The following is a 46,839-nucleotide window of genomic DNA, read 5'->3' on the forward strand; positions in this document are numbered from 1 at the left end:
ACCTCATCACGATAGATAAACATAATTAAATCGGCATCTTGCTCAATCGCACCTGATTCACGTAAATCTGAGTTAATTGGTCGTTTATCTGCTCGCTGCTCTAGGCCACGGTTAAGCTGTGAAAGTGCAATGACAGGACAACGTAACTCTTTTGCTAAGGCTTTTAATGAGCGAGATATTTCAGATATTTCTAGGGTACGGTTTTCACTTAAAGAAGGTACACGCATTAATTGTAAGTAATCGACCATGATCATACTGACACCACCATGATCTCGTGCAATACGGCGAGCGCGTGAACGTAGCTCAGTAGGGGTTAAGCCGGAGCTATCATCAATAAACATTTTACCGCGATCTAATAAAATAGACATGGTAGATGATAAAGAAGCCCAGTCATTTTCATCTAAAGCACCAGTACGGATTTTACCTTGGTCGATGCGCCCTAGTGAGGCCAACATACGGTTCATGATTTGATCTGCAGGCATCTCTAAAGAGAAAATAATAGTCGGTTTATCTGCATTTAACGCAGCATGCTCTGCTAGGTTCATTGCAAAAGTTGTTTTACCCATCGAAGGACGCGCGGCAACAATGATTAAGTCACCCGGTTGAAAGCCCGTGGTCATTTGGTCTAAATCATTATAACCAGAGGATAAACCTGTAATACCATCGCGCGGGTTTTTACAAAGGTCATCAATTTTAGCGACAGTCTCTTTAAGAATATCTTTAATTGCTTGCGGACCTTCATTTTGGTTACTTCGCGCTTCTGCAATTTGGAATACTTTTGTTTCTGCAAAATCTAACAGTTCACTACTGTCACGGCCTTCAGTGTCGTAACCTGCTTCCGCGATATCATTAGCTACACCGATCAACTCCCGGACAATGGCACGTTCACGAACAATGTCCGCATAGTTATTAATATTCGCGGCACTAGGCGTATTTTGTAATAACTCTGCAAGGTAAGCGATACCGCCGATACCTTCTAATTCTTGTGTATCTTCTAGCTTTTCAGAAAGTGTGACAATATCAACAGGTACATCATTACTACTTAACTTTTCAATGGTAGAAAAAATAAGGCGATGAGCTCGTGTATAAAAATCACGATCCACAACACGTTCTGAAACATCAGACCAAGTATCGTTATCTAATAATAAACCACCAATAACAGCTTGCTCGGCTTCAAATGAATGCGGCACAGTTTTAATCGGGGAGTTGGTAACATTTTTTTGTTTAGTAAAAGTTGGCTTATCTGCCATATTAAAATCCTAATCAATGAAATAGGTTAAAGAAACAGGATTTCTATCCAGATATATACAGTTAATAGCAAACCAATTAATACGGCTGCAGAGCCCATATCTTTGGCTCGGCCTGCAAGCTCATGATGCTCACTGCCAATTCTATCAACAACGGCTTCAATCGCGGAATTAATCACTTCTAATATCAAGAGAAGCACAATTGGTGTGATTAAGATAATGCGCTCTATTTGGGTGACATCCAACATAAAGGCCAGTGGGATAAATATAACAGCTAATAAGACCTCTTGGCGAAAAGCAGCTTCATGTTTAAATGCACTTCGAAGCCCTTTTAATGAATAACCAAAAGCTAAAAATATTCGCTTTATCCCAGTATTTTTTTGCATTGGCAGGCAATCTCATGTGTATATAGTATATGAACGGCACTTTAGCAAATACTGATCCCTAGGTCATCTTTTTGCTGAGTAATTTATACGTCTTTATCACATGGATTACTATATTTAGGCCTGTTTAATAGCTGTGTTAAACTCATCCAATAATGAATCGTCATCACAAGGAAATAGAGTGCTAATAAAAGGATTTTGGCTACCACGTTTGTTAAATCGTTATTGGGTAAAAAGTGTGGTTGTACCACAACACCCAGTACGCGAACTTGCGTTAGACTTAACTCGGCCAATCATTTATATCGTGGACCAAAATAGCGCGAGCGATTTATTAGCCTTACAACAAGCTTGTTTAAAAAGAGGGTTGCCAGATCCTTATTTACCTATTCAGGTACAAGGGCAATCTTTAGCTGCGGTTGTGTACCTACATGATCGATATTTCCTTAACAAAAAACCGCTTAAACAAGTGAAAGCCAATTATCTTGCTCAATATCAGCAAATTGTAACGCTGCATTTGCACTATCCTGAACTTGATATGCAATTAGTCCCTGTAACCTCTCTTTGGGGAAGAAACCCTGGAAAAAATAAATTACATCAGCAATTTAACCAGCAAAGTAATGTGAGTTTTTTACAAAAATCATGGTCTATTTTAAGTGCCGGTCAAGATCATTTGTTGCGTTTTAACCCACCTATTTCAGTTAGAAGGTTAACCAAGAAGGGCAGTAACTCTAGCGCTCAAGCCTATAAACTGGCTCGTGTTGCTTTGCATTATTTCCGTGCGCAGCACCGCTCAAGTTGTGGGCCACAAATTCCAGCCCGTAAAAAATTGATAAAAGACGTATTGTCTAGCCAGCTGATGCAACAGGTCATTGAAGAAGAGTGCCAAAAAAGTAGTAAGACAGAACAACAAGTCCGTGAACAATGTGAGGCCTATCTACGAGAAATTAGTAGCAATTTTTCTTATCGGTTTATACGTGTTTTTCGTACCATTCTTGGGCGAGTTTGGAATGGTATTTATCAAGGTATAGAAGTGAATAACGCGCAAGCTGTTCGCGATGCAACGCAAAGTGGGGCGGAGATTATTTATATGCCTTGCCATCGTAGTCATATGGACTATTTGCTTTTATCTTATCTATTATACTCACAAGGTCTAACACCACCGCATGTCGCAGCCGGAGTGAACCTTAACTTTTTTCCTGCTGGAGGCATCTTTAGGCGTTCTGGGGCTTTCTTTTTGCGTCGTACTTTTAAAGACAGTCCGCTTTACGGTAGTGTATTTAAAGCTTATTTCGCTTATTTGTTCAAAAAAGGCTACCCAATCGAGTTTTTTACAGAAGGCGGACGTAGTAGAACAGGGCGATTATTACCTGCGAAGACAGGATTGTTATCGATGACATTACAGACATTTTTAGATCAACCAGATAGAAATGTCGTTATCATTCCTGTGTATATAGGTTATGACCATATCATGGAAGTGAGTACTTACGTTAAAGAGCTATCAGGACAGAAAAAACAACAAGAAAATGCATGGCAAATACTAGGGATTTTTAAGAAACTACAAAATTTTGGGCGTGCCTTTGTCAATTTTGGGAAGCCAATTGAATTACAGAAATATATGGATCAGCAACAGCCAGTTTGGCGTGATAACGTGCTTAATGAACAGCAAGTAACTGAGCAAGTGAATCATTTAGCAGCCCTTGCTATGCAGGGAATAAACCAAGCTACCGCTGTTAATGCTTTACCGTTATGTGCCGCGATATTGTTAGCTAATAAAGAGCATCAAGTGGATAAATTAAGTCTGCTTACACTATTAGAACTGCATAAAAATATATTGGCGAGTCACACTAATAAACCATTGTTCACCTATCCAACCGAGTCAGCAGAAGGTATTTATCAACAAGCGCTGTCGATGAATAAATTTTCAGAAAACAACCATGTTGTTTGTTGTGACCAGCAACAAAGTACTCATTTGACCTATTATCGAAACACCATAGTGCACGTCTTTGCGTTTGAATCGATGCTTAGTTTTGGGTTACTGAAACTTAGCTTACAAGCTACTGAGGTCAATAGTTCACAGTTAGTGGCTTTACTGCAGCAGTTATTCCCTTTTGTTGAAAAAGAGTACTTTCTCGCACCTACTACCGAGACAATGAAAGAGAGAATAAATAATCTTCTAGTGCAATTTCAAGCGCAGGGGTTATTGCGTTTAGAAAATGGTAAAATACAGTTGCTTAATAAAGCTTATCTATTGATTTTGAGTGAGCACCTAAAAGAAACTCGGTTACGCTATTATTGTATTCTTAGTTTATTAATCGATGATTTTGAACAAAGCGATCAAGATTTGATGGCCAAAGTGCAAAGCAAATTAGATGGGCAATCAATAGAGCCGTTCGATGAAAAAGTGATCAAGGTATTTATCCACAATTTACATCGAAAAAAATTAAGTTTTCCACAAGCAAAGCGATTATTGAATGACTTATCAATGAAAATAGAGAAGGAATAACAATGTTATTAGATGGTAAAGGTTTAGTTGAACAGCTTCGCCCACAAGTGACAGAGGTAACCTGTGAAACCGTTGCTCAATTAATTAGTGAGCAGTCCCCAATATTATTTATTGATATTAGAGAGCCGCAGGAAACTAAATTAGGTACTGCAATCGGTAGCGAAACAGTACCTCGTGGGGTATTAGAAATGAAGTTAGCTAATTTACCGCGTTATCAAGCATTACTAAAAAAATCAGTTGCCGCTGAAGAGTTACCTATTTATCTCCTTTGTCGTTCTGGCGCGCGTAGTGTTTTAGCCGCAGCATCGCTACAAAGTATGGGCTATAAAAATGTCTATTCAGTGGCTGGTGGATATCTCGATTGGCAAACAAAAGGATTGAGTACACAAGGTGGATAAACCCTATTTTATTTTAAAAGAAGCTGTTTTTTTTCAAGAAGAGATCAAAAAAAGTCGCTTCTTAACATTCATTAGTCCAGCTGACAGTAAACAAGCGGCGATGGCATACTTAGCTGAAATAAAAGCATTGCATAAAGATGCGCGTCATCATTGCTGGGCTTATATCGGTGGCAGCCCTAAAGATAGTGTTAACATGGGGTGTAGTGACGACGGAGAACCTAAGGGCACTGCTGGAAAACCTATGTTAGCAGTATTACAAGGAACTAATGTAGGTGAAATGGTTGCTGTGGTTGTGCGTTATTCTGGTGGTATTAAACTCGGTACCGGTGGGTTAGTGAGGGCTTATAGCAATGGCTTGCAAACGTTATGCCCTACTATGCCTACAACAGAAAAGCGTTTTTTTAAAAAATTTCAGATACAATGCAGTTATTCGCAGATGGCGACAATAGAACAATTACTGAGTACCTGTGCGGGAAAAGTGATTAACATTGACTACCAACAGGAAGTGGTGGCAATCATCGAAGTCGATAGAGAGCAAGTTGCTCTGTTTAAAGAAAAACTACAATCATTGATGCAGGGACAAGTCATTGCAAATAACATTACAGAATAACAAGGCAACACAGATGAGTTGGACTAACTGATGGAGTTACGCTCGATTATCAGGATTGTTGCAATGCTCATTGGTTTATTTAGTTTAACCATGTTGCCGCCTGTTTTTATTGCTTTAATCTACCAAGATGGCGGTGGTAATGACTTTTTAGCTGCTTTCTTTGTGACTTTGTTGATCGGTTTTTTCTCTTGGTATCCCAACCGTCACCATAAACGTGAACTAAAATCGCGCGAAGGTTTTCTGATTGTGGTGCTATTTTGGACGACACTAGGTAGTGTGGGTGCGATCCCTTTTTTAATGAGTACCAGTGTTGATATGAATCTGGCTACTGCCTTCTTTGAGTCATTTTCAGGTTTGACGACAACAGGTGCGACGACCATCACCGCCTTAGATGACCTGCCTAAATCAATTTTATTTTATCGACAAATGCTACAATGGTTTGGTGGTATGGGGATCATTGTATTAGCCGTGGCAGTTTTACCTATGTTAGGAATAGGTGGGATGCAGTTATACCGTGCAGAAACTCCTGGGCCGGTAAAAGATTCTAAAATGACGCCGCGTATTGCCGAAACAGCAAAGGCCTTATGGTACGTTTATTTATGTTTAACCATTGCCTGTATGTTAGCTTTTTGGTTGGCAGGAATGAATTTATTTGATGCGCTAGGGCATAGCTTTTCTACTGTATCGATAGGGGGCTTCTCCACTTATGATGCAAGTATGGGGCATTTTGAAAGTGAAGCGATTAATATCATTACCGTGGTCTTTTTGATTATTTCAGGTATTAATTACGCATTACACTTTACTGCTTTTTCAGCGAAACAATTCAGTCTAGCGGTATACAGCAAAGACCCTGAAGTGCGTGCTTTTCTTTTCATTCAGGTCGCATTAACCACGATCTGTTTTGCGCTGTTAATGGGACATGATATTTATAGCACCATCGAGGCGACTTTCTCTCATGCGCTATTCCAAGCTGTGTCTATTTCTACGACTGCAGGTTTCACTACAACCTCATTTGCTGATTGGCCTTTATTACTGCCTGTTTTATTGATTTTCTCTAGCTTTATTGGTGGTTGTGCGGGTTCAACGGGTGGTGGCTTAAAAGTTATTCGAGTTTTATTATTAAACTTGCAAGGTCAACGAGAATTAAAACGTTTAGTGCACCCTAAAGCCGTATATAAAATTAAACTCGGTGAAAAAGCTTTGCCTGACCGGGTTGTCGAGGCAGTATGGGGGTTCTTCTCTACTTATGCCTTAGTGTTTATTATCTGTATGTTAGCATTGCTAATGACCGGAATGGATCAGATAAGTGCCTTTTCATCTGTTGTGGCCATGTTAAATAACTTGGGGCCTGGTCTAGGCGAAGTAGCTTTACACTTTAATGACGTCAGTGATGCATCAAAATGGATCATGGTTATAGCTATGTTATTTGGGCGTTTAGAGGTCTTTACTTTATTGGTGTTATTTACACCCGTATTCTGGAAAAATTAAATTATGTCTGAACAAACTTTAATACTTTATTCATCAGTTGATGGGCAAACCATCAAAATTATCGACCGTATAAAACAATCTATTGTAGGCGACGTAACCGTGCTTAATATTGATGAGCAGCCTGAGGTTGATTTTAACTCGTACCAAAAAGTCTTAGTGGGTGCATCAATCCGTTATGGCAACTTTAGGCCTAATATGTTGAAGTTTGTGAATCAGCATAAAGCACAATTAGAGAGTGTGGCGAACGCCTTCTTTGTGGTTTGTTTGACCGCTCGTAAGCCAGAAAAAGCCTTACCTGAAAATAATACTTATATGAAAAAATTTGAGCAATTATCTTCATGGCAGCCACAATTAAAAGCTGTTTTTGCAGGTGCTTTATTATATTCACGCTATAATTGGTGGCAAACATTGCTTATTCAATTAATTATGAAAATGACTGGCGGCAGTACAGATAAAACAAAAGATATAGAATTAACTGACTGGCAAAAAGTGGAAAGCTTTAGCCTACAGTTTGCAGCGCTATCAGCACCTGCGCATGACAAAAATTAAGCTGAAATAAAAAGGCCACTACTTTACAATACCTGACCGTTTATTCGCTTAGCATCATCAATAGGTTATTATATTTTGAATCAGAGTCCCACTACCACTGCACATAAAGTTCTATTTGATGTGTTTGGTTACAAACAATTTCGTGGTGGCCAAGAGAAAATCATTAATGAATTAATTAATGGTAGTGATGCTTTGGTAGTGATGCCAACAGGGGGCGGGAAAAGCTTATGTTTCCAAATTCCTGCTTTAGTGAGGGAGGGGATTTGTATTGTTATTTCTCCACTTATCTCACTGATGAAAGATCAGGTGGACACCTTACAAGCTTGTGGTGTTTCCGCTGCTTATCTTAACTCCAGTCTGTCCTATCAAGAACAAAACGATATTATTAACTCGCTACACCGTGGTCAGTTAAAACTCCTGTATGTAGCTCCTGAACGTCTGTTGCGTCCAGATTTCATTGCACGACTACAGCATCTGCCAATTAATTTATTTGCAGTGGATGAAGCACATTGTATCTCATCTTGGGGACATGACTTTAGACCTGAATATGCGCAATTAGGGCATCTTAAAAGCTACTTTCCAAATACCCCTTTAGTTGCGTTAACTGCGACAGCGGATCACGCTACACAACAAGATATTTTGCAGCGTTTAAACTTGCAGAATCCTTTAATCGAAATCCGTAGCTTTGATCGCCCTAACATTGAATATCTACTCATTGAAAAGTATCGCCCTTTAGCACAGCTTTTTAATTATTTAGACCAACATAAAGATGAAAGTGGCATTATTTATTGTACTAGCCGTAAGCGCACAGAAGAGATTGCGGGTAAGTTAGCTGCAAAAGGCTTAAATGCTCATTGTTATCATGCTGGCTTGCCTTTAGAGGAGCGCCAGAATGTACAGGATCTGTTCATTAAAGATGAAATAGATATTGTTGTCGCAACCGTTGCCTTTGGCATGGGGATAGATAAACCTAATGTACGCTTTGTTGTGCATTATGAAATCCCTAAAAATATAGAATCTTATTATCAAGAAACCGGACGTGCTGGACGAGATGGCTTACCTGCACAAGCAATGTTATTTTATGATCCTGCGGATCCAGCTCGGATCCGCAGCTTGTTAGAAAAAAATCCAAACCAAGAACAGTTACGTATCGATTTACATAAACTCAATACCATGGTGGCTTTTGCAGAGGCACAAACCTGTCGACGTAGAGTGGTACTCAATTACTTTGGGGAATACAGCCCAGAAGCTTGTGGGAACTGTGATATTTGCTTAGATCCACCACAAAGTTATGACGCGACAGTTGATGCGCAAAAAATACTTTCTTGTGTTTACCGGACTGGACAATGCTTTGGCATAACGCATGTTGTTGAGGTGCTACGTGGCGCTCATACAGCACGAGTTAAAAGCTTGGGGCACGATCAATTATCAACCTTTGCGATTGGTAAAGATAAATCAACAGAACACTGGTTTAGTATCGCTAGACAACTTATCCACTGTGGTTTGTTAATGCAAAACCTAACGCGTGGTTCGGCCTTACAATTGACTGAAGCAGCTAGAACGGTATTAAAATCAGAAAATAGCTTAATGCTTGCTGTACCAAGATTAAAACTAGTTAAAACAACAGCAAAACAAAAACGTCAAAGTGTCATTGCTAATGCAGACAGCAAACTATTTGCCAAATTACGTCATTTACGAAAACAAATTGCAGATAATGCCAACTTACCACCTTACGTTATTTTCAGTGATGTTTCACTTTCAGAAATGAGCGAGTTAATGCCAACAAATGATTCGCAATTCTTATCAATAACGGGTGTAGGCCATATTAAACTAGATAAATATGGCGAAGAGTTCTTATCTGAAATTAGGCAGTATGTAGATACCTTATAAATCGTTACGATTTGAATAATGCGATTATATTCTCAAGATTAACTTCTGGCTCAGGCATCTTTTCAGAGGGAATCGCTCGCCATTTACCTTGATCTTCACCCTTAGCAATCCGAAAGGTGAAGGGATAGTAATCCTTTAAGCCAATCCGTAAGTCTGTTGCAATTAATTGATTCTCTTGCTTACGAAAGGCAAGCATGCCACGACTAAACCATTCTAAACGTTGCAGCTCTTGCGAGTTAAAGCCGTTCAAAAGATCACGCCCTGTTGTATGTACTTTCCATGATAACGGTTGCTTATCGAATACATTGGTTACTGCTTCATAGTAGATATCGTCATGGTAACTAATGACTCGCCATAAATAAGTATTTAATGGCGTTGCTGAAATAAATACATTACTTTGTTTAGTGATAGGGTCCTGCATGACGCGTTGATGTATATGCCAAAACTGCCATTGCCCTAGTGCTAAATATAAACAGCTGATCATTAACATAACTCGATTTACTTTTTGCCATTTTTTCGAACGATAGTTAAACCATATACCTATTACTGCGATCAATAACGGTAAGGTAAAAATTGGGTCAATAACAAACACACTCGACCAAGCGATGGGTGGGGAGCTTATTGGCCATAACAGCTGGGTGCCATAGGAAGTGAATGAGTCTAATAAAGGATGAGTGATTAAAGGTAAAAATATGACTAAAAATAATGCCTTTTTATGCACATTTAGGTTGGGTTTTATTAATAAGACTAGCCCATATAAAAATAAACTCAGTGCGGCGAGTACGAATAAAGAGTGGCTAAAACCGCGGTGAAAAGTAAAATTATCAATCGCGGTTGTATAACTGAGAAAAACATCTAAATCCGGCAATGTGCCTAATAAGGCACCACCAATAATTGCTTTTCGGCCAAATGGTTTAATACCGACAAGGCCAGCAACACTCGCACCTAAAACAATCTGAGTTAATGAATCCATAACACTACTTACATTGGAATTAAAAAAATAGTGTAAAGGATTAATAATAGATCACCAACTAAATAACAATAAAGTCAGTGTCATACACTTTGCTATTGAAACTGCTCCAAACGTTTTAAAATGGCGCTAAATACACTTGGAGGAATATTCTTTTCAATTTTTTCAATTGAGTTATGTTTGAACATTTCACTCAAAAGAGCGCAGATGTAAGTCAGTGGCGCATGCGCAAATAATTTTGGATTATCGATATAATCATGGCCTATATGATCCATCCAGTGTGTATTATCTTGTTGAACCATAAACTTTTCTTGCATAATCGTGCTTTGCAGTTTGGCTAATAGTTCGTGGTAATCGCACTTTTCAGTATTAAAATCTTCTCCATAGGAGCTGATTAAATTAATGGTTGGCTGTTTGGGCAAACGTGATATTTGATGAATATTTGTCATATTTAACTTTCCCCTTAATGATAGATTAAAGTCGAATCGTTACTTATATTGTATTCTTGTGACTATCGTTGATTACCTTCTAATACCCTATTAAAAATGGCGTTTCATCGACAAAGTTGATTATAAAACAAACAACTTCGTTAGTTCGTGATGTAGATATGAAATTACTATTTTCATTCATTACTTTATTTTTATGCAACTAATTATCAATTACTTACCTAATTTGTTCTGGTATTACCAGTGCATATTATTAAAAGCAATAAAAAAACTAAGAAGTGAGTTTTAGTGGAGTTAGTATATGAAAATAAATAGTTATAGCGGGGGAGGCAGTAAAAATTCCTGCTAATTAACAGTTAAAAATAAAAAGGAAGGAGATTAGTCATACCCGGTTTGTATCATAGAATAAAAACCGGGAGAGGCGTAATCGAGTTACTCTTCTACTGAGTCGACTAACTTATAAGTTAACGAATGTTTATTGTTACCAATAATTAGTGTGTCGTCATCTATTAAAACATCAGACCAACCACTTAATACTTGGCTAACATCCATTTCTACGTCATTTTGTAATGATTCACACATTTTACGTGTGTTACCCATTTTACCGATGCGTAGTTGGTTGCCCTGTACTTCAGCTTCACCAAAAAAGTTATTACAACCTAAATTACCAGAGCTTTTGTTCTCTTCATCGATAGTCAATGAACTGTTAATAACAGTCGCTACTTGAATATTATCAACATGCGTTAATTTCCAATCATGTTGTAATTCTGCCATATCAATTTTTTGTGGTTCAATCGGAACTTCATTAGTACAAGCGCCTAGTATTATGCTGCTTAACATTAACACCATAACTTTAGTGGTTTTCATAGGTTGTGATCCATTAATTCTTAGTTATTTCATTTATTAAAGACTGATTACTCAAAGAGTTAAAAGCAAAAATAGGGGATTTAGTATTGCTTTTGGTATTAGTCTTTATTTTCTTTAAAAAGTTGCAATAAATATGGTTAATTTAACAATTAATTCTAACCGTTAAATTAACCACAGAAGTATACAGGAAGCGTTAATGAAATAGAGATACTTTTCTAAATAAAAAGCTTATTTTGTACTCCCTCTTTTTACTGATTTAATACCCGCTAACTTTTTAATTTGTCGCATAATGCGCGATAAATGAATACGATTAATGACGGTTAATGTGACACTAATAGAGTAGATCTGATTAGTGACAGCTGTGGTTTGTAAATCCAGTACATTGGCATTACTTTTAGCAATGACATTAAACATTTTTGCTAGACCAGCTTTATGGTTCGCCATTTGAATAACCAAATCACTTGAGTATTCATATTGATTCATAAAGTTCATATCCCATTCAACAGCGATATACTTATCTGGCTCATTCTCATGACCTATAACATTATGACAATTCTTGGTATGGACAACGATACCTTTACCTGAACTTGCATGCGCGACTATTTGATCCCCTGGCAAAGGTTTACAGCAATTAGCGTATGACAACATCATGTCTTCAGTACCTTTAATAGCACTTTCACGAAGATGTAATTTATGGCTTGATTCGGTTAGTTCATCGGCATTACCGCGTAAACGTCTTGCAATAACCTTACTTAACAGCTTGCCACTACCAATTTCATGCAGTAGGTGATCAAAACCATTTAAATGGTGATCAGAAATAACTTGATCAATATTTTCTTGTGGAATATCACTTAAATTAGTTGAGTTTAATGCTTGTTTTAATAGACGTCTACCCATTGGAATAGTCGTCGATTCTGGTAATTGTTTCAGGTAGTTACGTATACTGTTTCGCGCTCTATAGGTCGCTGCAAAGTTTAACCATACAGGGCTTGGGTTAGGGTTTTTAGAGGTAATAATTTCAATAGTTTGCCCGCTTTCTAGCTTTTGGCTTAACAATGAAAATTCATTATCTACTTTTGCGCCAACACAGTGATGGCCAATTTTAGTATGTACTGCATAGGCAAAGTCAACGGCAGTTGCTAAAGCCGGTAATACAATAATTTTACCTTGTGGGGTTAATACATGAATATCATTATTACCTAACTCTTGCTTAATGTTTTCTAATAAAACCAGTGAGCTAGTGCTATTTTCTTCATGCTCAGTTAGCCCTTGGAACCAGTTACGAGTTTGTAATTGTGCGGCAAGGTTGGAGCTTTCATGGCCTTCTTTATAATTCCAATGTGCAGCGATACCATGCTTAGCAACAATATCCATATCTTCAGTGCGAATTTGTATTTCAATATTCACACCTTCATGGGTGATTAGCGTTGTGTGTAGAGATTGATAACTGTTACTTTTTGGTAGTGCAATATAATCTTCAAAATACTCAAGTTTAGGCTGATATAAATGATGAATTTGGCCTAATACTCGATAACAAGTATCTAGATCTTTCACTACGATTCTAAAGGCATAAACATCCATTACATCATGGAATTGACAGCCTTTTTTACGCATTTTTTTGTACAGGCTATAAAGATGTTTTTCACGACCTATAACATTAGCTTCAATGGACATCGAGCTTAATTGTTCTGAAATTTCATCACAGATACTAGCAATAAAATCTTTGCGATTACCGCGAGCTTTACTAATTGCTTCTTTAAGCACATGGTAACGTGCTGAATTTTGGGCTTTGAATGCTAATTCTTCTAGTTCATTTTTAAGGTAATGAAGACCGAGACGATTGGCGATAGGGGTAAATATTTCAAATGTTTCTTGTGCGATACGCTGTCGTTTATCTAAGCGTAATGAGTCGAGAGTACGCATGTTGTGTACTCGGTCCGCCAATTTAATTAACATCACGCGAAAATCTTTCGACATAGCAATCAGCATTTTACGAATGTTTTCAGCTTGAGCTTGTTCGCGATTCTCAAAGTTAAATTTGTCTAGTTTAGTTACACCTTCAACTAATTCAGCAACGCTCGGGTTGAAAGCTTCTGCTAATTCTTCGTGAGTGGTGTCAGTATCTTCTAAGACATCATGCATTAGCGCAGCAGAGATCGCTTCATAATCTAGCTTCATACTCGCTAGAATTTCAGCAACAGCTACTGGGTGAGTAATATAAGGTTCCCCACTTGCTCTTTTCACGCCATCATGTGCCGCGTATGCATAATGATATGCGCGTTCAACAAAAGCGCATTGCTCTTCTGTCATATAGGCTTGAATAGATGCTTTTAATGCTTGAAACATGAATATTACTTTCCTTATTTTTACAATACTTTAATAGCATAATCGCTGTTTAATAAGTTTCAAAGTATTTATTTGGTATTGTTGAAAAAATAACCTTTATTAGTTTTCAGCCCATTGTTTTAATTGCTTGATTTCTTCGGGCCACAACTGTTCATCAGTGGTCTCTAAAATTAACGGAATATCGTTAAAACGTGGATCTTTCATTATAAACTCAAAACAATCCCAGCCAATTTCTCCAGCACCTAAGGGCGCATGGCGATCCACTCTAGAGCCAAATTTCACCTTACTGTCATTGATATGCATTGCACGTAAATATTCAAAACCCACAATATCTGAATAAGCTTGAAAAGTAGCTTCGGTCGCTTCTGGAGTACGCAAATCATAACCGGCGACAAAGGTGTGGCAAGTATCAAGGCAAACACCGACACGTTGTTTATCATCAACTTGCTCAATGATCCTCGCAAGGTGCTCAAATCTATAACCTAAATTAGTGCCTTGCCCTGCGGTATTCTCAATAACAGCGGTCACTGATTGCGTTTGTTGCAACGATAAATTAATAGATTCAGCAATACGTTTTAAACAATCTGCTTCGCTTATCTTCTTGAGGTGGCTGCCCGGATGAAAATTTAATAACGTTAAACCTAATTGTTCACAACGTTGCATTTCATCTAGAAAGGCTGCTCTGGATTTTTGTAATGCCTCAGGCTCAGGGTGGCCAAGATTAATTAAATAAGAGTCATGAGGTAAAATATTAGCGCTTTGTATTTTATAACGTATGCACGCAGCTTTAAATTTACGAATGGTATTTTCATCAAGCGGCTTTGCTTCCCAACGACGTTGGTTCTTGGTGAACAAAGCAAACGCATCAGCACCGATATCGTGAGCATTTTTAGGGGCGTTAAACACACCTCCCGAGGCACTAACGTGTGCACCAATATATTTCATTTATTATAAAACCTTAATTTTGAGCGGATAATCAGTATATATAAAGTTAATTACTTAAGTAATATGCAATGCGTAATATTATTGCTCATCTTCAATTAGTGCTTCTTCATCTACTGGAATATCGGAAGATTCTGTTACTAGGTCTGTTGCTTCTTGAAGGACAGGAGGCTTTAAGGTTTGGTGGAAGTTGTCTAATGGCTCAATATAAGTATTTTTTAATAGGCCATGTGTACCGTTATTGTGAGGAACAGAGTCAAGCGTTTCAGGCTCAGTGGCTTGCACTAAGGTTATAGAAACGAAGGCTAATATCAACATGAATGGAATACGCATTAAACAAGTCATAGAAAATGCTCATTAATTGACCGTTTATAAAGCATAAAGAAAGTTGCCTTTTTTAACAAGTATTAGCCCTTATTTTATTGACCATCAGTATTAATCAGCAGGTTTGTTTACGGTAAATAAACACAGCCTAAAATAGCATCTCGGGTAGCGCCCGTAACGGCTTTAAGTGGGACTTTTTGAGCTAAAATTCTTTGCTCTGCTAACCAAGCAAAGGCAACCGCTTCAACATACATAGGGTCAATATTCAGCGATTCGGTAGTCGTAACGTTATGGTCAGGCATTAACGATTGTAAGCTACTCATTAACAGTGGGTTTAATGCTCCTCCGCCACAAACATAAATATCGCAATCTTGACTCTGCTGCTTTATTTGGTCGGCAATACTGATTGCTGTAAAAGCTAATAAGGTACGCTGAACGTCAGCTTCAGTTAATTGAAAGTGACTTAACTGTTGATTGAGCCAAGTAAGGTTAAATTTTTCGCGGCCAGTACTTTTAGGTGCAGATAATGAGAAGTAAGGGTCTGAAAGTAAATGAGATAAGAGCTCTGGTACAATTTCACCCGTGCTCGCAAACCAAGCTCCTTCATCAAAGCTTTTTTGATGATGCAAGTTGACCCAAGCATCCATTAACATATTACCTGGGCCGGTGTCATAACCGAAAGCATGCTCTGTACCATTTAAAATACTGATATTAGCAATACCACCGATGTTAAGAATAATGCGTTGTGTATTTTCTTGGGCAAATAAAGCTTGATGAAAAGCAGGTACTAACGGCGCACCTTGACCACCATAAGCCATATCCATTCGGCGGAAATCTGCGACACACGCAATCTGTGTGTTAGCCGCAATTAGATTCGCATCGCCAATTTGTTGGGTAAAAGCGTATTGTGTATCCGGTGAATGATAAATAGTTTGGCCGTGACTACCAATCGCCGTCACCTCATTCGCCTTGATTTGTTCACTGTTTAATAAACTATTAACCGCTTCAGCACAGGCTAAAGCAAATTGGTGGTCTACTTCCCCTAGCGTCTGTAATGTCACTTGTTTTTCATTACAGATGGTTAATAGGGCTTCTCGTAACGGGCTAGCTAAGCTGACGGCAATCCCAGCTTTTTGTATAAAACCACCATCTTCACTTCGTTGACACAGTGCCACATCGATAGCATCTAAACTGGTACCGGACATCAAGCCAATATAATAACTCGGTTGTGCTGAAGATGATTGTGATGGCAAAGTAATGGTCCTTTTAGATAACGCGAGAAAATTGTTGTTGGCGTGCTTTATTACGTAGATAAACATCAAAGCACATACAAATATTACGGATCAATAACTGACCGGTTGCTGAAACTTGTATCATATCATCATTAACACTGACCAGTTGATCGTCAATAAATGTTTGTAATAATTGCATATCTTCAGCGAAGTAAGCATCAAAGTCGATATTAAATTGTTGCTCAATATGTTGTTTATTGAGTTTGAAATTACAAATTAATTGTTTAATTACTTCACGTCGAATTAAATCATCTTCATTTAGAGCAACACCACGCCATTGGCCATATCCTAATGTTTCAACTTGATGATAATATTCACTGAGTTTTTTCTGGTTTTGAGAATAGCAGTGTCCGATTTGGCTAATCGCTGAAACGCCCATCCCTAACAAGTCAGCATCTTGTTGAGTCGTATAACCTTGGAAATTACGGTGTAATACGCCATTTTTTTGTGCAATAGCCAGTTCATCATCAGGTTTAGCAAAATGATCCATGCCAATAAATTGATAACCTGATTCAGTTAAAAAAGCGATTGTGTGCTGTAGCATCGCCAGTTTTTCCGCAGGTTTAGGCATGTCATCTTCATTAATTTTACGTTGCGCAGCAAATAAACTGGGCATGTGTGCATAATTAAAAATCGATAAACGTGCAGAATTTAAGGCTAATACCTTCTGTAAAGTGAAAGCAAAGCTGTCTTTTGTTTGTAAGGGTAAACCGTAGATCATATCTAGGTTGGTAGATTGAAAGCCTTGCTCTTTAGCACGTGTTAGTAATTGCTCAATAAAGACTTCATCCTGTTCTCGATTCACCGCTTTTTGTACATCTTTATTAAAATCTTGAACGCCTAAACTCAGGCGATTAAATCCTACCTTAGCGAGGTGATCTATGGTGCTTAACTCTATTTCACGCGGATCAACTTCAATACTTAATTCTGCCTGTGTTGAAAAATCAAAATGAGTACGTAACAAATCCATTAAACGGCTAATTTGCGCAGGCAATAAAAAGGTTGGTGTGCCGCCTCCCCAATGTAATTGGCTGACTTGTCTATTTTTAAAATAGGGAGCTTGGTGAATAATCTCTTTTTCTAAATAATCTAAATACTTATCGGCTTTTTCTTGATGGCGAGTGATGATTTTATTGCAACCACAGAAATAACAAAGCTTGTGACAAAAAGGGATGTGAATATAAAGCGATAAAGGGCGGTTCGGGTAGGTCTTAGTTGCTGCCACTAAATCGTTTTGTTTAAAGTCTTCGGAAAACTCTAGTGCAGTAGGGTATGAGGTGTAGCGTGGGCCACTATAATTATACTTTTCAATTAATGCTTGATCCCAAATCAACTGCTGCATTTTATACTCTCTCTTATATGACGATATTAATAAACCATAATAGCATTGAGACTATTATGGTTTATTGAGCTAAATCAGCCATTTAATCAGTATTGTGCAGTGTTTAGAGGGTGAAATTTGCTAATACAGCGCTTTCTTTTAAAATTTCATCTTCCATTTCGGCTTCAAACACTTCTCGCTTCATATCCATTATTTTAATTTCTTTAACAGGATGTGTTTTACGCTCTTCATGGGTTGGCATATCTTTTACTTTTTCAAACATCGCATGCAAAGCAGGATAAGCAGTGGCCATATCGATCGGCTTTTCCAGTTGCAGTGTTTCTAACAGCACGGTTAATCGAATAGCCGCTTCTGAAACATTACATTGCTTTTGCGCCGTTGCTTGTGCAATAAAGCGAATACTCTCAATAATATTATTATTTCGCTCTTCAATTTTTTGTTTTTTAAACGCTTCTTGCTCTTTTTCAGCTGCTGCTACCTGTGCTTTATGTGCGTTTATTTTGTTAAGTAACATACCCACATAAAAAGCTAAGAACAGAATAATAACTACAGCAACAATCGCTAAAATCATTTGTGTATTCATATTATTTCAACCTATTTAACTTTATTTATACTCATCTAATGCCGAGCTTGCATCTTCAAACTGCTGCAATAAATCTTCTTCGCCTTCATCATCAATCCAGCCTAGGGTTGTCATCAACTCTTGATGACGTGCCATTTGCTTATCAAGCCACACTTGATCATCTTTTGATAACGTCTCACCAGCATCTTCCTGCTCTAATAGATCATTTAAACGATCATTATTTTCCAGTTCAGCTAGCTCTTTCTCTGGTGAAAGTTTAACAGGTGCTTTTGCTTTTGGTGGCTCAACTTTTGTTTTAACCACTTGCACTTTAGGCTGCATAACCACTTTAGGTTTAGCTGCTTCTAGCTTTTTATCTTCAACCACTAAAGCAATAGGCTTTTTACTACCAATACGTTTGTCATTATTTGCTTTGCGTTGATTCTTTTGTGCTGTTTGTTTTGACTCGATGGTATTACGGTTACCAGCTTTGTTACCTTTCAATTTATCTTTACGTTTTTTATCTCGTGCTGCTTGCGCTTGAGATGACGTTTCTTTTCTATTTCCATCGAATTTTGGCTCTGAATTACCACCAGAACGACTTTTTTTAATACGAGACATGTTTTAGTTACCTTATATGTCAATTATTACGTATTTAAACAACATGATTAATACGTATAACTGCAGTGTATTGACACTTTAAATTGGGGATATTAATGATGCGCAGAATAACAGGTTTATATGCCTATTAGCAATCGAGGATCCATGTGTTTCAATGGGGAGAGGCAAGATAGGTTCATCTAATAAATGAGTGCTTCTTGCTAATAGTAGCTAAGTGATTAATACAGCGTTGAAATATACTCAGAGAGTTGTTCAATTTCAGAGTCAGTTAACTGATCTGATAAGTCAGATGCTAACGCCTTGGGTAAATGGTTACGACGGCCGCCACGAAAACTTATCAGCTGAGATGCTAAATAAGCACCATGCTGACCAGCGATTTTAGGTGCTCCTGCCAATGCTAGACCATTTCCTTGAGGGCCATGACAACGTCCACATCCTATGATCTGCCGCTGTTGATCGCCATCTATATATAAGTCGTGGGAGATTGTACTTTTTATGATAGTGGCATTTTTCTGTTTCATGGTTTGCGAAGCATAATAGGCGGTAATATCTTGCATATCTTGTTCAGAAAGACGACTGGCCATAGCAGACATGATCAAATTGGCGCGCGTACCACTCTTAAACGCTTGTAATTGTTTAAGCAGGTAAGCTGCATCTTGTCCTGCAAGTTTGGGGTATAGGTTGGAAGTACTATTGCCATCCACACCATGGCAAGTTGAGCATAGCTTGGATTTGGCTTTTCCTACACTGATATTACCCTGTGCATAAGCAATATTTAAGGAGCTTAATAGCGCGATCAATATGACCAAGAGTTTATTCATAATGACCCGATTTAATTCTAAAGTTTGTTATTTTAAGCGTGCTATAATGCCCATTAATAAGCATGTGTAGTTTACACAACTCTTTTAAAAAAGTAATAATATTGCGATTCAAACATATGAGGCATATCGTGGAATACCCAAAAATACATTTTCAAAAAGCGCACTTTTTAATTAGTGCACCAGATATTCGCCATCTAGATAAACACTTGCCAGTGGAAACGGGTATCGAAGTCGCATTCGCAGGGCGATCTAACGCGGGTAAATCAAGTGCCTTAAATCGCTTAACGCGTCAAAATAGCTTAGCACGTACCAGTAAAACACCAGGTCGAACACAGCTTATTAACGTCTTTGAAGTGGAAGAAGGCAAACGATTAATCGATTTACCTGGATACGGATTTGCTAAAGTACCGCTAGAAATGAAGCTTAAATGGCAAAAGTCATTAGGTGAATATCTACAAGAGCGTGAATCGCTTAAAGGACTCGTAGTATTAATGGATATTCGTCATCCATTTAAAGAGCTAGATCAGCAATTAATTTTTTGGGCAATTGATGCCGGTATTCCAGTATTAGCCTTATTAACTAAAGCCGATAAACTGAAGCAAGGCGCACGTAAAGCGACACTATTAAAAATGCGCGCTGAAGCGAAAAACTTTGAAGGTGATGTACAAGTTGAATTGTTCTCATCATTAAAAGGATTAGGCGTGGATGTATTAGAGCGTAAAATTGCTCAGTGGTATGGCGAGCATGATGCAATACAATTAGAAGACGAAGCACCAGAAGTTAGCGAGTAGTCTCTTTTAAACGCTGTTGTTGCTTGGTTAATAACAGCGTTTGTTGTCTATTCCATCTGCTAAAAGACAAATACATTAAACCCTTTTCTCCTGCTTTTCTGTTGTTCCTCTTGATAATGCAAGTCTTTGTGATTTCTCTCCGATAAGCCCCTTAATAGGCCTGTATAAGTAAAAAGAAGTATGTTCAGCCACTAAATAACTTGAATTTTTTAATTTTGCCCGCATATTATTCATTCCTACTCTTGATAAGACGAATGCTATGACTAATATAAAAGACTCAAGCTTAACCAAAACCGATGGCCTTCCTTTTTTCAGCCAATTGAAAATTAATGAAATCGAACCTGTTGTTAAACAAACAATTGCAGACAATAAAGCGTTAATAGAACAGAAATTATCAGAATTAGACACCTACACTTGGGATAACTTTGTTGCTGTACTAGATGAAGCAGAAGATCATCTAGGCAAACTATGGTCTCCTGTCTCTCATATGAACTCAGTAGTAAGTAATGATGAACTACGCGAAGCACACGATGCTTGCCTAGGATTATTCTCAGAGTACGGAACCTTTATTGGCCAGCATCAAGGCTTATATGAAGCTTACCTTAGCATTGCTAATAGCCCTGAATTTGCTGAGTTAACCGGTGAGCAGAAAAAAGTAATAGAAAATGAACTGCGCGACTTTAAATTAGCCGGTATTGCATTAAGCGATGAAAAAAAGAAACGTTACGGTGAAATCAAACAACAACTATCACAATTACAGTCAACCTTTAGCAATAATGTAATGGATGCAACACTCGCGTGGAGCAAACTCGTTACTGACGTAGAAACACTCGCTGGCTTACCAAGAACAGCGATTGCTGCAGCGAAACAAGCAGCAGAAGAAAAAGAGCTAGAAGGTTACCTATTTACCTTAGACTTCCCAAGCTACCTAGCAGTGATGTCTTATGCTGAAAACCGCGAATTACGTAAAGAAGTGTATACCGCGTTTGCTACGCGTGCTTCAGACCAAGGGCCAAATGCCAATGCGTTTGATAACAGCGAAGTGATTGAACAAATTTTAGCGCTGCGGCATGAGCTTGCTCAACTACTTGATTTCAATGATTACGGCGAATATAGCCTAGCAACAAAAATGGCCGATAAGCCAGATCAAGTCATTGATTTTTTAACTGAACTAGCTGAAAAATCAACAGATCAAGCAAAACAACAACGTGATGAAGTGTTAGCGTTTGCAAAACAAAAAGACAACTTAACAAAAATCGAAGCTTGGGATCTGAGTTACTACGCTGAGCTGTTAAAGCAGCAACGTTACCAAATCTCTGATGAGCAACTTCGTCCTTACTTCCCTGAAAGTAGAGTTGTCCCTGGCTTATTTGATGTAGTACATCGCTTATTTGATATCACTATTGTTGAATCTAAAGAGGTTGATGTATGGCATAAAGATGTTCGCTTCTTCGAAATCTTTAACCGCCAAAAAGAAAAAATAGGCGGCTTTTACCTAGACCTATATGCACGAGCACATAAACGCGGTGGTGCTTGGATGGCCGGTTGTCGTGGACGTCGTCGTACTGTAGATGGCCATTTACAATTACCAGTTGCTTATCTGACTTGTAACTTCAACAAACCAGTGGGCGATCAAGAAGCATTATTTACACACGATGAAGTAGTGACCTTGTTCCATGAATTTGGCCATGGTATCCATCACATGCTAACTAAAGTAGAAGTATCTGGCGTCGCTGGTATTAATGCTGTTGCTTGGGATGCGGTTGAATTACCAAGTCAATTCTTAGAAAACTGGTGTTGGGAACCTGAAGCGCTAGCGTTAATTTCAGGACACGTTGATACAGGTGATACATTACCTGCGGATCTATTAAAGAAAATGCTAGAAGCTAAAAACTACAACAGCGCACTGCAAATGGTACGTCAACTTGAGTTTTCATTGTTTGACTTCCTATTGCACCATAACTACAAAGTGGGCGAAAAAGGCCAAGCACAAAAAGTATTAGCTGAAGTACGTGCCAAAGTCGCGGTGATTGAAGCGCCTGAGTTTAATCGTTTCCAGCATAGCTTCAGCCATATTTTTGCTGGTGGTTATGCGGCAGGATACTACAGCTACAAATGGGCTGAAGTATTGTCTGCAGATGCATTCTCACGTTTTGAAGAGAAAGGTATCTTTAACGCAGAAACAGGTCGTTCATTCTTGACTAACATCCTTGAAAAAGGCGGTAGTGAAGCACCAATGACGCTATTTAAAGCCTTCATGGGGCGTGAACCGTCAATCGACGCGCTATTACGTCATTCTGGTATAAAGTAAGCTATTAAAAACTTAAAGGCTTAGCATATCAGTAATAAAAAAGGCTTGAAGTTATTAACTTCAAGCCTTTTTTGTCTCTATTCAAAACCACGCTAGGAGCTTGATCTTAAACGACTGATTCGATTACCACTCAATGCCAGCTTGTGCTTTTACGCCATCTTTGAAAGCATGTTTTTCTGCAAGTATCATGCTGTAAGTATCAACCGCATCAATTAACTCTTGTTTAGGACCGCGACCTGTTAACACAACATTCATATCTTTAGGGCGGTTTTTTAACGCATCTAAGGTAGGTTGTAGTTCAAGGTATTCATATTTAAACATGTAAGTGATTTCATCTAAAATAACTAAGTTATATTGCTCATCAGCCATTAATTCAGCGGCTTTGTCCCATGCTTTTTGTGCGCTATCAATATCTTTTTGTCTATTTTGAGTTTCCCAAGTGAAGCCATCACCCATAGTAAACCAATCTACATTTTCATGTGCGTTAAAGAATTTTTCTTCACCAGTAGACATTGCGCCTTTTAAGAATTGTACGACAGCAACTTTATGACCATGGCCTAAAGAACGCGCTAACATACCAAAAGCAGAGCTACTTTTACCTTTACCTGGGCCGGCAAGTAAAATGCTAACGCCACGTTCTTCTTTAGCGGCTGCAATTTTTTGATCTTGCTTTTCTTTAACGGCTTTCATTTTTTTTAAATGCTTTTCTTCTGAAATCTCTCTAGCCATGATCTTTTCCTTTTAAATAAAAATAAAGCCTGCGTAGCAGACTCTAATAAAACAGCTTTATTGTAGACAAATGAGACTGTTTTGAATGCTGTTATTAACAATATATAGCCAATAATACCTGAAATAATTGAGGCTACCAGAGCCACGACTTTGACAATAATTGAGTGCATAAGAATATACCGACAGCGTTATCAATAATCAAACTACCAGAATGCAGTTAATCATGGATTTAAGATGCTGTTAGTGGCATGACTTGTATCGTCTCTAAGCCATAGAATGGCACAATAAGCCAGCTGACGATAGGCGCTAGCCTAGGTTCTTTTAGTGACAGTAACTTAGGGGCTTGGTAAATATGAGAGATGAGCTGCGCCCAAGACATTAAGCCGAGGGCGTATTTTTGGGGTTTATCGTAAGTACGGGTTAGTTCTTTTTTCATCGCCAATAGTGGTCGTTGGACCGTGACCAGGGAAAACCACCGTCTCTTCAGGCAAGGTTAATAGTTTTTGTTTAATACCAGATACCAATTGCTGGTGGTCGCCGCGAGGGAAATCAGAGCGGCCAATCGCGCCATTAAACAAAATATCACCAACAATGATTTGTCCACTTTGCGCATCGTATAAAGCAACATGCCCCGGTGTGTGTCCTGGTACGTGTAAAATGTCTAGCTTAATATTACCGACTTCTACAACATCACCTTCTGCCAACCATTGCGTTGGTGCAAAGCTTTTAGTGTGTGGAAAACCAAACATAGTGCATTGCATTTCCAATTGCGATAACCAAAAGTCATCCTCTTTTTCAGGACCAATAATCGGGATATCTAATGCATCAGCTAAGGGCTGTGTATCGCCAACATGATCTAAATGACCATGAGTTAGAATGATTTTATCAACCTTTACATCGTGGTTTTTGACCGCACTGAGTATGCGTTGACGTTCGCCACCAGGGTCGACAATCGCAGCTGTTCTTGTTTCTTCACAAATGACTAAACTGCAATTTTGCTGGAAAGGCGTCACCGGAATAACAACTATTTTCATTTTTATATCCTTAAAAAAATAAAAGGCAGCGTATCGCCACCTTTTACAATATGCATTTTATTGGTCTGACTAAACTTGCGCTAAATTTTGTTTTTTCACTTCAACCGCTTTAGCAAGGTGGATATGGTTCATCACATGCACTAATGCTTTTGCTGATGATTGAATAATATCCGTCGATAAGCCAATACCATGGAATTTTTGTCCATGGTAAGACGCGACGATATCAACTTGCCCTAAAGCGTCCTTACCATGACCTTTGCTGCTGATTTTATAAGATTGCATCTCAATGTCTAGTCCAGATAAGCGCATTAAACATTGGTAAGTTGCATCAACAGGACCATTACCTGTTGCCGCTTCAACCACACGTTTATTACCCCCAATTTCCATCTCAACGGTAGCAGTTGCCACAACCCCTGAGCCAGATTGAACATTAATGCTGGATAAGACGTAATGTTCTTGTTCGCTTTCGTTCTCAAGTTGATTAAAGAAGACTAGGGCTTCAAGGTCGTAATCAAATACTTGGCCTTTTTTATCCGCTAAGGCTAAAAAGCTTGCGTATAACTCTTCTAAATCAAAGTCAGTTTCTCGATAACCCAGCTCTTGCATGCGATGTTGAATAACGTGACGACCCGAGCGAGAAGTTAAATTCAACTTATTCTTTAAGATGCCAACGCTTTCAGGCGTCATTATCTCGTAAGTATTTTGCGCTTTTAATACACCATCTTGGTGAATGCCTGAGGAGTGAGAGAAAGCATTAGACCCCACAATCGCTTTATTAGATTGTATTGGCATATTACAGATTTGACTAACCAGTTGACTGGTGCGGGCAATTTCTACTGGGTTAATATTAGTTTGGTAACCCATTTTTGCTTGGCGCGTATGTAAAATCATCGCGACCTCTTCCAGCGAACAGTTCCCTGCACGTTCACCAATACCGTTCATGGTACATTCAATTTGGCGAGCACCATGCTCTACGGCAGTAATTGAATTTGCTACGGACATCCCAAGGTCATCATGACAATGTACCGAGATAGTTGCTTGATCAATATTAGGAACACGATTAAATAAAGATTGAATAATGCCACCAAACTCACTTGGGTAAGTGTAGCCCACCGTATCCGGAATATTAATGGTTTTCGCGCCGGCTTTAATCGCTTCTTCTACCATTCGGCATAAATTATCAATAGGCGTTCGACCTGCATCTTCACATGAGAATTCAACGTCATCGGTATATTGACGAGCGTATTTCACCGCTTTTACCGCCATCTCCAACACATCGTCAAATTGGCGTTTTAGTTTGCTTTCAACATGAATAGTGGAAGTTGAAATAAAAGTATGAATACGAAAGGCTTCCGCAACTTTAAGTGCTTCAGCAGCGGCATCAATATCTTTAGTTAGAGCGCGGGAGAGGGCACAAACGCGACTGTTTTTGATCTCTTTCGCGATAGTTTGTACCGATTCAAAATCGCCCGGTGATGAAATGGGAAAGCCAACCTCCATGATATCGACCCCTAAACGCTCTAGGGCAAACGCAATTTGTAGTTTTTCTTTAACGGTTAAACTCGCACTCAGTGCTTGTTCGCCATCACGTAAAGTAGTATCAAAAATCATGACTTGATTCGACATAATATCTCCCTTTTTATAGCGATAAAAAAACCCGCGCAATGGGCGGGTTTAATGACGTGAATTGATGCGATTCAAACACTCGAGACCCGTATGCTAAAAAAACTTAGCAACGACCTTTGTAAGTGTATTGTTAATAGCGGCATCAATTTATCCAATTGGTTATTTGATATAAAAGTTACGCTTTTAAAATTAGTCGTCAAGCGCTTATTTTAATAACCGAGAACCGATCACGGGTGTTTATGGTGTTTTATTTTTATCAAAAACACCGTACTATCAAAGGACACTGATAAAGAGGAAGTTATGAGTAAATTTAATAAACCATCTGATACCGAGTTAAAACAAACGTTAAATGAGATGCAATATAAAGTGACTCAACAGGAGGGCACAGAGCCGCCTTTTAATAACTTGTATTGGGATCACAAAGAGGAAGGTATCTACGTTGATATCGTTTCTGGTGAACCTTTGTTTAGTTCTCTTGATAAATTTGATGCGCATTGTGGATGGCCAAGCTTTACACAACCTATCGAAGACATTACCTTGACTGAAAAGGTCGATACTAAATTGTTTTCTCAACGTACTGAAGTGAGAAGCGCCGAAGCAGACTCCCACCTTGGCCATGTATTTGATGACGGTCCAGCACCAACAGGATTACGTTACTGTATTAACTCTGCTTCTCTGCGTTTTATCAAAAAACAAGATTTAGCAAAAGAAGGTTATGAAAGCTTTTTAACATTATTTGAATAAGCATTAATCATAATACAGAGAATAAAAAAGGAGCATTATTGCTCCTTTTTAGTGTGTGCACTTCGTGTGGCCTTTAATTGTACTTATTCAGTCTCAATCGGTGCTATTGTGCTTTTTAAGCGACTTTTAATCATCATGCATAACAGCGGTTTGCGGCTGTTATAGCGTTGATATTGCTCTCTAAGCGCTACTGGTAATAAGTCCGCTGTGATTAACTGAAACCCCTGTTGCTCATAAAACCTTTGTAAGTGAGGGTAGGGGAAACAATAAATGGTCCCTTTTTGCTGACTCAATAAATAATTCAGTAATAAGCTAGCAAAACCTTGTTTACGATGGGCCTGTGCACAGGCAACCCCAGTGAGTAAGTGATGGCCATGTACCTGTTTGATTCGCGCAGCACAAATAATGTCAGTTGCTTTTAGCACAAAGACTTGGTCATTTTTATTGGCCAATCCCTTTTTATAGACTTGCTTATAAAATTGATTAACCAAAGGGATCTGTTGCTTCGCTAGCAAACAAAACTGTAACGACTTAATATCCATCTAATGTCCAAGTTCTTTGTTTCAAGTGATTGATAAGGTAAACTAATCATTCATTTTTGATATAAATACTTTCTGATGATGAAAGTTACAATGGCTATTTCTAGGCCTAAAAGAGGTATCATGATAGAAAAAAACAGCTCTCTCAAGGCTTTTAATAGCTTTTCCATTAATGCTAAAGCAGAACTTCTGTTTCGTTTTCAAAACCTCTCCCAACAACCTGAACTGTTAGCACTGATCAAAAAAACAAAAGCACAAAATAAACCTATTTTGGTCTTAGGTGGCGGCAGTAACACATTATTCTGCAGTGACTTTGATGGTTTAGTGATTAAAGTAGAATTAATGGGTGTTGATATCACCCAAGATCAAGACAATCACTTACTAACAGTAGCCGCAGGGGAAAACTGGCATCAGTTAGTTGAGAAAACGATCGAACAAGGCGTTTATGGATTAGAAAACCTTGCATTAATTCCAGGCATAGTCGGCGCAGCACCAGTCCAAAACATTGGCGCTTACGGTGTTGAGTTTAAAGACATGTGTAGCAGCGTTGATTACATCGATCTCGAAGATGGCACATCGCACACACTATCGAATGAAGATTGCTTATTCGCTTACCGAGATAGCACCTTTAAAGGCAAGCTAAAAGATCGTGCGTTAATCACGTCTGTATCAATGAAACTACCTAAACAATGGCAAGCACATTGTCGTTACGGATTATTACAAGGTTTGGATGAAACAGAATCAACGGTCAGTGCGCAACAGATCTTTGATAGCGTATGTACGATTCGTAGTGAAAAACTACCCGATCCGAATGTGATTGGTAATGCTGGTAGTTTTTTTAAAAACCCAATCGTGAGCGAACAATTTTGCCAACAACTTTTATCCCATCACCCAGACATGCCGCATTATCCACAAGAAGGGCAAATGGAAAAACTAGCAGCAGGCTGGTTGATAGACCAATGTGGACTGAAAGGTAAAAAGGTAGGCGGTGCAGCAGTACACATGCAACAAGCACTGGTATTAATTAATGATAACGGTAAAGCGACAGCGCAAGATGTGATTGATCTCGCTTGGTTTGTGAGAGAACAAGTACTATTAAAATTTGCTGTTTTACTGGAGCATGAAGTGCGCTTCATTGATCAAGATGGTGAAACCAACTTACAAAAGGTCGTTAATAATGTCTGAGTTAAATGCACAAGGTAGTAAATTAATCTCATTATTAGCCGATGGAGAATTTCATTCGGGTGAGAAAATAGGCTTGATGCTAGGTGTATCAAGAACCTCTGTGAATAATTATATCAAAGCCCTACAAGAAATTGGCTTGGATATTTATAAAGTGACTGGTAAAGGCTACTGCAGTGCCACACCGCTTTCTTTATTAGACCAATCTTTGATTCAAAACATCAGTGGTTTCAACAGCGTACACGTGGTACAGGTATTAGAATCAACCAACAAATACCTACTCGATAAAATTGACCACTTAGAGAATGGCCAGACTTGTATTGCTGAATATCAAACAGCAGGGCGAGGCAGACGCGGTCGCCATTGGGTATCGCCATTCGCTTCTCATTTATACTTTTCAATGTACTGGCGACTAGAAGCGGGTATTGAAAAAGCATCGGGGCTAAGTTTATTAGTTGGGATTGCTGTTGTTAATGCACTTGAGAAAATGGATGTACAAGGTGTGCAACTTAAATGGCCAAACGATTTGTACTATCAAGGTAAAAAACTCGCAGGTATTTTAATTGAGTTAAATGCGCAGGCGTCAGATGTATGTCATTCGGTGATTGGCATAGGTATCAACGTAAGAATGCCTGACCATCAAGGTAAGCTTATCGACCAGCCGTGGGTAGATTTAAATTCCATTGCCGGTAAAACCATTGACCGTAACCAGCTCTCTGGTCTATTGATTAAAGAGTTACACACGTTATTAGCCGATTATGAAGAGAAAGGATTATCTGCGTTTTTACCACGTTGGTTTGAATTAGATTGTTTTTTAGACAAACAAGTTAATTTGATCGTTGCAGATAAAGTACAAGGAGGAATTTGCCGCGGAATCAATGAGCAAGGCGCTTTATTATTAGAGATTGATAAAGAAATAAAACCTTACATTGGTGGTGAAATTTCGTTACGTTTGGCGAATAATTAAACTAAAAACAACTAATTGATTTTTTTTTAAGCAAACAAACAAAAAAATGCAATTAATTTTAACTAAACACTTGCAAGGTGCGCTCAAGTTCTTTAATATTCGCGGCACTTAGACAGCGCCGACTTAGCTCAGTAGGTAGAGCAACTGACTTGTAATCAGTAGGTCACCAGTTCGACTCCGGTAGTCGGCACCATCTAAGTCCTGGAGGGGTTCCCGAGTGGCCAAAGGGAACAGATTGTAAATCTGTCGCGAAAGCTTCGGTGGTTCGAATCCACCTCCCTCCACCATATTTTATCTCACTTGTCACAGTGAGTAAGTAGATAACAATGCAAGGCATTGTTTTTTGCTTTGTAGCTTAAGCTGCGAGATGCATTTTGCGGGCATCGTATAATGGCTATTACCTCAGCCTTCCAAGCTGATGATGCGGGTTCGATTCCCGCTGCCCGCTCCAAGTATTTATACTTTAAAACCAAGCACTTGTGCTTGGTTTTTTTGTTTCTACTATTCGGTAAAAAAGTTCGGTGACCAAACGGTGACCATCTGGTGCCCAAACTAATTTTTAGTACTAGCTATAGGTTAATAATCCCTTAGCGCGCTCAGATTTTTTCTTCTGCTTCATTTTCTAAACCTTTCTCTGGAAGTTCATAAAGTTCTCCTACTTCAACTTCTAGATATTTACACAGTGTTTCCACCACGTTTAATTCAACTCTTGTCGCTGTTTCATTAAACATTCTTCTGATTGTGCCTGGATTAATCCCAGTATCTCGAGAAACGTCGCTCATTTTTAAACGTTTCTCACCCATGATTTTTGATAAATGGCATTTTAGCAAAGTCTTCTCCAGAAAATAAAAGTCTCCTATAGACTTAAAAAGGTTGCAAAGGTCTTTTTTAGTGCTATATTTGTTCTGCAGCAGACTTTTAAAGTCTGCAATATACAAATTAAATTACTAGGAGATTGTACTATGGAGATTACCTATATGACAACGTCAGAGTTATCTGAACGTATCAAATACGATCAACGCACGATCCGCGAGCAGTTGAAAGATTCGGTTTTGTTTGAAGGTGTTCATTACATCCGACCATTTGGTGGCAGAAAAATATTATACCTTTGGGAAAGAATTGAAGAAGAGATGTTAAATGGGGTTTCATCAAATTCATTAATCGTTGGAATGTGAGGTTAATATGGGAACAATTAATACAAGAAATGGAAAGTTAGTTGCAGACTTCCGATACCAGAATCAGCGATGTCGAGAACAAACACAATTAAATGATACAAGCGCTAATCGTAAACGCTTAACTCGTTTACTAAAAACGATTGAAGCGGAGATTTTATTAGGAAATTTTGAATATGCTAAATATTTTCCAAATAGCAATAAAGTACAAAAATTTGCAGAGTTAAATCAACGCAAGAAAACAGCATCTCATCATTTTGGTAGTGCTGATGCACCAACAGTAAAAGAGTTTTCTGTCATTTGGTTTAATGAAAAAGCCATTGAATGGCGTCAAAGCCATAAGGAATCCATCGAAGGTATCTTAGAGTCTCACATTCTTCCAGCGTTTGGAAAAATGAAGATCAGCGTCATCAAAAAGCAAGATATCTTAACTTTTCGATCTGCTCTCGCCAAAGTTCAGGGTCGAAAAGGAAAAGTACTGTCACCATCGCGCATCAATCATATTATGACGCCCTTAAGAATGCTGCTTGCTGAAGCCGCTGATCGTTATGAGTTTACGACACCTTGGAAAAATATAAAAGCGTTAAAAGTACAACGTACGGAAGTTGACCCTTTCTCTTTAAATGAAGTTGATCGACTTATAAATACCGCTCCTGACGGTTTCAAATCTTATTACACGGTGCGTTTTTTTACTGGATTACGAACGGGTGAAATTGATGGCCTTCATTGGAATAAAGTTGATTTAGACAAAAAACAGATCTATATCGATCAAAGCCTTGTAAGAGGGGTGATGACTGATGCTAAAACTGATGGCTCTAATCGCATTATTCAGTTAACAGACCGTGTTGTTGAGGCATTAAAAGTACAAAAGAAAATGACGCAACATCTAGGTCCATTTGTATTTTGTAAAAAAGATGGCAAACCTTTTAATTATCAAACCATTAGTCGAGTCATCTGGGAGCCGATGCTAGAGCGGTTGAAACTTAAATATCGCAATCCGTATCAAACTCGCCATACCTATGCGACCTTGTTATTAGCAGCTGGTGAATCACCGGAGTGGATAGCTCAACAGATGGGACATAGCACTACAACTATGCTATTTCGTGTCTATTCGCGTTATGTGCCAAATTTAACCAGACAAGATGGTAGTGCTTTTGAACGCTATATTGAAGAGCAAGGAGATGAAAATGCTTAGTTTAGTTGACCACCCAATGATGCAGCATATAGATACTAAAATAGATCAACATGAACACTCCTTATCGAAATTACAGGTTGAACGTATTAAGATTTCAAAGGAGTTAATGAGTTCAACTTATAACGTAGCTCGACTTATATGTCAGAATCTTAATATTGTTGAGCACGACCGCTCAGTTGCTTTGCTATGTGGATATGAATACCTAAGTAATATCCAAATAGTGGAACAGTGGCTATTAGAGCAATTGGTTGAACTTAACCAAAGCTATTTTACATGCCCTGTCAGTGAACTACAGAACCGCCTTTTGATGCGATTAAACAGCCTGCAGCAAGATGCCTTCTTGTATTAGATTGTTTCTAATATAATTGTGTCTAGATTCAAGATCTTAAGTCTAGCCACAATTTAACTTTTTCTATATAGCTACATCGATAACTATTCAACCAATTACCTTTCTTATCTAAAGCAACACGAGAAGTAATTACAGTGAGCAATATATTTGTAGTATTTTTGTAAATCATGCTCTAACTTTTTAAAAATAATAATTAAATTGTGAAAAATAGATGATGAAATCATTATGATTGCATGGTAAATTTACAAATTATTTCTTACATATTGGAATGGATGTATTGCAATTAGATTCGCTAACTCACGCACAAAAGGAACGCCTCGCATTTATCGACTTTAGCCTTCAATATTTTGGGCAAGTTGCCCGTGCAGATCTCATTCAACATTTCAAAACGGGTTTGGCTGCTTGTACTCGGGATTTAACCGCTTACCGCGAGCTAGCACCAAAAAACCTTAAACTATTCCATCAAACAAAAAACTACCACCGCACTGATACTTTCGAACCTATTTTTGAACATAATCCTGAAGCAATATTAACAGGGCTTTGTCGTGGCTTTGGTGATGGTTTGTCTAATGGCATACAGGCAAGTGAGCATTGTGTTGATGCAACTAGACTTGTTCATCCTAAAAGCGAAGTGATAGCGACACTTATGCGCGCTATCAATAGTCAACAAGCAGTTGCATGCGAATATGTGTCATTAAGCTCAGGGAGAAGTAAACGAGAAATAGTGCCCCATGCAATCGTCAATAATGGTCATAGGTGGCATGTACGTGCATTTGATAGAAAATCGAAAGAGTTTCGTGACTTTGTTTGTACGCGATTACAAAAAGTGTCTGAAATTAAACAGCATGCAGTATCAAATAGAGAAAGCATAGCGTTAGATAGTCACGAGTTAAGAGCCAGTGACCGACAGTGGAACAAAATCGTAAAGATAATTTTAAAACCACATCCCTCAATCAAATATAAGCAAGCAATAGAGCTTGATTATGGTATGACTAATGGCGAATCAAACCTTGAAGTAAGAGCTTCAATACTTGGTTATTTACTTAGACAATGGAATGTTGATTGCACTAATGATGCATCACTTCAAGGTAAGGAATATCAATTGTGGCTGAGTAATGTTAGTCATGTAAACAAAGAATTAGCGAACATTGCAAACCTTGCAATTACACCGGGTTATAAACAAATTTAAACACATTAAATAGAAACGAGAGCCTCGTTTCCACTAGGAATAAAATGGATCACAGCGCACATAACAAACTTATCTCTTTTATCTGGTCAATTGCTGACGACTGTTTGCGTGACGTATACGTACGAGGAAAATACCGTGACGTAATTTTACCTATGGTGGTGTTACGCCGTTTAGATACCTTACTTGAGCCCACTAAAAAAGCGGTGCTTGATGAAGTTAAATTTCAAGTTGAGGAAATGGAAGCCACAGAGCTTGATGATGCGCCGTTAATTGATGCCGCAGGATATGTGTTTTACAACACTTCTAAATGGACATTAACTAGCATTAAAGAAACCGCAACCAATAACCGCCAAATCTTGCTGGCAAATATTGAAGAATACCTAAACGGTTTTAGTGCCAACGTTAAAGAAATTATCGAATGCTTTAATCTTAAATCTCAATTTCAGCATATGGCGAATAAAGACGTATTACTTGATGTATTAGAAAAGTTTGTTTCTCCATATATCAACCTAACGCCTGATGAAGCTGAAGATCCAGAAGGTAATAAACTGCCAGCCTTAAGTAATTTAGGTATGGGTTATGTGTTTGAAGAGCTCATTCGTAAATTTAACGAAGACAACAACGAAGAGGCCGGTGAACACTTTACGCCACGAGAAGTAATTGAGTTAATGACTCACCTTGTATTTGACCCAATCAAATCAGACTTACCGCTAACATTAACGGTTTATGATCCTGCTTGTGGTAGTGGCGGTATGCTTACCGAAACGCAAAACTTTATTAATGAAAACTACCCAGTAGAAAACACCACCCGTGATATTAATTTATACGGTAAAGAGATCAACGACGAAACCTACGCTATTTGTAAATCAGACATGATGATCAAAGGCAACGATCCTAAAAACATCAAAGTAGGTTCAACGCTTTCTACTGATGAATTTGCCGGCCAACGCTTTGATTTTTGTTTATCAAACCCGCCGTACGGCAAAAGCTGGGCAAGTGAGCAAAAGCATATTAAAGAAGGCTCAGACGTTATCGACTCACGCTTTCAGGTAGTACTTAAAGATTACTGGGGCAACTTACCTAAAGACGGCTTTGTTGACGCCACACCGCGTTCATCAGACGGCCAATTGCTGTTTCTAATGGAAATGGTCAGCAAAATGAAATCGACAGCTACCAGCCCGTTAGGCTCTCGTATTGCTTCTGTTCATAACGGCTCAAGTTTATTTACTGGTGATGCAGGCTCTGGCGAAAGTAACATTCGCCGCTACATTATCGAAAACGATATGCTTGATGCCATAGTACAGCTTCCTAATAACCTATTTTATAACACAGGTATCACGACCTATATTTGGTTACTGAATAATAACAAATCAGAACAGCGCAAAGGCAAAGTACAGCTTATTGATGCTAGCTTATTATTTAAAAAGCTACGTAAAAATTTAGGTAATAAAAACTGTGAGTTTTCACCAGAGCATATTACTGAAATCACTCAAACCTACCTCGATTCTTCAAGTGTTGAACGCCAATTAAACGACAATAATGTTCCAGCAGGAATTGCCGCTAAAGTATTTAATAATGACGACTTTGGTTATTACAAAGTAAACATTGAACGCCCAGACAGACGAAGTGCTCAATTTAAAGAAGAACTTATTGCACCGCTGCGTTTTGATAAAACACTACGAGAGCCAATGGAGCACCTTTACGCTGAATATGGCGATAAGGTTTATCAAGCTGATTTTTTTACCGCTAACGATAAAGTAAAAGAGAAAGAAATAATCGCTTGGTGTGAAGATAACGACATCAACTTAAACGCTAAAGCGAAAGCTAAGCTACTCTCAACCGATACTTGGCAAAACGGTAAGTTACTGGTTGAGCTTGCTAACAAACTTGCCGAAACCATCACCAAAGAATATAACGATTACAACTTGTTTAAAGCTGATGTGGAAGATCGCTTTAAACAAGTTTCAGCTGATGTATTGGCAGAAATTAAATCTAATAAACGCAAAGCGTTTTACACCACAGTAGTGAACGCTATGAGTTGGTATGACGAAAATGCGGAAAAAGTCATTAAGAAAGTGGTGAAGTTCAAACAAGACAAACTTGATGAATTATTACATCACTTAGGCTGTGAACAAACTGATTTAGCTGATTTTGGCTATTATGAAGTCGATGGTAAAAAGTTAGAGTTCACCACTTACGAGTCTAACTCAGATTTACGTGATGCTGAATCTGTACCGCTAACTTATCTTGAAGACTATGAAACAGCTAGCGATAACAGTGAAATCCACCAATACTTCCTTGATGAAGTCAAACCGCATGTGAGTGAGGCATGGATCAATTTAGACAGCACCAAAATTGGTTATGAAATCAGCTTTAATAAATACTTCTATCAGCATAAACCACTACGAGCAATGGGTGAAGTAGCAACCGACATCATTAACCTAGAGCAAAAAGCTGAAGGTTTGATAGCTGATATTCTTGGGGTTGATTTGTCTAAGGTTCAAGGAGAGTGATATGGCCGAATTAGCTTCAATGCCGAAATATGAGGCTTATAAAGAGTCTGGATTTGAATGGATTGGCGAAGTACCCGATTCTTGGGAGTTAACTAAATTAGGCTCATGCCTTTTCCCTGTTTCTATAAAAAACTGTCCAGATTTACCTCTATTGTCAATTACCCGTGAATTAGGGGTAATTGAAAGAGATATTGAAAATCAAGACTCTAATCATAACTTCATCCCAGACGATCTAAGCGGCTATAAAAAGTTAGAAAAAGGCCAGTTTGGTATGAATAAAATGAAAGCATGGCAAGGCTCATATGGTGTATCACAATACACAGGTATAGTTAGTCCTGCTTATTTTGTTTTTAACTTTACTAAATCTATAAATCCTGAGTTCTTTAATTGGGCAATAAGAAGTAAGTTATACGTTTCATATTTTGGAAGTGCATCAGATGGTGTTCGTGTTGGGCAATGGGATTTGTCTAAAGATCGAATGAAAGCTATCCCATTTATATTACCTTCTGAAAAAGAACAAACCGCCATTGCTAACTTCCTCGATATAAAAACAGCACAAATTGATGAAGCGATTGCCATCAAAGAAAAGCAAATTGAGCTATTAAAAGAGCGCAAGCAAATCATCATCCAACAAGCGGTTACTCAAGGCTTGAATCCAAATGCGCCAATGAAGGATTCTGGAGTGGATTGGATTGGTGAAATACCGGAGCATTGGGCTTACGAACCTATTAAGCACTCATTGAAAGGCATTATTGATTGTGAGCATAAAACTGCTCCATTTGTAGATGAGACTGATTACTTTGTTGTTAGAACGACAAATGTAAAGGGAGGTAAATTACAAATGGCTGGAGCAAAATATACACATGAAAAAGGGTTCACAGAATGGACTCGCCGAGGTGTTCCAAAAGTTGGTGACGTACTTCTAACTAGGGAAGCTCCCGCAGGTGAAGCTTGCCTTGTCCCTGACAATGTGAAATTGTGTCTTGGTCAAAGGATGGTTTGGCTTAAAATTGATAGAGAAAGACTCATTCCAGAGTTTGCGATCTCATTAATTTATTCAAGCATAGGTAGAACATATATTGATTTCCTTTCGTCGGGGTCTACTGTGCTTCACTTTAATATGGCTGACATTAATAATATTCCAGTAGTTCTACCACCGCTTAAAGAGCAACAAGAGTTAGTTGAGTTTATTAGAAATGAGTCAGGAAAAGTTGATGATGGTATTGAAATCCAAATTCAACAAATAGAAAAACTAAAAGAATACAAAACCACGCTAATCAACAGTGCGGTAACAGGTAAAATTAAAGTACCAGAGCTGATGGCAGATAGGTGATTATGACTGAAAAAAAAGTATACAAAATTTTCTGTGATGAAAGTTGCCACCTACAGCATGATGGTGCCGACATTATGGTGTTAGGTGCGCTTCATTGTACTGCTGAAAAAGCCATACAGTTAAACAAACACATTAAGTGGTTACGCCATGAGCACAATTATCATAATGAACTGAAGTGGACGAAACTGGTAACTAAGCAGTGGCCGTTTTACAAAGCATTGATTGATCTTGTTATTGATACCGATGAACTTAGGTTTAAAACAACCGTTGTTCAACAAAAAAACAAACTTAATCATGACCAGTACAATGCCGGTTCTCACAATAATTTTTATTACAAAATGTTTTATTACACCTTAAGAGATTTTCTTGAGGTAAATGGTCAATACCGAATCTATTTAGATTATATGGATACCTTAGGTGGCGAAAAAGTAGCTGAACTTTGCCGCGTATTACAAAACTCAACTAACTGGCATTTAGATGTAGATACGTTTGTAATTCAATCATATGAGGCACAATTGATTCAAATTTGTGATTTATTGATTGGTGCAGTGTCTTATCAAAATAGAACGGATATAGAACACAGTAGTGAAATTAAACAAAAAATAGTTAATTACTTGCAGCAAAGGCTCGGCTATCCATTAAATATTAATACCCCACCGTGGGAAGCTAAGTTCAATATATTCAGATTTATGCCAAGGAGCGTGTAATGTTAAATGCTCCATTAAATTTGACTGGGCATAATGAGCCGGATGTTTTTGATCATCTTTACCCATTTTTTGAGCAAGATTTTATTACTGTTGATACTTATATTAATAATCAAATTTATGTTGATCCCAAAGGGCAAGGGATGCGTGATGGAAAAGAAGAAGTATTTTGGCATATTACCACTAGGGAAAAGTCGAAAACCGTCAAGCAAGGTAAGCAAATGGTGAAAATTAAAACAAGACCATTTGATCCTGATAGAGCGGCAAGAATTTCGTGGATAAAACCTATGCTAGTAAATCACTCAGATCCATGCATTAAACTGTTTTATCGAAAAGAAACAAAAGGTAAAAAGCCTGTAAGGTTATATTTTTGGGCGCATCAGCATGACTTTGTTGTAATTGTTCAAAAACTGGGAAATGCGAACTCTTTCTTAGTCACTAGTTTTTATATTACAGAGACATATAAGAGAGACTCTTATGAAAAATGGTACACAGAATATACTCAGGGAAATAAACCTGAATTATTAAATTGTGAGTGGTTTTAAGAAAAGGAATGGTCGCCAATTATGGACCGGGCGATACGGTCACCTCTTTCTACGCAATGGTAGGTGAGCGAGGGCATTGTCCTGTAATTAACCATTGGTTGTCAACATATAATTTTAAACTTATATGTCTAAAATGTTATTTAATTGAAAAATAAGGATGTTACATGTCAGTAATAGTTGCAAGTTATACCTTAGCGTAGTTATTCAGTAAAAAGAGTATTGTGAGTGCTGATTACACTGAAATTCATGGCGAATTTGCCATACCTGAATATCAGTGCCCTTATTGAAAAGAACAAAGTGATTGGCAAGAATATCAAATAAAACAGCATCAGAAAAAATGTTAAGTAAGTTAGCAGTACATTGTGGTGATAAGGAATAATTATGGTTAGTCAAACAAACGAACAAGCGTTAGAAGCTGCGATTGAAAAATACTTAACAGGTACGTGCTTAGAAGATTTAAAATCAGGCGTTCAGGAAGTTGCACCTGGCTATCACAATACGATGTATCAGCTAGGATATCCTGCTGACTTTGATATGCATTATGCTATTGATACCAAGTTCTTTTGGCAGTTTTTACAAAATACTCAAGAGCAAGAATTAGAAAAACTTAAGAAAAACAGCCCTAATGACTGGGAGCGTAAGGTACTTGAGCGTTTTGATAGACTGATCAAAAAACACGGCATTTTGCATTTACTTAAAAAAGGCTTGAGTGTTGAAGATGCGCATTTAAATCTTATGTATCCAGCACCATTAGCTAGTAGTAGTGATTCTGTTAAACAGAACTTTAATGCCAATATATTTAGCTCAACGCGCCAATTAAGGTATTCAAAAACTAATCCATTACAAGAAATTGATATGGTGCTGTTTATTAATGGTATTCCGTTAATAACGCTTGAATTAAAGAATGCATGGACTGGTCAAAATGCTCGTTATCACGGACAAAAGCAATATCGTGAAGACCGAGATACCTCACAAACATTATTGCAGTTTGGGCGCTGTTTAGTGCATATGGCAGTTGATACAGACGAAGTATATATGACTACCAAGTTAGCTGGGAAAAGTACCTTCTTTTTGCCGTTTAACAAGGGTAATAATCATGGTCAGGGAAACCCACCAAGTATGTATGGTCACAAGACGAGCTACTTATGGGAAGAGGTATTTACTAAAGCTAGCCTTGCTAACATCATTCAGCACTTTGTTCGTTTAGATGGTAGTAGCAAAGATGATTTGAAAAAGCGGACCTTATTCTTTCCTCGGTACCACCAGATGGATGTTGTTCGCCGTTTAATTGAGCATGCTTCAACTAATGGTGTTGGTCACACTTATTTAATTCAGCACTCTGCTGGTTCAGGTAAGTCGAACTCTATTACATGGGCTGCCTATCAGTTAATAGAAACGTATCCAGCTAGTCCTGATATTCAAGGTAGCAAGGGCATAGAGCAACCACTATTTGACTCAGTGATTGTGGTTACTGATAGACGATTACTTGATAAGCAACTTAGAGATAACATTAAAGAATTTTCTGAAGTTAAAAATATTGTTGCTCCTGCATTTAAATCATCTGAGCTTAAATCTGCCTTAGAAAATGGCAAGAAAATAATCATTACCACTATTCAGAAATTTCCATTCATTATTGATGGCATCAGTGATTTAAGTAGTAAACGTTTTGCGGTCATTATTGATGAAGCACATAGCTCTCAGTCAGGCTCTGCCCATGACAATATGAACAGAGTGATGGGTAAAACTGAAGTAGAGGAAGCAGATGATGCACAAGATAAAGTATTGCAAGCGATGCGCTCACGCAAGATGCGTGGCAATGCTTCATATTTAGCTTTTACTGCAACACCTAAAAACTCTACCTTAGAGAAATTCGGTCAAAAACAAGAAGACGGTAGTTTTAAGCCATTTCATTTATATTCAATGAAGCAAGCCATTGAAGAAGGTTTCATTCTTGATGTTATTGCCAATTACACTACCTATAAAAGTTATTACGAAATAGAAAAGTCAATTCAAGACAATCCTGAATTTGATACTAAAAAGGCGCAAAAACGTTTACGTGCCTACGTTGAAACCAGCCAACAGACCATAGACACCAAAGCTGAAATTATGCTTGAGCATTTTATTCCGCAAGTAGTGAACACTAAAAAACTACGTGGTAAAGGGAAAGGTATGGTTGTTACACAAAATATTGTTACAGCTATTCGCTATTACAAAGCATTAAAGCGAGTGATAGAAGCTCAAGGTAGCCCATTTAAAATAGCGATAGCATTTTCTGGCACCAAAGAAGTTGATGGCATTGAATATACTGAAGCTGAAATGAACGGCTTTGCCGAAAGTGAAACCAAGGATAAGTTCGATACCGATGAGTACCGCCTGTTAGTTGTTGCTAATAAATACCTAACAGGCTTTGATCAACCTAAACTGTGCGCTATGTATGTAGATAAAAAATTAGCTAGCGTACTTTGTGTACAAACATTATCTCGTTTAAACCGCTCTGCACCAAAGCTTGGTAAAAAGACTGAGGATTTATTTGTACTCGATTTTTTTAATAGTGTTGATGAAATCAAAACAGCATTTGACCCATTTTATACTTCAACAACTTTATCTGAAGCAACCGATATAAATGTATTACATGAGCTAAAAGATGCGATGGATGACATTGGCATTTATGAATGGTACGAAGTTGAAGATTTTGTTAAACGCTATTTTGATAATGAAGACGCGCAAACGTTGAGCCCAATAATTGATACTGCGGCTAATCGTTTTAATTTTGAATTAGACCTAGAAGATGATGATAAGGTCGATTTTAAAATAAAAGCTAAACAATTTGTAAAAATTTATGGGCAGATGGCTTCAATCATGCCATATGAAATTGTTGCGTGGGAAAAGCTGTTTTGGTTCCTGAAGTTCTTAATTCCTAAGTTAGTTGTTAAGGATCCTGATACAGAAAAACTTGATGCATTATTAGATTCCGTTGATTTAAGCTCTTACGGTTTACAGCGTGTAAAACTAAACTACGGCATTGGCTTAGATGATGGTGGAACTGAATTAGATCCTCAAAATCCAAACCCTCGTGGTGCTCACGGCGGCGATGATGAAAAAGACCCATTAGACGAGATCATTAAGAACTTTAACGAAAGATGGTTTCAAGGCTGGAGTGCAACTCCTGAAGAACAGAAAGTTAAGTTTATTAATATTGCCGAAAGTGTGAAAAAACACCCAGATTTTGAAGCTAAATACCAAAACAATCCTGATCCGCATAACCGAGAATTAGCGTTTGAAAAAATGCTTAAAGAAGTCATGTTGGCAAGGCGAAAAGATGAGTTAGAGCTTTATAAGTTATTTGCTGGGGATAGTGCATTTAAAGCCTCATGGACACAGAGTATGCAGCGTAGTGTAGGCCTTTAACGTTTAGTAAGGTCGGACTGTCGGTACTGTCAACTTAACAACCCCTCAATCTATTGTGCGATAATCTGCTGATGAAAAATTTAAATATCTATGCAGGTTATCGTTATCCTGCCCAAATCATCAGTCACGTAGTTTGGCTTTATCATCGATTTACACTTAGCTTTCGTGATATTGAAGAATTGCTTGTGGCCAGATCTATCATTGTTAATTATGAAACGATTCGTCAGTGGTGCAAAAAGTATGGATCAATATATTGCAATCAAATAAAAAAGAGCCGTGTTTAGGTTGACTTAATGCAGTGAGAAGGTGGGATGACGAGTAAGAAATTTTTGTCTGAAAAAAGTTATTAGAAGGAGTTACACCACATAATGCACATGATGATGAGCTAGCTCCTATATCATTTGATGAGTTTGGAACTGAGTTGTCGGAAACTGAATACAAAATAGTGATGAAGAGTATTGAGCATATCTTTGATGCAGTTCCAAACACACAAGAAGGCCATGAAATTGAAAAACTAATTTTACTTGCTGAAGCTTATGAAAATAAGCATGTGTTAGTTTGAAACTAAAAATAAATGGCTGCATATATTTTTATAAAACAATTAAACTTATTTTACTTTAATTTTTATCGAACATTAAATCTGATAGGGGACTTCTTACACAATTTGCCCCAGCCTGTAATACATGAGTATAAATTTGTGTGGTACGGATATCTGAGTGTCCTAATTGTTCTTGAACCGTGCGAATATCTGCACCGCGTTGTAATAGATGTGTTGCAAAAGAATGGCGCAAAGTATGGCAAGTAACTTGTTTATCAAAGTTTAACTGACGTGCTGCATTTTTTACTGCTTTTTGTATATTACTTTCATGAATATGGTGCCGTCTTAAGTTTGCTGTACCAGGTTCAAATGAGAGTCGTGAAGAAGGAAATAAATATTGCCACTTTAATTCTTTAGCAGCATTTGGATATTTTCCTGCTAATGCATGTGGTAAATAAACTCCTTGAAAATCGACTCTTTGCATATCTTGCTGATAAAATAAATTAACTTTAGCAATCTGATTTTGTAATTGCTCTATTAACTCTGGTGCTAATGTGACGCTGCGGTGCTTTCCTCCTTTTCCTCGCCAAATATTTATTGATAAATAATCAAAGTTAATATCTTGAATTCGCAAGTTAACTGCTTCCATTAATCTTAATCCACTACCATAGAGAAGGTAACAAGGTAATGTTACTGAGCTAGGTAGAGAACTCAGTAATAAACTCATTTCTTCAAGTGTTAATACTACAGGTAGTTTTGGCTGTGTATTCGTCCTTTTAAAATTAAGCTTTAACGTTAACGGTTTATCTAAAAATTCGCGATACAAATACACTAGTGCATTTAGTGCTAAGGCTTGTGTTTTGGGGGCAACTTTTTTTGTGTTGGCAAGATATGAAAGGAAGGACTCTACTTCATGATCATGGCACTCAAAGGGATGTTTTTTATTATTAAAGTAAATATAAAATTTAATCCAATATAAATAAGCCTTAATAGATTTTTCAGCATAGAATTTAACTCGCATGCTTTCTGCTACAGCATTTAAAAATGGAGACTTCATTTATTTCTCTCCTTTAATTTTTTCATATGTTTTTATATACAGTGTAGGCGGTATTCCATGTTTTTGTTGTTAATGCGGACTTTTTCTACCTATCCACATGACAGTAATTTGATTAAAAATATTAATTGTTTGATTTTATGTACGATAAAGGCATTTTTATGTTAATTTTAACAAATTAATATATTCTGTATTTCCACCTGAAATATGGAATTTTTCGGTTTAATAAACTGTTAGAAGTTTAGGAGAGCATTGTGCACATATTCGTAAGTCGACCTACTTGGGTTTCTCCTGAGTTTGATGCTGGATTAGAGGTGTTTTTAACAACATTGACTAATATGGGGTTAACACCGAGAACATTGGGTAGCAGTGATTATCCTAGTAAAGCTCCTCTTGATGAAGTGATCGAAATAATGGATGAGTGTGAGGGAGCTATTGTTCTTGGTTACCCTCAAATATCAATTTCAAAAGGAAAAATAAAAGACTACGACCTTGAATCTGAATTGTCTCTTCCTACCGAGTGGAATCATATTGAAGCAGCTTTAGCATATTCCAAAGGTATCCCTTTAATTATGTTTCATCACAAAAATGTGTCTCGTGGCGTTTTCGATCGTGGTGTTATGAATGCTTTTGTTCACGAAGTAGATTTTACTTCTGCAACATGGTCTATGGACTCTGCTTTAAATGGTGCTATCCAAAAATGGAAATCTAATTGTGAGTCGGGTAATTCAAATTTTGGAGTCACAGCTAAAGTAGACCCTGATAAATCTACTTGCCCAAACTGTACAACTAAAGCTAAACCTATTTATTTAAGTGCATTGCCTGCAAGTTTCCGAGACTTCGGAGAATGGAAGTGCTCTGTATGTAATTATATGGCGTAATAAACTTCTAACAAGCTGTTAAACAAGGACAAAAAACAGTTGGCTTTTGCTCCTTCGTCGCTATTTTAGCCAACAATTTTTTGCCTGTTAACAGGGCGTTACGTGTCTTCGTAAACTGGAGTTATTAATGAAATCTGATAAGTACAATAGAAGCATAAGTTTGCAGTGTCCTACATGTGGCTGTAAAGATTTTTCATATGATGAAGGTGTTGATGAAGCTATTCAAATAATGACCTGTGCTTCTTGCGAGCGAGAATTCAATAAAGATGAACTTCTTCAAGAAAACAGCGAGAATATCGATGAACATCTTTCTGAAATCAAGAATGAAGTAACAAAAGATTTAGTCAACGAGTTACGAAAATCTTTGAAAAAATCATTTTCTGGAAGTAAAAATATAAGGTTTAAATAATGTCTTTTTCAATCGATGCTGGTGACTTAATCGCTGGGCTTGCGTTTCTTTTATCAAGTTATGCAACTTGGCAAACAGTCAGTTTTAATAAAAAACAGAAGACATTAGTTGAGAGCCAAGAAAAGCTAAATAACCTTCTACTAGAAAAAGAAAGCGAAGATGCTTTAAAAGAAAAAAGAGCAGATCTTAGTGCTTCTTTTATAAAACTAGGAAGTAGCAAATATAGACTTAAAATATGGAATAAAGGCTCTGCTACAGCTAAGAATGTTAGAATAGAATTTCCGGAAGGAAATGATGTAATTGACGATTCTGAATTAACGGATAAATTTCCACTGGAAAGTTTAGAAAGGCATCAATCTGTAGAACTCATTGCCTTTGTTCATCATCAAACTAAACGGAAACATGTTGTGAGGCTTATTTGGGAAGATGATTATCAATCACACAATGAAAAACAGTCTTATCCTACGCTGTAAACACGTAACAAGACGTTTAAACGGAACAAAAACAGTGGGTTACGTTTCGCTTCGCTACACATTTTAACCCACAATTTTTGTCCGCTTAACGCGGTGTTATGTTTTTTTCAGAGTGGTGAGTAATATCATGAAGTTACCAGTGAAATTTATCCCTTCTTTAATTGGGGTTTTAGTTGGCATGTCGCTTTGGTCAATCGCAGAAATTGCGTTTGAATCACTTAATAATACCGATGTTAAAATTGTTGTTGCTATTATTGCTGCTTTTGGTTCTTTAACAACAGGTGTTGTGATTGCACTGGTAAATCACTCTCGCCATAAATCCAGAGAGCTTCTAGTTCAAAAAAGAATTAGTGAAAGAGAATTATTAGTACAAAAGAAGATTGGTGAAAGAGAAATTGATGAGGCTCATCGCCAACGTAAAGTAGAAATATACAATGATTTCTTAGAGCTAATATCCTCCTTTATGCAAGGTACTAATGCCGAAAATAAGAAAAAGAAACCTTCAATGCAAAAGGTCTTGGATGAATTTGAAAAATTTCAAAATGGAATTTTACTTTGGGGTGGTCCAAAAGTCATACTCGCATTTTTAGAGTATCGAAAAAGCAGTACAGAAGAAGATGACAACATTACGGTATTTAGAGCCATTGATAAATTATATAAAGCTTTACGAGAAGATATTGGTTTAAGTAATGAAGGCTTGGATGAATTGGAAATGGTTCAAATGTATCTAAAAGATCCTACTGAAATTGAAGGTTTAATAAAAACATAACAAGGCGTTTAAAACGGAACTAAAACAGTGGGTTATGTTTCGCTCCGCTACACATTATAACCCACAATTTTAGTCCGCTTAACGCGGCGTTATGTGCCAGTGTCGCCTTTGGAGGTTCATGTGAAAATTACAGGGTGGGCAGTTATTGCGATGTATACCCTTGCTACTGCTAATGCAGGTTTCTTAATAGGTTGTACATCTTTTGGTGATTATTTTGTAGGTGTCAAATGGACTGATGTAGTTTCTGCATTAGGCACAATTATTGGCGGATTTGCTGCTGCTTTCGCTGCTTATCATGCTTACAAAACGTTAAATACTTGGAAAGAGCAATTTGCACATTCACAACGATATGAGGCTATTGTTACTTTAGAGAAAGCATATTATAAATTGCTCCAAGATTTTGAAGTTTATAGTCAATCAACTCTTTGGGATAGTCGTATCAAAAGGGGAACTATTGCCCATAGTGATTTACAAAAATTAGCTGGTGATATTGAACTTCATAAAAGAAATTGGGAGCGTGCATTAAGTCATTCAACTTCAAGCTTAGAGTGGGCAAGTTCGTTTTGTAAAGATGAAGAAGCCTCTTCTATTGACGGTATAATCGAGTTAACGGAGTTGATTATGCGCCAACAGATTTCATCTATAGAAGCTCAGGAAAGATCTAGCACTAACAGAGTTATCGCTCTCTCAGTTGCACTTGAGGGATCTATTAACACGGTCTCTATGTAGTGGTCAACTAATTCCGGACATTAAATTAAGGTTTTCTTCCGCTTTCGCAGGAGA

46 protein-coding genes, 3 tRNA genes and 1 pseudogene (1 of these 50 cut by a window edge) are annotated in these 46,839 nt (G+C 37.8%); 30 read left to right on the plus strand and 20 right to left on the minus strand.

What is annotated here, in order from left to right:
* Together dnaB and V6256_RS02175 are read right to left on the minus strand one after the other, a co-directional pair.
* On the minus strand, positions 1-1,250 hold the 5' portion of the coding sequence (gene dnaB, locus V6256_RS02170; RefSeq protein WP_341596352.1) for a replicative DNA helicase. The gene continues 151 nt to the left of window position 1, outside the view; the window shows 1,250 of its 1,401 coding nt (coding positions 1-1,250); it begins with the start codon at positions 1,248-1,250; its stop codon lies off the left edge, out of view.
* A 26-nt stretch (positions 1,251-1,276) separates the two neighbouring features.
* Positions 1,277-1,633 carry a diacylglycerol kinase gene (locus tag V6256_RS02175; protein ID WP_341596353.1) on the minus strand — a complete coding sequence of 119 codons (357 nt, stop codon included), beginning with the start codon at positions 1,631-1,633 and terminating at the stop codon, positions 1,277-1,279.
* Positions 1,634-1,811: 178 nt separating this feature from the next.
* Here V6256_RS02175 and plsB point away from each other — a divergent pair, with 178 nt between their 5' ends.
* From plsB to recQ, 6 genes are all read left to right on the plus strand, one after another.
* Complete coding sequence (plsB, locus tag V6256_RS02180; RefSeq protein ID WP_341596354.1) at positions 1,812-4,133, plus strand: glycerol-3-phosphate 1-O-acyltransferase PlsB; 2,322 nt, start codon at positions 1,812-1,814, stop codon at positions 4,131-4,133.
* A 2-nt stretch (positions 4,134-4,135) separates the two neighbouring features.
* Positions 4,136-4,531 (plus strand): rhodanese-like domain-containing protein, encoded by a 396-nt coding sequence (locus tag V6256_RS02185; RefSeq protein WP_341596355.1) that lies wholly within the window; start codon positions 4,136-4,138, stop codon positions 4,529-4,531.
* Positions 4,524-5,141 carry a YigZ family protein gene (locus V6256_RS02190; RefSeq protein ID WP_341596356.1) on the plus strand — a complete coding sequence of 206 codons (618 nt, stop codon included), beginning with the start codon at positions 4,524-4,526 and terminating at the stop codon, positions 5,139-5,141. Before V6256_RS02185 ends, V6256_RS02190 begins: the two co-directional genes overlap by 8 nt.
* A 30-nt stretch (positions 5,142-5,171) precedes the next feature.
* Positions 5,172-6,629 (plus strand): TrkH family potassium uptake protein, encoded by a 1,458-nt coding sequence (locus tag V6256_RS02195; protein WP_341596357.1) that lies wholly within the window; start codon positions 5,172-5,174, stop codon positions 6,627-6,629.
* Between the two features lie 3 nt (positions 6,630-6,632).
* Entirely contained in the window at positions 6,633-7,178 is a 546-nt protein-coding gene (hemG, locus tag V6256_RS02200) for a menaquinone-dependent protoporphyrinogen IX dehydrogenase (protein WP_341596358.1), read from the plus strand.
* A 75-nt stretch (positions 7,179-7,253) separates the two neighbouring features.
* On the plus strand, positions 7,254-9,068 hold the full coding sequence (gene recQ, locus V6256_RS02205; RefSeq protein WP_341596359.1) for a DNA helicase RecQ: 1,815 nt from the start codon (positions 7,254-7,256) through the stop codon (positions 9,066-9,068).
* Positions 9,069-9,072: 4 nt separating this feature from the next.
* Here recQ and V6256_RS02210 read toward each other — a convergent pair whose 3' ends face one another.
* The 11 genes from V6256_RS02210 to V6256_RS02260 form a co-directional block, all read right to left on the minus strand.
* Entirely contained in the window at positions 9,073-10,041 is a 969-nt protein-coding gene (locus tag V6256_RS02210; RefSeq protein WP_341596360.1) for a metal-dependent hydrolase, read from the minus strand.
* Positions 10,042-10,133: 92 nt separating this feature from the next.
* A complete protein-coding gene (locus V6256_RS02215; protein ID WP_341596361.1) occupies positions 10,134-10,487 on the minus strand; it encodes a hypothetical protein in 354 nt (117 codons plus the stop codon).
* Between the two features lie 429 nt (positions 10,488-10,916).
* Positions 10,917-11,351 carry an META domain-containing protein gene (locus tag V6256_RS02220; protein WP_341596362.1) on the minus strand — a complete coding sequence of 145 codons (435 nt, stop codon included), beginning with the start codon at positions 11,349-11,351 and terminating at the stop codon, positions 10,917-10,919.
* 228 nt (positions 11,352-11,579) lie between these two features.
* Positions 11,580-13,703, minus strand: a complete 2,124-nt coding sequence (locus V6256_RS02225) for a RelA/SpoT family protein (RefSeq protein ID WP_341596410.1) — start codon at positions 13,701-13,703, stop codon at positions 11,580-11,582.
* Between the two features lie 93 nt (positions 13,704-13,796).
* Entirely contained in the window at positions 13,797-14,642 is an 846-nt protein-coding gene (gene nfo, locus V6256_RS02230; protein ID WP_341596363.1) for a deoxyribonuclease IV, read from the minus strand.
* A 78-nt stretch (positions 14,643-14,720) separates the two neighbouring features.
* Positions 14,721-14,984, minus strand: a complete 264-nt coding sequence (locus V6256_RS02235; RefSeq protein WP_341596364.1) for a hypothetical protein — start codon at positions 14,982-14,984, stop codon at positions 14,721-14,723.
* A gap of 107 nt (positions 14,985-15,091) precedes the next feature.
* Complete coding sequence (locus tag V6256_RS02240) at positions 15,092-16,216, minus strand: anhydro-N-acetylmuramic acid kinase (RefSeq protein ID WP_341596365.1); 1,125 nt, start codon at positions 16,214-16,216, stop codon at positions 15,092-15,094.
* Positions 16,217-16,229: 13 nt separating this feature from the next.
* Entirely contained in the window at positions 16,230-17,597 is a 1,368-nt protein-coding gene (gene hemN / locus V6256_RS02245; RefSeq protein WP_341596366.1) for an oxygen-independent coproporphyrinogen III oxidase, read from the minus strand.
* A gap of 103 nt (positions 17,598-17,700) precedes the next feature.
* The gene (locus V6256_RS02250) at positions 17,701-18,180 is read right to left on the minus strand and encodes a DUF2489 domain-containing protein (protein ID WP_341596367.1); all 480 of its coding nucleotides are present in this window, start codon (positions 18,178-18,180) and stop codon (positions 17,701-17,703) included.
* Between the two features lie 21 nt (positions 18,181-18,201).
* Positions 18,202-18,780: a Der GTPase-activating protein YihI gene (gene yihI, locus V6256_RS02255; RefSeq protein WP_341596368.1), complete on the minus strand. Its 579-nt coding sequence runs from the start codon at positions 18,778-18,780 to the stop codon at positions 18,202-18,204.
* A 218-nt stretch (positions 18,781-18,998) separates the two neighbouring features.
* Positions 18,999-19,601, minus strand: a complete 603-nt coding sequence (locus V6256_RS02260) for a c-type cytochrome (protein ID WP_341596369.1) — start codon at positions 19,599-19,601, stop codon at positions 18,999-19,001.
* 116 nt (positions 19,602-19,717) lie between these two features.
* Here V6256_RS02260 and yihA point away from each other — a divergent pair, with 116 nt between their 5' ends.
* Positions 19,718-20,392 (plus strand): ribosome biogenesis GTP-binding protein YihA/YsxC, encoded by a 675-nt coding sequence (gene yihA, locus V6256_RS02265; RefSeq protein ID WP_424141041.1) that lies wholly within the window; start codon positions 19,718-19,720, stop codon positions 20,390-20,392.
* A gap of 75 nt (positions 20,393-20,467) precedes the next feature.
* Here the strand turns inward: yihA and V6256_RS02270 are convergent, their stop codons facing one another.
* Positions 20,468-20,626, minus strand: a complete 159-nt coding sequence (locus V6256_RS02270; protein WP_341596371.1) for a hypothetical protein — start codon at positions 20,624-20,626, stop codon at positions 20,468-20,470.
* Between the two features lie 25 nt (positions 20,627-20,651).
* Here V6256_RS02270 and prlC point away from each other — a divergent pair, with 25 nt between their 5' ends.
* Entirely contained in the window at positions 20,652-22,703 is a 2,052-nt protein-coding gene (gene prlC, locus V6256_RS02275; RefSeq protein ID WP_341596372.1) for an oligopeptidase A, read from the plus strand.
* Between the two features lie 123 nt (positions 22,704-22,826).
* Here the strand turns inward: prlC and cobO are convergent, their stop codons facing one another.
* The 3 genes from cobO to leuA form a co-directional block, all read right to left on the minus strand.
* Positions 22,827-23,432, minus strand: a complete 606-nt coding sequence (cobO, locus tag V6256_RS02280) for a cob(I)yrinic acid a,c-diamide adenosyltransferase (RefSeq protein ID WP_341596373.1) — start codon at positions 23,430-23,432, stop codon at positions 22,827-22,829.
* Between the two features lie 404 nt (positions 23,433-23,836).
* The gene (locus tag V6256_RS02285; RefSeq protein WP_341596374.1) at positions 23,837-24,466 is read right to left on the minus strand and encodes an MBL fold metallo-hydrolase; all 630 of its coding nucleotides are present in this window, start codon (positions 24,464-24,466) and stop codon (positions 23,837-23,839) included.
* A 69-nt stretch (positions 24,467-24,535) separates the two neighbouring features.
* Positions 24,536-26,092: a 2-isopropylmalate synthase gene (leuA, locus tag V6256_RS02290; RefSeq protein ID WP_341596376.1), complete on the minus strand. Its 1,557-nt coding sequence runs from the start codon at positions 26,090-26,092 to the stop codon at positions 24,536-24,538.
* A gap of 300 nt (positions 26,093-26,392) precedes the next feature.
* On the opposite strand from leuA, the gene msrB reads away from it, so the two are divergent.
* Entirely contained in the window at positions 26,393-26,836 is a 444-nt protein-coding gene (msrB, locus tag V6256_RS02295) for a peptide-methionine (R)-S-oxide reductase MsrB (RefSeq protein WP_341596378.1), read from the plus strand.
* Positions 26,837-26,919: 83 nt separating this feature from the next.
* Here msrB and V6256_RS02300 read toward each other — a convergent pair whose 3' ends face one another.
* Positions 26,920-27,378 (minus strand): GNAT family N-acetyltransferase, encoded by a 459-nt coding sequence (locus tag V6256_RS02300; RefSeq protein WP_341596380.1) that lies wholly within the window; start codon positions 27,376-27,378, stop codon positions 26,920-26,922.
* Positions 27,379-27,498: 120 nt separating this feature from the next.
* On the opposite strand from V6256_RS02300, the gene murB reads away from it, so the two are divergent.
* The 5 genes from murB (at position 27,499) to V6256_RS02325 (ending at position 29,975) form a co-directional block, all read left to right on the plus strand.
* Positions 27,499-28,560 (plus strand): UDP-N-acetylmuramate dehydrogenase, encoded by a 1,062-nt coding sequence (gene murB, locus V6256_RS02305; protein WP_341596381.1) that lies wholly within the window; start codon positions 27,499-27,501, stop codon positions 28,558-28,560.
* A complete protein-coding gene (gene birA, locus V6256_RS02310; RefSeq protein WP_341596382.1) occupies positions 28,553-29,524 on the plus strand; it encodes a bifunctional biotin--[acetyl-CoA-carboxylase] ligase/biotin operon repressor BirA in 972 nt (323 codons plus the stop codon). Before murB ends, birA begins: the two co-directional genes overlap by 8 nt.
* 117 nt (positions 29,525-29,641) lie before the next feature.
* A tRNA-Thr gene (locus V6256_RS02315) sits at positions 29,642-29,717 on the plus strand.
* Between the two features lie 10 nt (positions 29,718-29,727).
* Positions 29,728-29,811: transfer RNA gene (locus tag V6256_RS02320), tRNA-Tyr, on the plus strand.
* Between the two features lie 89 nt (positions 29,812-29,900).
* Positions 29,901-29,975: transfer RNA gene (locus V6256_RS02325), tRNA-Gly, on the plus strand.
* Between the two features lie 145 nt (positions 29,976-30,120).
* Here the strand turns inward: V6256_RS02325 and V6256_RS02330 are convergent.
* Positions 30,121-30,354: a helix-turn-helix domain-containing protein gene (locus V6256_RS02330; RefSeq protein ID WP_341596383.1), complete on the minus strand. Its 234-nt coding sequence runs from the start codon at positions 30,352-30,354 to the stop codon at positions 30,121-30,123.
* A 132-nt stretch (positions 30,355-30,486) separates the two neighbouring features.
* On the opposite strand from V6256_RS02330, the gene V6256_RS02335 reads away from it, so the two are divergent.
* From V6256_RS02335 to V6256_RS02385, 11 genes and pseudogenes are all read left to right on the plus strand, one after another.
* Positions 30,487-30,699, plus strand: coding sequence for a hypothetical protein (locus tag V6256_RS02335; protein ID WP_341596384.1), 213 nt, complete (start codon positions 30,487-30,489; stop codon positions 30,697-30,699).
* A 7-nt stretch (positions 30,700-30,706) separates the two neighbouring features.
* The gene (locus V6256_RS02340) at positions 30,707-31,891 is read left to right on the plus strand and encodes an Arm DNA-binding domain-containing protein (RefSeq protein WP_341596386.1); all 1,185 of its coding nucleotides are present in this window, start codon (positions 30,707-30,709) and stop codon (positions 31,889-31,891) included.
* Positions 31,884-32,240, plus strand: coding sequence for a hypothetical protein (locus tag V6256_RS02345; protein ID WP_341596387.1), 357 nt, complete (start codon positions 31,884-31,886; stop codon positions 32,238-32,240). Before V6256_RS02340 ends, V6256_RS02345 begins: the two co-directional genes overlap by 8 nt.
* Positions 32,241-32,517: 277 nt before the next feature.
* The gene (locus V6256_RS02350) at positions 32,518-33,429 is read left to right on the plus strand and encodes a WYL domain-containing protein (RefSeq protein ID WP_424141042.1); all 912 of its coding nucleotides are present in this window, start codon (positions 32,518-32,520) and stop codon (positions 33,427-33,429) included.
* Between the two features lie 44 nt (positions 33,430-33,473).
* On the plus strand, positions 33,474-35,942 hold the full coding sequence (locus V6256_RS02355; RefSeq protein ID WP_341596389.1) for a type I restriction-modification system subunit M: 2,469 nt from the start codon (positions 33,474-33,476) through the stop codon (positions 35,940-35,942).
* Between the two features lies 1 nt (position 35,943).
* Positions 35,944-37,275, plus strand: a complete 1,332-nt coding sequence (locus V6256_RS02360; protein WP_341596390.1) for a restriction endonuclease subunit S — start codon at positions 35,944-35,946, stop codon at positions 37,273-37,275.
* A 2-nt stretch (positions 37,276-37,277) separates the two neighbouring features.
* Positions 37,278-37,982 carry a DUF3800 domain-containing protein gene (locus V6256_RS02365; protein WP_341596391.1) on the plus strand — a complete coding sequence of 235 codons (705 nt, stop codon included), beginning with the start codon at positions 37,278-37,280 and terminating at the stop codon, positions 37,980-37,982.
* Positions 37,982-38,524, plus strand: a complete 543-nt coding sequence (locus V6256_RS02370; protein ID WP_341596392.1) for a hypothetical protein — start codon at positions 37,982-37,984, stop codon at positions 38,522-38,524. The genes V6256_RS02365 and V6256_RS02370 overlap by 1 nt, the downstream gene beginning before the upstream one ends.
* Before the next feature lie 381 nt (positions 38,525-38,905).
* Positions 38,906-41,932 carry a type I restriction endonuclease subunit R gene (locus tag V6256_RS02375; RefSeq protein WP_341596394.1) on the plus strand — a complete coding sequence of 1,009 codons (3,027 nt, stop codon included), beginning with the start codon at positions 38,906-38,908 and terminating at the stop codon, positions 41,930-41,932.
* A 71-nt stretch (positions 41,933-42,003) separates the two neighbouring features.
* Positions 42,004-42,210, plus strand: a pseudogene (locus V6256_RS02380) (IS6 family transposase); the annotation flags it as partial.
* Positions 42,211-42,353: 143 nt separating this feature from the next.
* Entirely contained in the window at positions 42,354-42,494 is a 141-nt protein-coding gene (locus V6256_RS02385; protein ID WP_341596396.1) for a hypothetical protein, read from the plus strand.
* Between the two features lie 55 nt (positions 42,495-42,549).
* Here the strand turns inward: V6256_RS02385 and V6256_RS02390 are convergent, their stop codons facing one another.
* Entirely contained in the window at positions 42,550-43,527 is a 978-nt protein-coding gene (locus tag V6256_RS02390; RefSeq protein WP_341596398.1) for an integron integrase, read from the minus strand.
* A 251-nt stretch (positions 43,528-43,778) separates the two neighbouring features.
* Between V6256_RS02390 and V6256_RS02395 the strand changes: the two genes are divergently transcribed.
* From V6256_RS02395 to V6256_RS02415, 5 genes are all read left to right on the plus strand, one after another.
* Complete coding sequence (locus V6256_RS02395) at positions 43,779-44,405, plus strand: hypothetical protein (protein WP_341596400.1); 627 nt, start codon at positions 43,779-43,781, stop codon at positions 44,403-44,405.
* 127 nt (positions 44,406-44,532) lie between these two features.
* Positions 44,533-44,814, plus strand: a complete 282-nt coding sequence (locus V6256_RS02400) for an ECs_2282 family putative zinc-binding protein (protein WP_341596401.1) — start codon at positions 44,533-44,535, stop codon at positions 44,812-44,814.
* Positions 44,814-45,287, plus strand: coding sequence for a hypothetical protein (locus tag V6256_RS02405; RefSeq protein ID WP_341596403.1), 474 nt, complete (start codon positions 44,814-44,816; stop codon positions 45,285-45,287). The genes V6256_RS02400 and V6256_RS02405 overlap by 1 nt, the downstream gene beginning before the upstream one ends.
* A 127-nt stretch (positions 45,288-45,414) precedes the next feature.
* A complete protein-coding gene (locus tag V6256_RS02410; protein ID WP_341596405.1) occupies positions 45,415-46,056 on the plus strand; it encodes a hypothetical protein in 642 nt (213 codons plus the stop codon).
* Between the two features lie 120 nt (positions 46,057-46,176).
* On the plus strand, positions 46,177-46,785 hold the full coding sequence (locus V6256_RS02415; RefSeq protein WP_341596407.1) for a hypothetical protein: 609 nt from the start codon (positions 46,177-46,179) through the stop codon (positions 46,783-46,785).
* Positions 46,786-46,839: the final 54 nt, after the last annotated feature.

The sequence above is a fragment of the Psychromonas aquatilis genome (assembly GCF_038155185.1).
In the GTDB taxonomy this organism is placed as follows: Bacteria; Pseudomonadota; Gammaproteobacteria; order Enterobacterales; family Psychromonadaceae; genus Psychromonas; species Psychromonas aquatilis.

Coding starts and splice junctions, on each gene's coding strand:
- V6256_RS02175 (WP_341596353.1), bottom strand. CDS start 1,633: ATGCAAAAAAATACTGGGATAAAGCGAATATTTTTAGCTTTTGGTTAT.
- V6256_RS02185 (WP_341596355.1), top strand. CDS start 4,136: ATGTTATTAGATGGTAAAGGTTTAGTTGAACAGCTTCGCCCACAAGTG.
- V6256_RS02195 (WP_341596357.1), top strand. CDS start 5,172: ATGGAGTTACGCTCGATTATCAGGATTGTTGCAATGCTCATTGGTTTA.
- hemG (WP_341596358.1), top strand. CDS start 6,633: ATGTCTGAACAAACTTTAATACTTTATTCATCAGTTGATGGGCAAACC.
- V6256_RS02210 (WP_341596360.1), bottom strand. CDS start 10,041: ATGGATTCATTAACTCAGATTGTTTTAGGTGCGAGTGTTGCTGGCCTT.
- V6256_RS02215 (WP_341596361.1), bottom strand. CDS start 10,487: ATGACAAATATTCATCAAATATCACGTTTGCCCAAACAGCCAACCATT.
- V6256_RS02220 (WP_341596362.1), bottom strand. CDS start 11,351: ATGAAAACCACTAAAGTTATGGTGTTAATGTTAAGCAGCATAATACTA.
- nfo (WP_341596363.1), bottom strand. CDS start 14,642: ATGAAATATATTGGTGCACACGTTAGTGCCTCGGGAGGTGTGTTTAAC.
- V6256_RS02235 (WP_341596364.1), bottom strand. CDS start 14,984: ATGACTTGTTTAATGCGTATTCCATTCATGTTGATATTAGCCTTCGTT.
- hemN (WP_341596366.1), bottom strand. CDS start 17,597: ATGCAGCAGTTGATTTGGGATCAAGCATTAATTGAAAAGTATAATTAT.
- V6256_RS02250 (WP_341596367.1), bottom strand. CDS start 18,180: ATGAATACACAAATGATTTTAGCGATTGTTGCTGTAGTTATTATTCTG.
- yihI (WP_341596368.1), bottom strand. CDS start 18,780: ATGTCTCGTATTAAAAAAAGTCGTTCTGGTGGTAATTCAGAGCCAAAA.
- V6256_RS02260 (WP_341596369.1), bottom strand. CDS start 19,601: ATGAATAAACTCTTGGTCATATTGATCGCGCTATTAAGCTCCTTAAAT.
- yihA (WP_424141041.1), top strand. CDS start 19,718: ATGAGGCATATCGTGGAATACCCAAAAATACATTTTCAAAAAGCGCAC.
- V6256_RS02270 (WP_341596371.1), bottom strand. CDS start 20,626: ATGAATAATATGCGGGCAAAATTAAAAAATTCAAGTTATTTAGTGGCT.
- prlC (WP_341596372.1), top strand. CDS start 20,652: ATGACTAATATAAAAGACTCAAGCTTAACCAAAACCGATGGCCTTCCT.
- cobO (WP_341596373.1), bottom strand. CDS start 23,432: ATGGCTAGAGAGATTTCAGAAGAAAAGCATTTAAAAAAAATGAAAGCC.
- V6256_RS02285 (WP_341596374.1), bottom strand. CDS start 24,466: ATGAAAATAGTTGTTATTCCGGTGACGCCTTTCCAGCAAAATTGCAGT.
- leuA (WP_341596376.1), bottom strand. CDS start 26,092: ATGTCGAATCAAGTCATGATTTTTGATACTACTTTACGTGATGGCGAA.
- msrB (WP_341596378.1), top strand. CDS start 26,393: ATGAGTAAATTTAATAAACCATCTGATACCGAGTTAAAACAAACGTTA.
- V6256_RS02300 (WP_341596380.1), bottom strand. CDS start 27,378: ATGGATATTAAGTCGTTACAGTTTTGTTTGCTAGCGAAGCAACAGATC.
- murB (WP_341596381.1), top strand. CDS start 27,499: ATGATAGAAAAAAACAGCTCTCTCAAGGCTTTTAATAGCTTTTCCATT.
- birA (WP_341596382.1), top strand. CDS start 28,553: ATGTCTGAGTTAAATGCACAAGGTAGTAAATTAATCTCATTATTAGCC.
- V6256_RS02335 (WP_341596384.1), top strand. CDS start 30,487: ATGGAGATTACCTATATGACAACGTCAGAGTTATCTGAACGTATCAAA.
- V6256_RS02340 (WP_341596386.1), top strand. CDS start 30,707: ATGGGAACAATTAATACAAGAAATGGAAAGTTAGTTGCAGACTTCCGA.
- V6256_RS02345 (WP_341596387.1), top strand. CDS start 31,884: ATGCTTAGTTTAGTTGACCACCCAATGATGCAGCATATAGATACTAAA.
- V6256_RS02355 (WP_341596389.1), top strand. CDS start 33,474: ATGGATCACAGCGCACATAACAAACTTATCTCTTTTATCTGGTCAATT.
- V6256_RS02360 (WP_341596390.1), top strand. CDS start 35,944: ATGGCCGAATTAGCTTCAATGCCGAAATATGAGGCTTATAAAGAGTCT.
- V6256_RS02365 (WP_341596391.1), top strand. CDS start 37,278: ATGACTGAAAAAAAAGTATACAAAATTTTCTGTGATGAAAGTTGCCAC.
- V6256_RS02370 (WP_341596392.1), top strand. CDS start 37,982: ATGTTAAATGCTCCATTAAATTTGACTGGGCATAATGAGCCGGATGTT.
- V6256_RS02375 (WP_341596394.1), top strand. CDS start 38,906: ATGGTTAGTCAAACAAACGAACAAGCGTTAGAAGCTGCGATTGAAAAA.
- V6256_RS02390 (WP_341596398.1), bottom strand. CDS start 43,527: ATGAAGTCTCCATTTTTAAATGCTGTAGCAGAAAGCATGCGAGTTAAA.
- V6256_RS02400 (WP_341596401.1), top strand. CDS start 44,533: ATGAAATCTGATAAGTACAATAGAAGCATAAGTTTGCAGTGTCCTACA.
- V6256_RS02405 (WP_341596403.1), top strand. CDS start 44,814: ATGTCTTTTTCAATCGATGCTGGTGACTTAATCGCTGGGCTTGCGTTT.
- V6256_RS02410 (WP_341596405.1), top strand. CDS start 45,415: ATGAAGTTACCAGTGAAATTTATCCCTTCTTTAATTGGGGTTTTAGTT.